41 protein-coding genes are annotated in these 52,090 nt (G+C 60.5%); 27 read left to right on the top strand and 14 right to left on the bottom strand.

All coding sequences use genetic code 11. From position 1 onward, the window contains the following. The 8 genes from QM649_RS13715 to QM649_RS13750 form a co-directional block, all read left to right on the top strand. The coding region (locus QM649_RS13715; RefSeq protein ID WP_415199613.1) for an alpha-amylase family glycosyl hydrolase at nt 1-1,097 on the top strand (1,097 nt) is incomplete at its 5' end. A gap of 153 nt (nt 1,098-1,250) precedes the next feature. Next, the gene (locus QM649_RS13720) at nt 1,251-3,536 is read left to right on the top strand and encodes a glycosyl hydrolase (RefSeq protein WP_415199614.1); all 2,286 of its coding nucleotides are present in this window, start codon (nt 1,251-1,253) and stop codon (nt 3,534-3,536) included. A gap of 560 nt (nt 3,537-4,096) precedes the next feature. Beyond that, nucleotides 4,097-5,305, top strand: a complete 1,209-nt coding sequence (locus QM649_RS13725) for an acyltransferase domain-containing protein (protein ID WP_415199615.1) — start codon at nt 4,097-4,099, stop codon at nt 5,303-5,305. Nucleotides 5,306-5,487: 182 nt separating this feature from the next. Next, nucleotides 5,488-6,174, top strand: a complete 687-nt coding sequence (locus QM649_RS13730) for a 4'-phosphopantetheinyl transferase family protein (RefSeq protein WP_415199616.1) — start codon at nt 5,488-5,490, stop codon at nt 6,172-6,174. A 54-nt stretch (nt 6,175-6,228) separates the two neighbouring features. Next, the gene (locus QM649_RS13735; RefSeq protein ID WP_415199617.1) at nt 6,229-6,549 is read left to right on the top strand and encodes a hypothetical protein; all 321 of its coding nucleotides are present in this window, start codon (nt 6,229-6,231) and stop codon (nt 6,547-6,549) included. 13 nt (nt 6,550-6,562) lie between these two features. Beyond that, complete coding sequence (locus QM649_RS13740; RefSeq protein WP_415199618.1) at nt 6,563-7,429, top strand: alpha/beta fold hydrolase; 867 nt, start codon at nt 6,563-6,565, stop codon at nt 7,427-7,429. Then, on the top strand, nt 7,426-8,637 hold the full coding sequence (locus tag QM649_RS13745; protein WP_415199619.1) for a glycosyltransferase: 1,212 nt from the start codon (nt 7,426-7,428) through the stop codon (nt 8,635-8,637). The genes QM649_RS13740 and QM649_RS13745 overlap by 4 nt, the downstream gene beginning before the upstream one ends. Next, nucleotides 8,634-9,899, top strand: a complete 1,266-nt coding sequence (locus QM649_RS13750) for an MFS transporter (protein WP_415199620.1) — start codon at nt 8,634-8,636, stop codon at nt 9,897-9,899. Before QM649_RS13745 ends, QM649_RS13750 begins: the two co-directional genes overlap by 4 nt. Before the next feature lie 30 nt (nt 9,900-9,929). On the opposite strand, the gene QM649_RS13755 is transcribed toward QM649_RS13750, so the two are convergent. The 4 genes from QM649_RS13755 to QM649_RS13770 form a co-directional block, all read right to left on the bottom strand. Continuing rightward, a complete protein-coding gene (locus QM649_RS13755) occupies nt 9,930-10,904 on the bottom strand; it encodes a glycosyl hydrolase family 18 protein (RefSeq protein ID WP_415199621.1) in 975 nt (324 codons plus the stop codon). Nucleotides 10,905-10,978: 74 nt separating this feature from the next. After that, on the bottom strand, nt 10,979-12,238 hold the full coding sequence (locus QM649_RS13760; protein ID WP_415199622.1) for a D-tagatose-bisphosphate aldolase, class II, non-catalytic subunit: 1,260 nt from the start codon (nt 12,236-12,238) through the stop codon (nt 10,979-10,981). A 41-nt stretch (nt 12,239-12,279) separates the two neighbouring features. Then, a complete protein-coding gene (locus QM649_RS13765) occupies nt 12,280-13,365 on the bottom strand; it encodes an amidohydrolase family protein (RefSeq protein ID WP_415199623.1) in 1,086 nt (361 codons plus the stop codon). A 141-nt stretch (nt 13,366-13,506) separates the two neighbouring features. Next, entirely contained in the window at nt 13,507-16,770 is a 3,264-nt protein-coding gene (locus tag QM649_RS13770) for a carboxypeptidase regulatory-like domain-containing protein (RefSeq protein ID WP_415199624.1), read from the bottom strand. Nucleotides 16,771-17,193: 423 nt separating this feature from the next. On the opposite strand from QM649_RS13770, the gene QM649_RS13775 reads away from it, so the two are divergent. The 4 genes from QM649_RS13775 to QM649_RS13790 all read left to right on the top strand — a co-directional run bounded on the left by QM649_RS13775 (nt 17,194) and on the right by QM649_RS13790 (nt 22,875). Continuing rightward, on the top strand, nt 17,194-18,150 hold the full coding sequence (locus QM649_RS13775; protein ID WP_415199625.1) for a carbohydrate kinase family protein: 957 nt from the start codon (nt 17,194-17,196) through the stop codon (nt 18,148-18,150). After that, on the top strand, nt 18,147-20,063 hold the full coding sequence (locus QM649_RS13780; protein ID WP_415199626.1) for an enterotoxin: 1,917 nt from the start codon (nt 18,147-18,149) through the stop codon (nt 20,061-20,063). Before QM649_RS13775 ends, QM649_RS13780 begins: the two co-directional genes overlap by 4 nt. Nucleotides 20,064-20,092: 29 nt before the next feature. Then, nucleotides 20,093-21,280 carry an SIS domain-containing protein gene (locus QM649_RS13785; protein WP_415199627.1) on the top strand — a complete coding sequence of 396 codons (1,188 nt, stop codon included), beginning with the start codon at nt 20,093-20,095 and terminating at the stop codon, nt 21,278-21,280. Nucleotides 21,281-21,387: 107 nt separating this feature from the next. Further along, nucleotides 21,388-22,875 (top strand): DHA2 family efflux MFS transporter permease subunit, encoded by a 1,488-nt coding sequence (locus tag QM649_RS13790; RefSeq protein WP_415199628.1) that lies wholly within the window; start codon nt 21,388-21,390, stop codon nt 22,873-22,875. Between the two features lie 246 nt (nt 22,876-23,121). On the opposite strand, the gene dinB is transcribed toward QM649_RS13790, so the two are convergent. Beyond that, complete coding sequence (gene dinB / locus QM649_RS13795; protein WP_415199629.1) at nt 23,122-24,270, bottom strand: DNA polymerase IV; 1,149 nt, start codon at nt 24,268-24,270, stop codon at nt 23,122-23,124. A gap of 78 nt (nt 24,271-24,348) precedes the next feature. Between dinB and QM649_RS13800 the strand changes: the two genes are divergently transcribed. From QM649_RS13800 to QM649_RS13815, 4 genes are all read left to right on the top strand, one after another. Further along, complete coding sequence (locus QM649_RS13800; protein ID WP_415199630.1) at nt 24,349-25,251, top strand: PGN_0703 family putative restriction endonuclease; 903 nt, start codon at nt 24,349-24,351, stop codon at nt 25,249-25,251. A 59-nt stretch (nt 25,252-25,310) separates the two neighbouring features. Next, on the top strand, nt 25,311-26,159 hold the full coding sequence (locus QM649_RS13805) for an RNA polymerase sigma factor (RefSeq protein WP_415199631.1): 849 nt from the start codon (nt 25,311-25,313) through the stop codon (nt 26,157-26,159). A 115-nt stretch (nt 26,160-26,274) separates the two neighbouring features. Then, the gene (locus tag QM649_RS13810; protein ID WP_415199632.1) at nt 26,275-26,754 is read left to right on the top strand and encodes a hypothetical protein; all 480 of its coding nucleotides are present in this window, start codon (nt 26,275-26,277) and stop codon (nt 26,752-26,754) included. Between the two features lie 78 nt (nt 26,755-26,832). After that, a complete protein-coding gene (locus tag QM649_RS13815) occupies nt 26,833-27,546 on the top strand; it encodes a DUF3106 domain-containing protein (RefSeq protein ID WP_415199633.1) in 714 nt (237 codons plus the stop codon). 100 nt (nt 27,547-27,646) lie between these two features. Here the strand turns inward: QM649_RS13815 and QM649_RS13820 are convergent, their stop codons facing one another. Continuing rightward, the gene (locus QM649_RS13820; protein ID WP_415199634.1) at nt 27,647-27,979 is read right to left on the bottom strand and encodes an HU family DNA-binding protein; all 333 of its coding nucleotides are present in this window, start codon (nt 27,977-27,979) and stop codon (nt 27,647-27,649) included. A gap of 175 nt (nt 27,980-28,154) precedes the next feature. On the opposite strand from QM649_RS13820, the gene QM649_RS13825 reads away from it, so the two are divergent. After that, nucleotides 28,155-28,946 (top strand): dolichyl-phosphate beta-glucosyltransferase, encoded by a 792-nt coding sequence (locus QM649_RS13825; protein WP_415199635.1) that lies wholly within the window; start codon nt 28,155-28,157, stop codon nt 28,944-28,946. Between the two features lie 94 nt (nt 28,947-29,040). Here the strand turns inward: QM649_RS13825 and QM649_RS13830 are convergent, their stop codons facing one another. Further along, complete coding sequence (locus QM649_RS13830; RefSeq protein WP_415199636.1) at nt 29,041-29,451, bottom strand: hypothetical protein; 411 nt, start codon at nt 29,449-29,451, stop codon at nt 29,041-29,043. 306 nt (nt 29,452-29,757) lie between these two features. Between QM649_RS13830 and QM649_RS13835 the strand changes: the two genes are divergently transcribed. Continuing rightward, the gene (locus tag QM649_RS13835; protein ID WP_415199637.1) at nt 29,758-30,603 is read left to right on the top strand and encodes a proline dehydrogenase family protein; all 846 of its coding nucleotides are present in this window, start codon (nt 29,758-29,760) and stop codon (nt 30,601-30,603) included. Here the strand turns inward: QM649_RS13835 and QM649_RS13840 are convergent, their stop codons facing one another. The 6 genes from QM649_RS13840 to QM649_RS13865 all read right to left on the bottom strand — a co-directional run bounded on the left by QM649_RS13840 (nt 30,604) and on the right by QM649_RS13865 (nt 37,502). After that, nucleotides 30,604-31,695: a hypothetical protein gene (locus tag QM649_RS13840; protein ID WP_415199638.1), complete on the bottom strand. Its 1,092-nt coding sequence runs from the start codon at nt 31,693-31,695 to the stop codon at nt 30,604-30,606. It lies immediately after the preceding gene. A gap of 92 nt (nt 31,696-31,787) precedes the next feature. Further along, nucleotides 31,788-33,353 (bottom strand): VWA domain-containing protein, encoded by a 1,566-nt coding sequence (locus QM649_RS13845; RefSeq protein WP_415199639.1) that lies wholly within the window; start codon nt 33,351-33,353, stop codon nt 31,788-31,790. A 137-nt stretch (nt 33,354-33,490) separates the two neighbouring features. After that, nucleotides 33,491-34,789 (bottom strand): DUF418 domain-containing protein, encoded by a 1,299-nt coding sequence (locus QM649_RS13850; protein WP_415199640.1) that lies wholly within the window; start codon nt 34,787-34,789, stop codon nt 33,491-33,493. A 168-nt stretch (nt 34,790-34,957) separates the two neighbouring features. Further along, entirely contained in the window at nt 34,958-35,509 is a 552-nt protein-coding gene (locus QM649_RS13855; protein ID WP_415199641.1) for a hypothetical protein, read from the bottom strand. Between the two features lie 136 nt (nt 35,510-35,645). Beyond that, nucleotides 35,646-36,401 (bottom strand): aquaporin Z, encoded by a 756-nt coding sequence (gene aqpZ, locus QM649_RS13860; RefSeq protein ID WP_415199642.1) that lies wholly within the window; start codon nt 36,399-36,401, stop codon nt 35,646-35,648. 141 nt (nt 36,402-36,542) lie between these two features. Next, a complete protein-coding gene (locus QM649_RS13865) occupies nt 36,543-37,502 on the bottom strand; it encodes an SDR family oxidoreductase (RefSeq protein WP_415199643.1) in 960 nt (319 codons plus the stop codon). A 763-nt stretch (nt 37,503-38,265) separates the two neighbouring features. Here QM649_RS13865 and QM649_RS13870 point away from each other — a divergent pair. The 4 genes from QM649_RS13870 (at nt 38,266) to QM649_RS13885 (ending at nt 42,442) form a co-directional block, all read left to right on the top strand. Then, complete coding sequence (locus tag QM649_RS13870) at nt 38,266-38,658, top strand: hypothetical protein (RefSeq protein ID WP_415199644.1); 393 nt, start codon at nt 38,266-38,268, stop codon at nt 38,656-38,658. A 76-nt stretch (nt 38,659-38,734) separates the two neighbouring features. After that, nucleotides 38,735-39,679 (top strand): type I phosphomannose isomerase catalytic subunit, encoded by a 945-nt coding sequence (locus tag QM649_RS13875; RefSeq protein WP_415199645.1) that lies wholly within the window; start codon nt 38,735-38,737, stop codon nt 39,677-39,679. Nucleotides 39,680-39,841: 162 nt separating this feature from the next. Beyond that, nucleotides 39,842-40,951: a mannose-1-phosphate guanylyltransferase gene (locus QM649_RS13880; RefSeq protein ID WP_415199646.1), complete on the top strand. Its 1,110-nt coding sequence runs from the start codon at nt 39,842-39,844 to the stop codon at nt 40,949-40,951. Nucleotides 40,952-40,999: 48 nt separating this feature from the next. Continuing rightward, nucleotides 41,000-42,442, top strand: a complete 1,443-nt coding sequence (locus QM649_RS13885) for a phosphoglucomutase/phosphomannomutase family protein (RefSeq protein WP_415199647.1) — start codon at nt 41,000-41,002, stop codon at nt 42,440-42,442. A 151-nt stretch (nt 42,443-42,593) separates the two neighbouring features. On the opposite strand, the gene QM649_RS13890 is transcribed toward QM649_RS13885, so the two are convergent. Next, entirely contained in the window at nt 42,594-43,799 is a 1,206-nt protein-coding gene (locus QM649_RS13890; protein ID WP_415199648.1) for a DUF1624 domain-containing protein, read from the bottom strand. 386 nt (nt 43,800-44,185) lie between these two features. On the opposite strand from QM649_RS13890, the gene pgi reads away from it, so the two are divergent. The 5 genes from pgi to malQ all read left to right on the top strand — a co-directional run bounded on the left by pgi (nt 44,186) and on the right by malQ (nt 52,007). After that, the gene (gene pgi, locus QM649_RS13895) at nt 44,186-45,829 is read left to right on the top strand and encodes a glucose-6-phosphate isomerase (RefSeq protein WP_415199649.1); all 1,644 of its coding nucleotides are present in this window, start codon (nt 44,186-44,188) and stop codon (nt 45,827-45,829) included. A gap of 178 nt (nt 45,830-46,007) precedes the next feature. Continuing rightward, nucleotides 46,008-47,276 (top strand): BON domain-containing protein, encoded by a 1,269-nt coding sequence (locus QM649_RS13900; protein WP_415199650.1) that lies wholly within the window; start codon nt 46,008-46,010, stop codon nt 47,274-47,276. A 110-nt stretch (nt 47,277-47,386) separates the two neighbouring features. Further along, nucleotides 47,387-48,253 (top strand): metallophosphoesterase, encoded by an 867-nt coding sequence (locus QM649_RS13905; protein ID WP_415199651.1) that lies wholly within the window; start codon nt 47,387-47,389, stop codon nt 48,251-48,253. 150 nt (nt 48,254-48,403) lie between these two features. Then, a complete protein-coding gene (locus QM649_RS13910; RefSeq protein WP_415199652.1) occupies nt 48,404-50,365 on the top strand; it encodes a peptidylprolyl isomerase in 1,962 nt (653 codons plus the stop codon). A 97-nt stretch (nt 50,366-50,462) separates the two neighbouring features. Next, complete coding sequence (gene malQ / locus QM649_RS13915; protein WP_415199653.1) at nt 50,463-52,007, top strand: 4-alpha-glucanotransferase; 1,545 nt, start codon at nt 50,463-50,465, stop codon at nt 52,005-52,007. The last annotated feature ends 83 nt before the right edge of the window (nt 52,008-52,090 follow it).

Here is a 52,090-nt window from a genome sequence, read left to right on the forward strand (position 1 = left end):
ACTGGGTTAGCGATCCGCCAGAGCCGGACTGGTTCCATGGCAGCAAGGCCAATCACCGCGTCGCACAGGGCGACTTCGCTCCCCTCGTCGATCCTCACTCGCCGTGGCGGGATCGTCGTGACGTCACCGAGGGATGGTTCGCTAACACGCTGCCGGATATGAACCAGGAGAACCCCGCAGTCGCGAAGTACCTGATCCAGAATGCAGTCTGGTGGACGGAAGAAGGCGGTCTCGATGGCCTGCGAATCGACACTTTTCCCTATGTCGGACGCCCCTTTTGGCAGGAATTCCATGCCGAACTGCGTCAGCTCTATCCGCAGTTGACGACGGTCGGTGAAGTCTTCAATGGCGACCCCACCATCACCTCCGCCTACGCCGGAGGAGTCACCCGCGCCGGCGTGGATACCGGTCTCTACACACCTTTCGACTTTCCCATGCACTTCGCACTGCTGAAGGTCTTCGCGCAGAAGGCCCCGATGACGGAGATCGCCGATGTGCTTCGCAAGGACGCACTCTATCCTCACCCGGAGCGGCTGGTGCCATTCATCGGCAATCACGATACGGCCCGCTTTCTAAGCGAAGCGCATGGCGACCAAACCGCGGAGCGGCTGGCGACAGCGGTTCTGCTCACGACACGCGGCATGCCGGAGCTCTACTCCGGCGATGAGCTGGCCATGAGCGGAGGCGATGATCCCGACAACCGGCACGACTTCCCCGGTGGGTTCACAGGCATGAAGCAGGATGGATTCAGCCCGGGTAGCCGCACCGCGGAACAACAGGCCATGTACGCATGGACGAACCAGCTCCTGGCCCTGCGCGCGCAGCATCCGGCATTGCAGACCGGCGAAGAGCAGATCCTCTATGTCTCGGACGACGCCATCGTGTATCTGCGTAAAGAGGGTGAGGAGCGCGTGCTGGTCGCGGTGCATCGCGGAGCCGAGGACGTCACCCTTCACGTCAAGACGGCGATGACCGACGCGGAAAGATGGAACTCCACGCAGAATCTGCTGGGCGAGGGCTCGTGTTCTGCAGAGGCGAATGGATTAGCAATTCACCTGCCCGCGAATTCAGCTTTGATAGTGAAGCTTTCGCAATAGTCCTTCACGGCGCGGGCGAACACGCGCCGGCTCACAACGGCCTGCAGCCGAGTGCTGCAGGCCGAATTTTGTTTGGACGACGAAGAAGCAAAGCAGCCTGCTGTATTCAAATTGGAAACAATTTTCTATACGATAACGGTGCCGAAGATATCGATGCCCGCGACCGTATTGCATCCTGCCGCCGCCGCATCAGAGATGATGGTTCCCACGATGCCGCTTCTGAATCGCGCCGCCTGCCTGCTCCTCATCACAGCCGCTGCTGCCATCCCTTCGCGCGCGCAGACGCCGAAACCCTGGCAGCAATTCAGCAATCCCACAGTAAAGCAGCTACGCGCCGCGTGGAAAACGCCGCCACCGGAATACGGTCCGGAGCCGTACTACGGATTGAACGGCCCTGCGACCATCGAGACCGTGCGGCACGATCTGGACACCATGGTGCAGCTCGGCTTTCGCGCGGTCACGGTCCAGTGGGGACGAGGATCGGATCGCGCCTATCTCTCGCCCGAACATCTCGCCTTCTTCAAACAATTCGTCGAGGAAGCGAAACAGCGCAATCTGCGGGTATGGATCGTCGATGACGCCGGGTATCCCAGCGGCTTTGCCGGAGGAAAGATATCGGCAGAACATCCTGAGCTGCGTATGCAGGCACTCGTCGCGGCGATGCATGCCACGGTGAATCCCGGCGCAAGCTTCGAGCAGGCGATCACGCCGGAGACAGTTGCGGTTACAGCAATCGGCGCAAATGGCGAAAGCATGCAGATCCCGTTTTCCAACGGCCACGCAAGCTGGACGGCGCCGGCTAACGGCGGATCGTGGACGGTGTACGTTGTGGAGCATCAATATCGAACCTCTCCAACGCGCTCCGACACCAATCCCAAGGCCGTGAAGGATACCTCTCAATCTCTTGAGGACTATCTCAATCCGCAAGCGACCGCGGAATTTCTGCGGCTTACGCACGAGGCTTACTTCCGCGCCTTTGGCGATGAGTTCGGCAAAACCGTGATGGGCTTTCGCGGCGATGAGCCGGACTACTCCATCAGCGGGCTGCCCTGGTCGCAGGCGCTCTTCGATCGCTTCGAGCGCGAGAAAGGATACGATCCGCGCCCCTGGCTGGCTGCAATGCTGCAGGGCAAAGACGTGCCGTTGGCTGGCGAGCAGCTGCGGGCCAGGGCCGACTACGATGATGTCTTCGCCGAGATGTTTAGGGATGGATTCTTCAAGCCGCAGGCGGACTGGTGCGCGGCGCATGGCGTCGAGTATCAGGTGCACCTGAACCACGAAGAGATGCAGATACAGCTCGCGCACAGCGAGGGCAACTTCTTTCGCGACATGCGCTATGTGCAGGTCCCTGGCATCGACGCAATCTGGCATCAGATCTGGACAGATACAATCTCGGACTATCCGAGATTAGCCAGCTCCGCGGCCCATGTGTACGGACACCCACGCGCCTTCACGGAAAGCTTCGCGGCATATCGCCCGCTGCCGGATGTCACGATGGCTAGTTACATCCTCAATGAACAGTTTGCGCGCGGCATCAACCTCGTCGAGACGATGTACTTCCCTTCAACAGCTACGCCGGGCAAGGGCGGTCCCATGTCTTTTATGCGTGATCCCGCCTATCCCGCGCTGATGCACTATGCCGGACGACTAAGTTATCTGCTCTCGCAGGGCCATCCCGAGGCGAACGTGGCGTTGCTCCTGCCTGCCGAAAGCCTATGGATGGGCGACACCAAAGCTGACGACACCTTCGTAACGATGGAAAGAGTCTTATCGGAACATCAGATCGACTTCGACATTATCGACGAGGATGCCATCGGCAGCATTTTGAAGACCAGCCATGGAGCCTTTGTCTCCGCCAGCGGAAATCGCTACGAGACGGTTATCGTTCCGCGCGCATCTTTATTGCCACAGGCCGTGATCGAACGGCTCCATGACTTCGCCAACGCCGGCGGCCACGTACTTTTCATCGGTACGGCACCCTCATTCATAGCCGGTCAGAATGACTTGCGGGCTCGTGCTACGAACCCTGAAAGCTTTCCGTGGGCCATGACTGTCCCTGTGGCCCTGGCCCCGACGCCAACACCTCCGCAGTTTCCTCCAGCCACGCCTCCTGCTCCGCTCGAAGTCCCGCCGCTGCTGCTGCAGCGGTTGCAGGCGTCAGTGCCGAAACAACGCGCAACTCTAGCGAAACCCGATCCTGCCCTGCGCGTAGAAGTCCGGAGCATTCACGACGGCCAGCTTTTCTTCCTCTTCAACGAAAGCGACCGACCTCTCGAAAACCGCTTACAGCTGAACTTCAAAACGCGCCGCGTCGAGCGCTGGGATGCAGATAACGGCGGGACTGAGGATCTCAGGCTGGAAAGCCACAAATCACCCGAAGTCCAATTGCAACTGCCTCCCTATGGGACAGTTCTGCTGGTAGCACATCAGAGGCCATGACCTGCGGCAATATCGAAGCATATCGGCATGCAATGATTCCACTTAGATCAAAATGCCTCCGATATATCCTGATGTTATTGGTGATATCAGATGTTAAAGTAATCGAAAAATTTCGTCATTAGCTGCAATAAATCAATAAATGTACTGTTGTTTTCAGGCATTTTGCTGCTATAAATCAGGCAAAGATGTCGACATGAGACGACATCGACGAATAGATTTGGCATTCCGAATCGATCCGACATAGTTATTCAAGCATCGATCATCGACTGAGTCATCATTTCGCCAGAGATAAGGCTATCAGCCCTCGCATCCCGGGCGGCCTGTAACACTCATTCACCTTGACGCTTCACATATCGCATCACGCTTGACCTTTATTTTTTGCCCACTCACCACGGTGAGTGAATAAGCAAGCCGTCTTCCTATTAGTCGCAGCGCACACGATTTGCAGGCTCTTTCGGGCTCAAGGCCCATCTGCGCCTACAGTTCGAGCATTTGTTTCAACATCTGTCCAATATTCACGACGATTGAAATGCTTGCTGTCCGGGCATAGGAGAATTGCAATGAGCTGGACTTCCCCCCCACTATTGCTGCTCGCCGGTTCCACCGTCACAGACATCCAGGAACAGCTTGCGTGCGATGACGAGTCGATCCTGCGTCGATCCTCCCGTCAGCCAGCCGCAGCCGACGGTCCATTTCGCCTCGCTATCGTCGGTGCGGATAAACAGCGGCTCAATGTTGCTCGCCGGGTCGTCGCGGCCGGAGCCTCCTGGAGAGGCCGCAAAGATGTCTGGTTCTCGGGGGACGACCTCATCGGCAGGGGAGGCAGCATTGCTCTACTCTTTCCGGGCCTCGAGCAGAAGTTTAATCCCATGCTCGATGAGGTCGCCGATCAGTTCGGGCTTACTCGCCTGGATATAGATGAGCGCGAATACAGCGTGCTGAACCACTCCATCTCGCTGCTCCATGTCGGACGCTTCCTTGATAGCGTCGTACGCCGCATGGGCATCGAACCGGCAGCCATCGCAGGGCACAGCATCGGAGAGTGGAACGCCATGGTCTCTGCGGGAATGATTCCATCAAGTTCGCTCGACGCATTCCTCTCTAGCTTGGATCCCGCTGTGTTTGAGCTGCCGGATTGCGTCTTTGCCGCCCTTGGATGCGGAGCAGATATTGCGGAGGACGCGATTCGGGGCATAGCGAACGTTGTCGTTACGCACGATAACTGCCCGCATCAGTCCATCATCTGCGGGCAGGAGGATGCCGTTATCGCTGCAGTGTCCAGGCTGAACGGGAAAGGAGTTGCGGCGCGCCTTCTTCATTTCCGCTCTGGATTCCACTCCCCTTTTCTTGCTCCATACATCGAACGAGTGGCAGGGATCGCAAAAACCCCTCTCCATCTCCCGCTGGTCCCAACCTGGTCCGCGACTACATCGCGGCCATTTCCAGAGGATGAAATCGCAACGCGCGAACTGATGATCCGGCACCTGCTGGAACCGGTTCGATTCCGTACTCTGATCGAGAATATGCACCACGACGGCATTCGCGCATTTGTGCAGGTTGGAGTTGGCAGCCTCACGAGCTTTGTGGAAGACACTCTCGCCGGTCGAGACTTCGTCACAGTCGCAACTACGATCCCCGGACAACCCGGTACACAGCAACTCTGCCGGGTTGCGGCCGCTCTCTGGGCTGAAGGCGCGGCACTGCGGCTCGACGAATTGACAGCAGACAGGAAACCGCTCGCGATGGAGCAGCTTTCTATCCCGGCATAGGCTACGGCCGGCACATTGCAGACCTAGTCGCTCCGTGGCAATAAGCTAGCCGGAAATCGTATGGTCTTTCATTCCGAATCTTGTACAGGAGATATGTCATCGTTCCGACACACCGCTCACTCGATAACTTCACCTCGGATCGAATGATACGGACAGTCTCCCATCTGGAAGCACACAGCTGGATGTGGCTCTCCGACCTGGACATATCGCAAGACCCTTGCGGCGGTGCCGATTTGTATCTCAACTGGAAAGAAATCGATATGTTGCAAGCGCGCGCTCCAAGGCATCGTCATCACTGGGTGATGGGCCGCATCGCGGCCAAGGATGCGGTGCGCCATCACCTCACGCACCGCGGCAGAGAGTGCCCATCTCCATCCGAGATCACAATTACATCCGAATCAGGAAAGCCCCCTATAGCGGCTCTGCCGAATGGCGATAAGATTCGTCTCTCTATCGCGCATAGCGGACATATCGCCGTTGCAATGAGCGGTGATACAGCGGTAGGGATTGATGCCGAAATACTGCGCGAGCATGCCCCTGGCGTGGAAGAACTGAGCTTGTCAGCACGGGAGCGACGCCTCCTGACGGCTGCGGCAACGCGCTATTCTTCGCAGACGAGGGATTCACGTTGCAGGCTTTTCCTGCGCTTCTGGGCCGCGAAGGAAGCGGTAGCAAAAGTCGCGGGCACCGGGCTTGCCGGTCGACTCTCCGATCTGGAAATTGTCAACGAACACCCTGACTACATTGGCGTTCAGCATCACCCAACCCAAACACATCATCGAGTACACACATTCTGGCTCACGTCATCCACATTCTTCCCGCCAGTAAACACAGAATACGTGGTCGCCTGGACAAGATGTGATCGATAGAAGATGCCCGCATCACCTGAAAAGCGCAGCACTCTCAATAGAAAGGAATCTGAAATGGAAGCCAGTTTGAATGCTACGTATATCGACAGCTCAGAGGAAGGAATTCTCACTCTCGTCCGAAAGCATCTTGGTGTTGTGATTGGCGATCCCGACTTACTCGCCACGGAGATTGAAATGAACACAAAGTTTGGCTCCGACCTTGAGCTCGAGAGCATTGAGTTCATAACTCTGGCCGACCGACTGAAAACAGAATTTGGCGATCGAGTGAACTTTGTGACCTTTCTGTCAACCAAGAACGTCGACGACATCATTTCTCTCAATGTTGGTGACGTCGTCGATTACGTATCTAACTGCCTGCATCAGGCGAAAGCCTAGGACGGATACTGCGATGATCGAAACCCTCCCCAGCGGTATAAAGCTGCATGTTCAGGATCTACCTCCGGCCTCCGGAGTAGCGCCAAGTGGAAAGACCGTCGTCCTGATTCACGGCCTCATCATCGATGATCTTTCCAGCTACTATTTCACGCTCGCGAATCCCCTTTCGATGGCAGGACATCGCGTCATCATGTATGACCTTCGTGGCCACGGCGCATCCGATCGGCCGGCAACCGGCTATTCCGTAGCAGATGGGGTCGATGATCTACGAGAACTCCTGATTCAAATGAAGATTCAAGACCCCGTGCATCTCGTCGGCAATAGTTATGGCGGAGCCATCGCCATGGGGATGGCAGTCACTTATCCCGAGCTTGTTGCGGACGTCGCACTGATCGAGGGACTGTATGCCGATGTCAGGTTCGGAGAAGAGATGTCCGAAACCCTGGGCTTCCTGAGTAAGTGCATCTACGAACAAAAGTGGCGTGACTGGCTCGCTGCTCGTGATCGCAAGACGAATAAGGTGGCGCAGCGCGGCATATCTCTGATTGACAACACCACCATTCGCGAAGACCTTCTCTCGACCGCACCGTATCCGAACATATGCCTGCAGGCATTGCAGATTCCGCTTCTTGCTATATACGGCAGCGCATCGGATATTTTCTGGCGCGCACAGAAACTAGCCGCCCTCGTTCCGCAGACCCGTCTCATCGTGCTGCCTGGCCTGGATCATCGTGTGCTATTCAATGCTTCTCCGTACGTGGCCCGCGTTCTGGAGTGGTGGCTGGCAGGGCATACAGGAGAAGCGCCGATGTGGATCCCGCCGGATATTCCTTTTGAGCCTGCGCCTCTCAGTCGCGCGATGTTACTGGATCAGGCATGAGCCGATTCCTTTTCATAGTGCCACCACTCACAGGCCACATTAATCCGACAGTAGCCGTGGGAGCGGAACTTGCCTCAAGAGGTCACGAAGTTGCTTGGACGGGACCAGCCTTTGCGCTCGCCAAGCTGCTGCCGGAAGGAGCAATACTCTTTCCGGCAGATGAGGGATTTTCTGCATCTGACATGCAGCGCATCGCTGAGATAGGACGTGGCCTTCGCGGCGCGGAGGCTTTCCGTTTTCTCTGGAAGGACTTCATCCTCCCGCTCGGAAGAGCGATGCTTCCTGCAGTCGAGCGGGCAGTCTACGCATTCCAACCACACACGCTCATCGTCGATCAGCAGGCGCTGGCCGGCGCTGGCCTCGCGCGGGAACGCAACTTATGCTGGGCCACATCTGCCACCACCTCTTCCGATTTAGTCGATCCATTCGAGACCTTTCCGCTTTTTGCAGACTGGCTGCGGGACGAACTGATCTCCTTCCAGCAGGGATTAGGTATCTCGCACGAATCAGCATCGGTGGGCGATCTTCGTTTCTCAGAACATTTGGTCCTGGCATTCAGTACAAAAGAGCTGGTTGGAGATACAAATACATTTCCTAAAGAGTGGCTATTTGTCGGCCCAGCGATTGAGAAGCGGCCTGGCGCCGCAACATTCCCGTGGAATTGGCTCGATCCCGCCAGGAGGCATGTCCTGGTCACGTTAGGGACTATAAGTGGCGCGATCGGTCATACGTTCTTTGCAAATGCTATCGCCGCAGCGCAGCAGATGCACGAACACATTCAGATGATCGTGATTGCACCCGACGGCGTTGTGCAGGCCGTCCCGCCTAACGTAATCGTATTGCCGAGCGTTCCACAGCTCGAACTTCTACCTCACATCGACGTGGTTGTATGCCACGCAGGCCACAATACAGTTTGTGAAACGCTGGCGCATGGAATCCCACTGGTCGTTGCACCCATCCGCGATGACCAGCCCATCATCGCCCAACAGGTTACAAACTCGGGCGCGGGAATCCGCATGAAGTTTGGGCGAGCGAAGATAGAAGACTTCGTAAACGCACTTACAGCAGTCCTGACGGATGATTCTTACCGGGAAAGCGCGAGAGTCATTCAGGATTCATTCCGCAATGCGGGAGGATCGGCGAAAGCGGCAGCAGCCCTCGAGGATCTGGCGCTCCGCTCCTCTCTCAGCATGGCCATAGCCGGATGAAGCGCGGCGTATTCTTCATCTTCACCACTGTCTTTCTCGACATGCTGGCGCTGGGACTGGTCGCTCCTTCCCTTCCGCAACTCATTGCAGCGCTTACCCATGGCAGCAGCGCCCGAGTAGCCATCATTTTAGGCAACTTCGGCACAGTCTTCGCTCTGATGCAGTTCCTTTTCTCGCCCGTGCTTGGAACGCTTTCAGACCGCTTCGGACGCCGGCCCATCATCCTTCTTTCTAACTTTGGCTTGGCCGTCGATTACATCCTGATGGCATTGGCACCATCTATCTCGTGGCTGATGTGCGGTCGGATACTCGCAGGCATAACATCCGCCAACATGACCGCAGCGAATGCTTACATCGCAGACAAATCTGACTCGGGAGAAAGAGCGAAGGAGTTTGGATATCTTGGAGTCGCATGCGCACTTGGATTTATTGTGGGGCCCGGTATCGGGGGCACTCTCAGCCACATGGACGCGCGTCTGCCATTCTGGTTTGCAGCCCTTCTCAGTTGCTCGAATGGAATATGCACGCTACTGCTGCTCCCGGAATCTTTACCAGCAGTTCAGCGACGCAATATTTCCTTCCAACAACTCAGCCCTCTCACCAACCTTCAGATCCTTCGCAACAACCCGCAACTCCTGCGGCTCTGTTCTGTCACATTCCTCAACTCTCTTGCCGGTGTAGTGCTGCCATCTCTCTACGTGCTGTACGTAGCGGATCGATTTCATTGGGATTCGCGATCAGCGGGGCTTTCTCTTATGCTCGCAGGCTTCAGCGCGATTCTTGCTCTGGCAACGCTTGTGAAACCGATCATTGCCCAACTGGGAGAGCGAGGAACCGTCGTACTAGCCCTGCTTTGCGGCGCTACAGGGATGACCATCTTCGGATGCGCCGAAAACGGAATGTTGTTTCTTGCGGGCATTCCCCTCTTCGCACTATGGGGACTGGCGCCGGCCGCCGCCCAAAGCTTTATGACACGCAGCATCAACGCAACGGAGCAAGGGCAACTGCAGGGCGCGCTGGCAAGCATTTCAGGAGTAGCCACACTCTTCGGCCCTGCGCTCTTTACCGGCATTTACTCCCATTCATGCCTCGCACGCGCCTGCAACGATCATCCACTATGGAGCATGCCTGGAGCGGCATGGTTGTGCTCTACGATCCTTCTTCTTTGCGCGGCAGGACTCATGTTGTCTGTCTCCGGAACACGCGTAATCGAGGACTCGATGAGCCGCGCAACAATAGAAACCTCGACAGCAGCCTTGTGAAAGAATTTCCTCCACGCAGAAGAAATAAGGCTAGAAGTGATCTTCGATCACTTTCCGTAGTGAGTGTGGCGCAGGTGCATCGCTGAGTAATTCCCACACCATCACGCCTCCATATTTCTTTCCGAGCTCGACCTCTGCCGCCATAGTGCTCTCTCCGACATAGCGAAACGCCTGCCCGTCATCGAGTGCCCCTCCACCAACAATGTTCACCTTCCACGCATTCGCATATGCGGAGGCAATGGCCTTGTAGCTCTCCTCGCGAGAGTCGTCTTCTGTTGAACCAAAGAACGGCACGCCAAGCACCAATTTCTCTGCGGGAACTTTCTTTTGGACTGCATAGAACTCCAGTGCGTCCTTAGCTGCGGCATAGGAGGAGTAATTCATTACATTGAGCAGGTCGAATTGCGCAAGGGCGGAATCCGGCATGGACGCCTGAAGATATTTCGCAACAGCCGCTGTCACAAAACGCCCTTCGGGGTGGAATGTCGCGATCAGAGCATTCGTCATGGCTAGGAACGGCTGGCCCATGTTACTGGCGTCTTCGATATCCAGATCCACGCCGTCAAAGTTGTACTGCTTCACAAATGCATCGAGTGACGCCACGAGAGGGGCGACAAGCCCGGCGTTATAGAAGGCGATGATGCGCTGATCGCCTCCACCACCACCGATCGAGGCAGTGACTTTGACACCCGTGGCATGCGCTGCCAACACAATGGCACGCAGATCGTCCCCGTCCTGACCTTTCACTGCGAAGCGCATGTCGCTCGCGGAGCTACACACGCCGTCACACTGCGGCGGATCGGCGAATGCGAGGTTGAGGTCGGTGATCTTGCCAAACGGAAGCGTCTTCGCCAGGTCGCGAAAGCGAACGCCCTCATCCGAAGCGACGTACATGACGAAACGGGGAGCAGTCGGAGTTGCCGGAATCTGAGCAATGCAAAGCGAGCCGCCTGCGAGGCTGCAAGCGGCCATAGCTATCTGAAAAAGGAAACGGTAGCTGGCCATGGGATCCATAGCCAGCTTAAACGTTCGGCGACTTCTCACATCCACAGAAGAGCCGAACGAGAGCATCCCGCTTGCTACTCCCTGCAGGCCCGCGCGTACTGCCGCAGCACCTCGCGGATATGGTCGCGAATGAGCGCCACGGGGTGGGAGTCGATCGCTCCGGCACGCAGCTTCGCATACTGTAACGGTAGATATTGGCTTATGAGCGTTTCAGGAATGACACGCGCCTCGAGATTCTGCACCAGCAGAGACACGCTCCGCTCGGCGGCAGGGCGATTCCAGTAATAACGGATACGATCGCTATAGCTGTAGGCCCGCAGAAGTTTCTGCTCTTCCGGTGTGCCATGGTAATGCGACTTCCAGTCGGCGGGCTCGTCGAGCATCACCTGCTCCAGGGTCTCGCGGAGATGCGAGCAGGATCCTGCGGGAACCAACAACTGCTCGATCTCCTCAAGCTCAAAGAGCGCTTCGCGCAAGGCGAACGTAAGCGCAGGACCGACCTTGAGGATTCCGAAATCATCCTCGACGAGCGCAACAAATGCCTGCGGCAGCTGGTAGTCAGTGGAATGCGCTTCAAATACCGTCGGACCGCCAGGTTTTTGCAGCGAGGCCACCAACTCCGCAGCCTTCGCGCGATCGTACTCGACAACGCCGTCATGGCCGAACTCGACACCCGGCTGCACAACAAGCCCGAGCACGCGCGACCAGAGATCGCCATTCTCCGACGTATCGAAAAGCTCACGATGAATCTGCCATGTATGCTCGGCATCCGATGCATGCGTCGGCACGAGCACGTCGAGGCTGTGCGTAGCACCGCCGGGGGTGGGCACCTCCGTGCCAACAATATAGACCGGAGCTTCCCCGCCCTCACGTGCAGCCTCTGCGACCTTCGCCAGGCGGATAGCGCGATGCGCAATGACATCGGGCGGCAGCGGCGTCGGGTCATCCGCGCAGGACATGCTTGCGTCAAGATGGATCTTTGTGAAGCCTGCCTTCACGTAAGCCTTGACCATCGCCTCGGCATTCTTCATGGCCTCTTCGGCCGGCAGGCTCTTCCACGGGTTCGGACCCAGGTGATCGCCACCAAGGATGAGCCGCTCTTCCGCAAGTCCGGATTTTGTCGCAACGTCTGTTACGAACTTGCGGAAGTCGGCAGGCGTCATGCCCGTGTATCCGCCGAACTGGTTCACCTGGTTGCAGGTTGCCTCGACAAGCAGCAGCGATCCATCTTCCAGCGCCTGCTCAACTGAGGCTTCAATGACCCACGGATGGGCAGAGCAGACCGAGTAGATCCCGCTTCCCTTCCGCGAAAACAGCTTTTGTAACCGATGCATATCTTTTCTCTTCGTCCCTGTAAATCCTGTAAGCGCGGCCGCTACTTCGGCAGCCGTAGCGCGTTTTCGCGATAGATCTTACGCAGCACATCCTCTGGTAGGTCGAGCCCGCAGATATTCCAACGTCCCTGCCTTGAGCTATGCGTCGGATAATCGAAATATTCATCCGCCGTCTCGAGGAAACGGTAGTAGAGCCGGTACATCTCCACTTCCGGCAGCAGATCGGAGCCAAAGAGGATGCGGTCCGCGTAATCGATGAACAGCTTGCGTGCGGAATAGGGCTGGCGGCCAAGCTCCGAGGCGCGCGCACTGAAATCAAGGAGCACATTCGGGCTGCGGTCCAGCAGCTTCCGCACACGAGGCAGGTTCTCACCGCATTCGCCCACATGCGCCAGCACAAAGGTCGTCTTTGGATGCCTTGCAATCACGTTGTCACGCTGGTCGAGCAGTTCATACTTGCCCCACTTCGCGCCGTAGAAACTCCAGTCCGGATGCGCCGCAAGCTCCTCGTAGCGCTCATTGTTCGCGTCGATCGGGAGGAAGAAAGCAGCCGGGTCGGCGATGTGGAACATCACCGGGATGCCAAGCTCGGCGGCCTTATCAAAGATCGGCGCAAGGCGCTCGTCGTCGACGCGCATCAGCTCACCGCTCGCATCCTTGATACCAAGTCCGAGGTCCTTCCAGAATTTGAGGCCACATACACCGCGCTCGACAAACCGCTCGAGGCGATCACAGGAGACCTGCGCAAAGTCCGGCCGCTCGACGCCGCTCCAATCCATCCAAGCGATCACACCAAAGCGGTCGCGGTCCGCGGAAAGAAACTTATCGACAATGCGCAGCGCGGGCTCGCCCGTCTTCATGGTGATATTCACGACGCGCTCGATGTCGCACTCGTCCATCACGCGCAGCACCTCGGCTGGCTCCAGCGCATCCAGATGGTTGTGGTAATCGATGACAGGAAAGCGCGGCTTCGTGATCTCGTGCGGCTCCTGCACCAGCATGGAGCGGGGATGAAACTGGCTGAGCGGCAGGGTCACATCCGCTTTGGCGGAGACCATGGCGACAAACTTGTCCGTAGCTCCGGGCTCGGAGGGTGCGGAAGTGAGAGTGGTGGTGTTCTCGGTCATATACAAATCCTGGGGGGCAAAGCACCCTGTTTGGTCAGCCTACCGCGTTCCATGGGTGCATGGGTAAATCCGCGGCAACATCCATACGCAAAAAGACCTGCGCGGCGAACCCTCTGGCCGGGTCGCCGCGCAGGCATGCAACTAGAAGGTGATGCGAGCCGTAACCAGTCCGGCACGCGGGCCAGCCGTGGAGCTGGTCGTGGTGCTGGTGATCTGGCCTACGGAAGAATCGGTGATCGTTACATCCGGATCGCCGAAGTTGGTGTGGTTGAGCACGTTGGTAAAGCTGCCCTTGATCTCAAGCTGGCTTCCCCGGTAGAGCGCGAAGGTCTTGAAGAGAGCGAGGTTCACGTTGTTCATGTTTGGGCCCACAACCGTACCGAAGGCTCCGCTGCCGAAGGTGCCGTTCGCCGGAGTCGCAAAGGCCGCCGGATTGAACCACTCCGTCCGCGTGCGCTCGTGGGGATAAAGATTCTTCGCCACGCGCTGCGCTGCGCCGCTGAACTGGTTGGTGTTCGAAGGATCGGGGCCGCTGAATTCCGGCGTAAGGAAGTCACCGCTCTGCGCGAGGTACGCGCCGCTGATCTTCCATCCACCGATAAAGCGATCGACGATGCCGTTCTGATTGAAGAGCCACTTGCCATGGCCGAAGGGCAGCTCCCAGATGAGATTTGAGACGAAGCTCACACGGGGATCGTACTTGGCATTGCCCTTCTGCCGCGAGAGGTTGTAAGCATCCTCTGACGTAACGCCGCCATCGATGCCATTCGGCAGGCTGCTCTCATCGTCATCGGTGAGGTTCTTCGCCCACGTCAGGCCAGCCTCAAAGCTGAGACCGCCAACAAAGCGGCGATTCACCTCGGCGGAGAGAGCGTTGTAGTTCTCATAGCCGCCATTCTGGAAGAGGTAGACGTCATAGAAGTTGGGATAGGGCGAGTTGGCCTGGTCGTAAGCCGTGGTGCTGGCGTGAACCTGGTCGATATTACGGGCGAAGATCAGCTTCGCTGCGCGTGTGCCCACATACGAGAGACGGAAACCGGTGTTGAAGCCGAGGTTCTGCTCGAGCGTGAGGTTGAACTGCTGCACATAAGGGTTGCGCATGTTCTTGTCGAGCATGTCTCCGCCCACCGCACCCAGCAGACTATCCTGCGCGCCGCTGTTGATCGGGTGCTGGAAGCTCACCAGCGATGAGTTGCCGCTGATGGCATTCGAGTAGCTCACGCCCACACCGAAGGGTCCGCCATAGAGATAGGAGAAGAGCGCGGCGCTCAGCTCATCGTTGTAGATACCATAGCCGCCGCGAATCACCGTGTTGTCGTTGTTGAACGGGCGATAGGCGAAGCCCAGGCGCGGATAAATCGCCGTCTTAAACGAGTTGCGCATGCTGCGGTCCGGGTAACCCGCCTCGGCTGCGGTCTCAATCGGAATCTGCGAGGGGAAAACCGTGTTGATGTCGCTCGCAATGCTTTCGTTCGGGATGACTACCGCGCCGGTCTTCGGATCGAAGGAAGCGATGATGTTGTTCTTGTCCACGGCCGGGCTATTGTAGTCGTAGCGCGCGCCCAGATAGACAGTCAGGTTCGGCTTCACCTTCCAGTCATCCTGCACAAAGCCGCTGAGGTACCAGAGCTGTGCATACTGCGGCGAGCGCGCATACGTATAGCTGGTCGTCTGCGGCAGGCCGAGCAGGAAGTCGGCATAGGCAAAGTTCGTGTAAGCGCCGGTGAAGCTATCGCTGCCGAAGGTTGGGTTGTAGTAGGAGTCAGCCTGCATCGGACGATACTCCACGCCGGCCTTCACCGTGTGCGAACCGTGCTGCCAGGTAATCTGGTCGACGAGCTGGAAGGTCTGCTCGGTGGGCTGGCTCTCCGTCAGCTGATAAGGCGAAGTGAAGTCGCTGATGGCGAGCGAGGGAATGCCGGTGAACTGCGAACCGACGGTCGGGAAACCCTCGATGCCCAGTTCATCGATGAGCGGCTGGCCGTGAATCGCGCCGCCGAAGCTATTGAAGGTATGCGTAAAGCCCACCTTGGCCACGTTGATCAGCGAGTTGCTCAGCACCCACGTATCTGAAATAACGCCCTGCCACGTCTGGCGGCGCTGCACGCGATATCCGGTGAGCGAAGGCGGCAGGCCGCTGTCGAGCACCTCGGGCGAGGAGCGGATGTAGCCCACACGCGCGAACATCGTGTTGTTCTGCGAAACCTGGTAATCGCTGCGCAGGTAATAGCGGTTCGTGTAGACATTCTGCGGATAGGTGCCGCGGAAGTTCGAGATGTAGTTGTCAGCCGTGCCGTAGTTCGGGTCCGGATAGAACAGGTTCTGCCACGTCTGTGCAGCGGAGCTGATCATCGAAGCCGGAATCTGGTTATTCGCAAAGGCCTGGCCGGTGTACGGATTGATGATGGTGATCGGGTTCGAGCCATTCAGCAGCGAAGAGAAATCACCGTTGCGGAAGTTGACCGTAGGCACGCTCGGGTTGATCGAGATCGGCTCGGCCTCGCGCAGGAATTCGCCCGATCCATAGAAGAACAGCCGATTGCGGAGGATCGGTCCACCAATGTCCGCACCGAAGTCGTCGGAGATCAGCTTGCCTACGCTGTCGGCAAAATAATTGCGCGCCTGGAAAGCGTTATTCGAGTAGTTGTCGAAGAGGTCGCCGTGAAACTTGTTCGTACCGGACTTGGTAACGACACTGATATTGAGCAGTTGCCCCATTTCAGCCTTGTTGTCGACGGCCGAGTACTCGACTTCCTGGATCATGCCGAAGGGAGGCAGCGAAGGCCCAACCATGTTGCCGTAGAGCGCAGAGTTGGAGCTGATGCCGTCCACGTTGTAGTACGCCTCGGAGCCGCGCGATCCGTACATCGACCAGTCATAGCTCGAGCCCGCCTGCGAACCGCCGGGGAGCAGCGTCGTGTAATAGAGCAGGCCGCTGTCGCCCGTCGCATCTGAAGTCGAAAGCAGGTTCGACGAAGAGGTGTTGAGGTTCTCCGATGAAACCGTGGTCGCAATCGAAGGCATATCTGTCTGGATCACCGGCGCGCCCGCGGTCACCGTCACCGTGGAGTTCGCTCCCTGCACGCTGAGGTGCGCATCGATACGCACGGTCTGCTGCGCGGCAATCACGGCGCCGGTGTTCCGATAGGCGCTAAAGCCTGCGCCATCCACTTCCACCGTATAGGTTCCCGGATCGAGATCCGGCACGCTGTAGTCGCCGCGCCCGTTCGTGACAACCTTACGGGTGGCAGTCGTGCCGTTGTTCGTCACCGTGATGGAAGCGCCGGGCAGCACGGAGCCGTCGGGCGTAGTCACCGTACCGACGAGATTGCCGACCGTAAGCTGGCCAAAGCAAAACGAAGGCACAAAAAGCAGCAGGGCCAGCAACACGGCAAAAACCGGCATTGAGGCCCTGGAAGTCCGGTCTTGCGCCGGGCGATGGGGGGTCTGACAACAGGGAGCGGGGAGCAAACTGGTTTTGCAATTCATTCTGAGTGCGCCTTTTCAGAACCGTCGTGAGATGAAGTAGCAGGGACCTGTAGGTCCAAAACAGTGGCCGAAAAATCTTTGTTACGGATACTTTCGCTTTGGGCGATAATTGAGATAGAAAGTAAGCATCCGCAACAGAGCTGTCAATAAGAAATTTCCATGAAAAGCGGAGCCGTGGCGATTCAGCTTTCAACGAATTTCTGGAATCACCGCGAATGGCGCGGGTTCCGCAGGGGAAAGCGGCCGGATTATGGATTACGTTTGCTTTCTTCTTGACTGGGCGGCGCATAAGAAGCAATTATGCGAAACATAAATCGAAACCATGAACGCGGGAGTGAGATGCCAAGCCTGGATATAGCCATTGCCGGTGAGATCAACCTGGACCTGATCCTCTACGGATTGCCTGTAACGATTCCCACGGAACGCGAGCTGCTGGCCACAAACTTCGAGGTCACGCTGGGGAGCTCCTCCGCGATCGTGGCGCACAACCTCGCCAGTCTCGGGGTCTCCACGGGCTTCATTACGCGCGTAGGCCGCGATGAATTCGGAACCATGGCTCTGGGCAGACTCGAGGCAGGTGGCGTCGACGTTTCTCACGTGGTGAGAGCGCAGAACGAGACCAAGACCGGTGTAACGATCCTGCTGCACCACGGCGGCGAACGCCGCATCCTCACCTATCCCGGCACCATGTTCGAGATGACCATCGCCGATCTCGACATCGACTATCTCGCTTCGGCGCGACACTTTCATCTCTCGTCGCTCTTCCTGCATCGCGGTCTGCAGAAGGATCTGCCCGGACTCTTCCGCGAGCTGAAGCGGCGCGGCCTCACCATTTCGCTCGACACCAACGACGATCCTGAAGACCAGTGGGCCGGCGTTCTCCCTGAGCTGCTGCCGTATGTCGATCTGCTTCTGCCCAATCGCGACGAGTTGCTGCGCATGACGCGCAAAGACGATCTGCAGGCCGCGCTCGATGCGATGGCCCAACTGGTGCCGCTGGTTGCGGTGAAGAGCGGACGCGATGGTGCATTCATACGCCAGGGCGATCGCCAGTTCCAGGTGCCGGGCCTGAGTGTCGAGCCCATCGACACCATCGGTGCCGGAGACAGCTTCGACGCGGGCTTCCTCTCGGCATGGATCTCCGACCACAGCCTCGAAGAGTGCGCGCGGGCCGGCAATATTACCGGAGCCTTCTCCACGCTGCGGCCGGGCGGCACGGAGTCCTTCCGCGTGCGCGAAGAATTGAGCCGCTTCCTCGCGGAGCACAACTTCCCCACCGTGGGAGGCACTCGATGAAAGCACGGCCGCGAAAGCGCGGCCTGTGCGTCTGTGCCTCTGCGGTGCTGGCGCTTGCAACCACCCACGCCCATGCGACGACAGTGGTCGAGAACCGCACCCTGCGCGTGACGCTGCAGACATCCGCCCCCGAGCTTGTCGTGGAGGACACCGCAGCGCATCGCACGCTGCAATCGGCCGAACTCTTCGCCGTCACTCTCAAGGATGGCCGCGTGCTGAAGCCTTCCGCGGTGCAGTGGGTACACGGCTTCACTGCTTCTGCCCAGGGCACATGCGCCGAATTCAAGGACGACGCAACGGCGACCAGGCTCACGTGGTGCATAATCTCTCACGCCGACCGGCACTATGTGCGTGAGACCCTGTCGATCCGCAATGAACAGGCCGATCTCCCCATCACCGACGTGCAGCTGATCGATTTCCCCGATGCCGAGGCGCATGTCTCCGGCACGGTGAAGGGCTCGCCGATTGTCGACAGCTCCATGTTTCTTGGCTTCGAGCATCCGATCTCATGGAGCCGCGTGACTGACGGTCGCGCACAGGCCGGCATCGCGCGCGTACTGCCGCTGCGCAAAGGGCAGAGCGTCACCTATTCTGCGGTCATCGGCACCGCGGAGCCGGGCCAGATGCGGCGCGACTTCCTTCACTATCTCGAACAGGAACGCCCGCGCCCTTACAAGCCATTCCTGCACTACAATTCGTGGTTCGATATCGGCTACACGAATCGCTACGGCGAGGCAGATGCCATCGATCGTATCCAGGCCTTCGGCCGCGAGCTGGTGCAGAAGCGTGGTGTAAAGCTCGACTCCTTCCTCTTCGACGACGGCTGGGACAATCCGAATTCCTTCTGGGGATTCGATTCGCAGTTCCCTGACGGCTTCACAAAGACCGCCGAGGCTGCGAAACAGATCGGCGCTGGAATCGGCGTATGGCTCTCGCCATGGGGCGGTTACGGCGATGAGAAGAAGCAGCGCGTGGCTTACGGCGTCGCGCACGGCTACGAGACGATCAAGGACGGCTACGCGCTCTCCGGACCGAAGTACTACGAGGGCTTCCTGAAGGTCTGCATGGAGATGGTCAACCGTTACGGCGTGAATCAGTTCAAGCTCGACGGCACCGGCAACGCGGATCGCGTCTTCCCCGGCTCGGCCTTCGACAGCGACTTTGACGCCGCAATCCACGCGATCCGCAGCATTCGCGAGGCGCGGCCTGATACCTTTATCAACCTGACGACCGGCACTTACCCCTCGCCGTTCTGGGTTCTCTATGCCGACTCCATCTGGCGCGGTGGCGAGGATCACGACTTCAGCGGCGTAGGCAGCGACCGCCAGCGCTGGATTACCTATCGCGACGCGCAGACTTACAAGAACATCGTGCAGGGTGGACCGCTCTTTCCGCTCAACTCGCTCATGCTGCATGGCGTGGTCTATGCAAAGCAGGCCAAGGCGCTCACCACCGATCCGAAGAACGAGTTCGGCGAAGAAGTGCAGTCGTATTTCGGCAGCGGCACGCAGCTGCAGGAGCTCTACATCACGCCCTCGCTGATGACCTCGGCCAACTGGGACACACTGGCGAAGGCCGCCAAATGGTCGCGCGCACACTCGGCCATTCTCGAAGACACGCACTGGATCGGCGGCGACCCGGACAAGCTCGAAGCCTATGGATGGGCAGCATGGAAGCCGCAGGGCTGGATCGTCACGCTGCGGAATCCCTCGGATAAACCGCAGCGCTACGTGCTTCGCCTGCACAAGGCGCTGGAGCTGCCGAAAGGCGCACCGAGCACGTTTGCCGTAAGCCAGCCATTCGCAGAGAGTGCGTCCACGCTGCACTGGAGCGCGGACGCTCCGGTCAGCATCGAGCTGAAGCCATTTGAAGTAAAGACATTTGAATCCGAAGCAGCGGCTGACATCCGCTGAAGCACAACCCACAAAGAGGAGCAGACATTTTGAACGCACTCGAACAATTGACTCACCTGACAGCGGCGGAGAAGGAAAAGCTGGGGGCCGTGTATACGCCGAAGGAAATCGCACAGCAGCCTGCGACCTGGCAGCAGACCTGGGCGCTGCTGAAGGCGCGCCTGCCCGAGATTCAAGCCTTTCTGAGCACGGCCGGCGTGCGCGGTCCCGCGGCGGAGCGCCCGACGGTGTTCCTGGTGGGCGCAGGCACATCCGACTACATCGGCCGCAGCCTGCATCACCTTCTGCGCAGGGAGTGGCAGTCGGAGGTCGTCGCGGTCTCGAGCACCGACCTGCTCACCGACTTCGCCGACTACCTGATCGAAGGCCAGAAGTATCTCTGGATCTCCTTCTCGCGCTCGGGCGACAGCCCGGAAGGCGTGGCCGTGCTCGAGCGTGCGCTCGCCGAGCAGCCGCAGATCGCGCACATCGTCGTCTCCTGCAATGCGGACGGCAAGATGAGCCGCCTCATCAAGGATCGCGCCAATGCACTGAGCCTCATCCTGGGCAAAGAGACCAATGACGAGAGCCTGGCGATGACCAGCTCCTTCACCAACATGGTGCTCACCGGTCAGGTGCTCGCGCATGCATGGACCCCCGAGGCCTACGAGCCGGTGCACACAGCTCTGTGTGCCGCGGCCGAGGCCTTTCTCCCCGTGGCGGCAGACCTCGCCGCGGAGCTCGCACAAAAGCGCTATCCCCGCGTCTGCCTTATCGGTTCAGCGCTGCTGGCCGGTGCGGCCACTGAATCCGCATTGAAGGTGCTCGAGCTCACCGCCGGCGGGATCAAGACAATGACGCAGGCGACACTGGCCCTGCGCCATGGACCGATGGCCGCACTCGACAACGAGACGCTCTTCATCGCCCTGCTCTCCACCGAGAAGGCACGTCAGCGTTACGAGGTAGACCTTATCCGCGAGATCGAGCGCAAGGGGCTGGTCGCAAAGGCGGTAGCTGTGCTCGGCTCGGGAGCGGCCGCACCGCCACAATTTGAATCGACGCAGCTGCTGCAGCCCGCAGGCGCATGGGAGATTCCCGATCTCTACCGTCCGCCGCTCGACACGATCTTCGGCCAGTTGCTGGGATTGTTCTCGAGCCTCGCGCACGGCCTCTCCCCCGATGCGCCGAGCCCGAACGGCGCTATCACCCGCGTCGTGCAGCCGATCCAGATCTACTAAGCACGGCTCGATCCCCTCGTAGAAGAATCTGTAGAACAATAGAAGTCGGAGGCGGCTCTTCCAGCGCCTCCGATTTTTTGCGCGCCTTTTCACAAGAAGGCTCACGCATGATGCCGGGAGTTCACAGCATTCCGGGCATCCTACCGATCAAGAGCATGAATCTTCCTACGCCTTCGCCGACGCCTGTTCTCTCGCCTGCCAGCAAGCGGCTGCTGCCGTGGCTGGTGGCGGTTGCCTTCTTCATGGAATCGCTGGACACCACCATCCTGAACACCGCCGTGCCCGCCATCTCGGCCGCGCTGCATGTGGGCCCGCTCAGCATGAAGGCCGTACTGGCCAGCTACACCCTCGCGCTCGCCGTCTTCATCCCCATCAGCGGATGGGTCGCCGACCGCTTCGGCACGCGGCGTGTCTTCGCCTCGGCCATTGGCCTCTTCACACTCGGCTCGCTGCTCTGCGGCCTTTCGACCAACATCCACGTGCTCGTCGCCTGCCGCGTGCTGCAGGGCATGGGCGGATCGATGATGGTCCCCGTGGGCCGCCTCACCCTGGTGCGCGCCTTCGAGAAGTCCGAACTCGTACGCCAGATGAGCTTCGTCTCCATCCCTTCGCTCATCGCCCCGATGCTCGGCCCGCTGGCCGGCGGCTTCATCGTCAGCTATCTGCACTGGCGCGTGATCTTCTTCCTCAATATCCCGGTAGGGCTCATCGGCCTGGTCATGGTCTACCTGCACCTGCCCGATTTCCGCGAGGAGCGCACCTATCCGCTCGATGCCGTGGGCCTCATCCTCTTCGGCTCGGGCATCGCGCTGCTCTCTTATGTGCTGGAAGTCTTCGGCGAGCACACACTCAGCTCCCGCGAAGTCATCGGCATGCTCGTGCTCTCCGTGGCGATGCTGCTCGGCTACTGGCTGCACGCACGCTCCATCGCGCATCCGCTGCTCGATCTCACGCTCTTCCGTATCCGCACCTTCCGCGCTTCGGTCAGCGGAAGCTTCTTCACGCGCCTCGGTATCGGCGGCGTTCCGTTCCTGCTGCCGCTGCTCTACCAGGTTGGCTTTGGCTATACGGCAGTGCAGTCCGGTCTGCTGATCATGCCTCAGGCCATCGGGTCCATGAGCATGAAGGCGATCATGCCGAAGATTCTCGCCCGCCTTGGCTATCGCGGCGTTCTGGTCTCGAACACACTGATCATCGGCTGCCTGCTGCTGCTCTTCGCTGCGATTGGATTGCACACCCCCATCTGGGTCATCCTCGTGCTGGCCTTCTGCTATGGGAGCTTCACATCGCTGCAATACACCAGCATGAACACGCTGGTCTACTCCGATACGACCGAAGCACAGGCCAGCGCAGCCGGCTCCATCTCAAGCACGGTGCAACAGCTTTCCATCAGCTTCGGCGTCGCCTGCGCGGGCCTCGCCACCGCCTTTTTCCTGCCCGATGAAGCGCACGCAACGCGCGTGTCCATGATCCACGGCCTGCACAAGGCGCTCCTTTCACTCGGCGTCCTGACCATCATCGCCACTCTCGTCTTTCGCAGTCTGCGCCGCGACGACGGATCAGCCGTCAGTCATCCGAAGATCTTTCACCCGTGAATTAAGCCCATACACAGATTTGTCATCCCGACCGGAGCGAGACGCATTTGTGTTTTAGCGCAGTGGAGGGACCTGCGGTTCTCAGAGAGGTGAAGAAACGACGGGTGGCCCACACAAGCCCGCAGTTGGCTTGTGTGGGGAAGCACGAACCTCCCTACCAACGCCGGGCGCCTTACAGCTCCGTGGAGCGGAATACCTTTCATCACGGAATGCACAGAGGGAGCAGTGCCAACACGCACATCCCTCTCAGCGCAGAGTCGCAAAGCCGGGTGCCCCAGGTCTCGCTTCTGAGACCTGGGAAGAAACATCCTCATCCTCCGCAGCCTGCCCCGGAAACAGCGGAAACTGCGGCTCCTCATCCTCATCGCGAAAGTTACTCAGCCCCACACCCGCCAGCCGGAAGAGCGGCCGCGCGGAGACATCCACGCGCTCGCGCAGGCCCCACGCAATCGCCGCAAGTTCTTCGCTCGAGGACGGCGGCTGGCTCAGCGTGAGGCTGCGCGTCAGATTCGCGAACTCGCTGGTCTTGAGCTTGAGTACTACGGTCCGGCCAATACGCTCATTGCCCTTCGAAGCCTTCCACACCTTCTCGGCCAACTCGCGGATCACCTCCCCGAGCTCCTCGAGCGGCACATCGCGCTCGAAGGTGTCTTCCTTCGAGATCTGCTTCGAAATCCGCCCGGCAACAACCGGGTTGTGGTCGATGCCGCGCGACAGTTCATAGAGACGTGCACCGTATTTGCCAAAGCGTTCTTCCAATTCGCCCGGTCCCAGCCGCCGCAGGTCACCGACCGTGGCCAGCCCGAGCTGACGCAGCCGCGTCTCCATCACCTTGCCCACGCCGGGAATCCGCCCCACCGGCAGCGGCTCAAGAAACGCCTCCACCTCGTCCGGCTGGATCACGAAGAGCCCATCCGGCTTGCGCCAATCGGAGGCGATCTTCGCCAGAAACTTGTTCGGAGCTACACCTGCCGAAGCCGTCAGGTTCAGCTCCTGGCGAATCTTCTCGCGGATTGCCTTCGCCACGCGCGTCGCCGTCGCGAGGCCGGTCTTGTTCTCGGTCACATCGAGATACGCCTCATCGAGCGACAGCGGCTCGATCAGGTCGGTGTGCTCTTCGAAGATGCGTCGCGCGGCCTGCGAAGCGGCGCGATAGCGGGTGAAATCCGGCGGCACGAAGATCGCATGCGGACACATCCGCTCCGCCGTCAGCGCCGCCATGGCCGAACGCACGCCGAACTTCCGGGCTTCATACGAAGCCGCGCAAACCACCGACCTCCGGCCTCGCCAGGCCACCACCACCGGCCGCCCACGCAGCGCAGGATCGTCCCTCTGCTCTACCGACGCGTAGAAGGCGTCCATATCCACGTGCACGATTTTGCGGCCGGCAACCATAAAGAGGTCTTTGAGGCACCTGCCTCGGCATCACTCCTCGCATTATAATTCGCCTTATCTTCGCCCATCATGAAAATTATGAAGTCGGAGCCTCACCCCGTAGTCGTCCCCGAAGGACTAAGCCTGAGAGACGAGCTCAACCTGCGCGCGCGGCTCTGGGCTCGCGCGCACGGCTATACCGCAGCCGAAATCGGCGGTGAGGCTTCGAGCCTGCTCTTTGGCTGCGATGAAGCCGGGCGGCACGGCAATTTCCACCCCGAGGTCTACGCCGCAATCCTCCGCAATACGGGCTGGATGAAGCGGCTCGGGAAGGTACACACCGCCTATAAACGATCCCGCGCACGGGCCGATTGGCCATGGCGGGAGCTCGACGCCGGTACCAGTTCGGATGCCCTGCTGATGAATGTCTTCTGCCATCCGCAAACCCGCCGAAACATCGCACTCCACACCCTGCTCGGCGAGTCTGCTGGGCTCGGGACCGAGCCGGTCTTCGGCGTGAAGCCACGCACTCCATTGGCATCCGGCCGCAGCGACACCACGGAAATGGATATGAGGCTTGGCGATCTTCTGGTCGAAGCCAAACTCACGGAAGCGGACTTTCAGACGGCCCCGGAAACGCTCATCCAGCGCTATCAGGAAATCGAGGAAGTCTTTGATTCCGCATATCTTCCTCGCCTTGCCGATGGCCGCGTCTCCGGCTACCAACTCATTCGCGGGACACTGGCTGCGCATGCCACCGGCCTCGGTTTTGCCGTGCTCTGCGATGCCCGGCGCCCGAATCTGGTCGAGATATGGTTCCAGGTACAGCGCTGCGTCCGGCCGCTCGAACTGCGGATGCGCCTCAAACTGCTCACCTGGCAGGAGGTCGCAGCTACCCTTGGCGACGAGCACCGGAGCTTCCTCGCAGCCCGCTATGGCATCTTTCCTTCGAGCGGTTCGAGCGGAATTTCAGGCGTTTCGCAGCCTGGGACTGGCCAATAGATAGTCCGCCGTTTCTCTCGACCTGCGGCTAAACCGCTACAATCGACCTTGTCGCCCAAATGCCTTACCGCCCTCCATCTTCCCCATTTCCGGATCCGGAAGACAATCCCGTCCATGGCACCCGACCACGCCACCCCGGCGAGAACGAAGATGCCGATACGGAACTCGATTCCGATCGGGATGAACTCGATGCGCAACCTGACGAGGAAAACCGGGTTGATGAGGACATGGCGACCTTGGCACTTGACCAGACTTTGGATACCTCGTTCGAACGGCCTGCGGGGTTAGCCGGAGCTGCCGACCGCGCTCAGCGTCCGGCGACTGCCGGAGAGCTCAGCGCGATGTCCGATGCCGAGATTATGCTCCGCGTCCGTGAGGGCGATGATTCGGGCTTCGATTATCTGATTCACAAGTACCACAAGCCCATGATTCACTTCATGTTTCGCATGGTGCACAACCAGGCGGTGGCGGAAGAGCTGGCCCAGGAAGTGTTTCTTCGCGTCTATCGTTCACGGCAGAGCTACCGTGCGGAGGCGAAGTTCACCACCTGGCTGTACCGCATCGCCACCAATCTGGGCGTGAACTACGCACGGGATACGAAGTATGAGCGGGCGGCGCAGAATGTCTACCTCGACCAGCCGGACCCGGAGACGGGTACGACGCCGGATGTTGCTGACCTGACCGCCTCGGTTGAGCAGGAACTGGTCAAGGACGAGAAGATGCGGGCCATCCGCCAGCACGTTTTGGCACTGCCGGAACGCCAGCGGAACGCAGTACTGATGCACAAATATCAGGGACTGGACTATAAGCAGATTGGAGAGATACTCAAGTTGAGTGAATCGGCGACAAAATCGCTTCTCTTCCGCGCTTACCAGACCCTGCGGGAAAAGCTGAAAGAATTCGCATAAAGGCGGCGGACGCGCCTGCCGGGACAAGGGGTTCCGGCGAATGCAGCCCGAGAGCAGCACTGGTGACAATATGAACTGCCAATCGACAAAAACGAAACTGCCCCAGACAATCCTGATGGATCTGTTGGCCGACGAGACGGGACAAGAGCCCGCACTGGCCGAGGCACGCAAGCACGTACAGCAGTGCCCGGAGTGTGCCGGCGAACTGGCCGAGCTCGCATCGACCATGACCACGCTCGATGCCTGGGAAGCGCCCGAACCCTCTCCCTACTTCCACGCCCGGATGTCGGCCCTGCTGCGCGAAGAGCGCGCGGCCGAGCCGGCTGGGTTCTTCGAACGCCTCAAGGCCCGCCTGCTATTCGGCTCGAACATGCAGCTGCGCCCGATCGCAGTGGGCGGCCTCGCGTTGCTGCTCTTGATCGGCGGCGGCACCTATGCCGGTCTTATGAGCACGACGCCGCAACCGGTACATACCTCGGCTACCATTCAGGACTTGCAGTCTCTTGACGAAAACCAGGGTGTCTTCCAGCAGTTGAACGCGCTTGACCAACAGGACACGGAGATCGACAGCGCTCCGGCGAACAACAGCCTGTAAGCTGAGCTGGCAAAATGGGCGGGGCCGGCGATCCGGTCCCGCGCACCGCAGTAATTCATCAGCCGCCAAAGAGCGGCGATGCCTTGGAAGACGATGACGATGAGGGAACGTAAGCACATGTCGGCGGGCCAGCGTAGCTGGCTGGATTGCGGAGGTCTGTTCCGCGCGCGCCGTCCGCGTCTTTTCGCGATGCTTGCCGCTTCCCTGCTGACCGCTTGTACAGCCCGGGCACAGGCACCACATCCCGCCGCTCCGCCATCTCCCGCACCCAACTCCGTGCCGGAGATTCGGCAGGGAGTACAATCCGCGCCTCGTCCGGAAAACCCCGGCCAGCAGCATTTGCCCGATTGGTATCGCAGCCATCAGGGCCAGAGCGCCCAGCAGCAGATCGATGCGCTGCGCCGGGAGCCCGGCTTCCATAATCTCCCCGCCGATCAGCAGCAGCGGCTCATCGACCGTTTGCAGGCCCTCGATGCCATGACGCCGGAAGAGCGCCAGCGCCGGATGGCTCGCAACGAGGCCTTCGAAAAGCTTTCCCCGGAGCGCAAACAGGAGGTTCGCGGTGCCGCCCAGGCCCTGAACCAGATGCCAAAGGATCGTCAGCAAGTCGTGCGGCGCGCCTTCCAGCAGTTGCGCCGGATGCCGACCGCGCAGCGCCAGCAGCTGCTGAATTCCCCCGTTTATGGCGGGCAGTTCACCCCTCAGGAGCGCACGGTGCTGGGCAACCTGCTTTCCGTTGAGCCCTACCAGGTACCGCGGACTATCCCCCAGCCGTATTTCGGCCGGCCCTGATTTCTCATTGAATCGGTATAGCGCAGACTTACCCGCTGCAAACGGGCGCAGCCAGCCTCCGGGTCGGAGACCGGCTGTCATTGCCCGCGTAAATCAGGTATCAATCCTCGTCGGAGTCGTCGTCTCCATCATCCGCGCCGTCATGAGCGCCCGCCTCGCCGGGATTCACGAGATCGCGAAGCTCCTTGCTCGGCTTGAAGTAGGGCACCCGCTTCGCGGGCACGTCGACTTTTGCACCGGTCTTGGGGTTGCGGCCGATGCGCGGCTTTCGCTGCCGGATCCGGAAGCTTCCGAATCCGCGGATTTCAATCTTATCGCCCGATTTCAATGCCCCGATCACTGCGTCGAAGATCGTATCCACAATCACTTCGCCGTCACGCCGGGTCAGATCGCCGAGATTCGTGACTTCCTCAACCAGGTCTGCCTTTGTCATGGTGAGCCGCGCTTCGCCTCCAGTTAACTCCTTAACACAATAGTAGATGCGGGAAATTCGCGCACCTGCATAACTAAATTTTTCATTCCCAGGTGGAAAATACTTCTCCCGGCCGGAATCTTCTCCGATTCTCTGCCGAAAACCCGGGGAAGCGTATGATATCCCAAGGCGTTTTGTGAACAGTAAGGTCTCTCCCGTGCCCATTCAGATCAGCATCGTCATTCCCGCCTACAACGAAAGCGCCCGCATCGGCCGCACGCTCGAGGAGACCCTTCGCGTAGTCGCCGAGCGCCAATGGGACGCCGAGGTGCTGGTGGTCAACGACGGCTCGACCGACGACACCGCCGCTATCGTACAAGGCTTTGCCAGCTCTCACCCCCAGTTGCGGCTCATTGAGAACCCGGGGAACCGTGGCAAAGGCTACAGCGTGCGTCATGGCATGCTCAAGGCTGTCGGCAGCATTGTCATGTTTACCGACGCCGACCTCTCGGCACCGATAGAAGAGGCGGAGCGGCTCTTTGAGATGATCCGCAACGGCGCGGACGTGGCCATCGGCTCACGCTGGCTCGAGCGCAAGCGCCAGACCGTACATCAGCCGCTTTACCGCCAGTTTTTTGGACGCTGCTTTAACGCGGTCACGCGCATGGTCATGAATCTGCCCTTCGCCGACACGCAGTGCGGATTCAAGGCGTTTACCCGGTCGGCAGCCAGAACCATCTTCCAGCTGCAGCGCATCGAACGCTGGGGTTTTGACCCCGAAATTCTCTTCATCGCCATCAAACGCGGTTATCGCGTACGAGAGGTCCCGGTCACCTGGGGCCACGATGAGCGCTCCCGCATCAGCTATCTGAAGGACGGCCTCAAGATGCTTGAGGAGTTGGCCTACGTCCGCTGGAACGCGTTAACCGGCGTCTACAACCGCGAGGTGAAGGAATACCCCGTGGAAGCCCCGGCTGCCAAGTTCTAGCTCGGAATCTGACCAAGTAAAAAGAGCGCCTTCGAGGGCGCTCTTGAAATCTTCATCTCTACTTCTTCTATCGATCTATGTCTGGCGCTTCCTTCTAGGAGGCCAGCGGCTGCCGTTCGATGGCGGGCTTCGGCGCCTGCATCTCGTCGATGCGGCGGATGCGGAAGCGCGACCGATCAACGACACGAACGCCATTTACCGTCCGCTCCAGTGCGAGGGATTGCGAACAGTCGCCGCAAAGCCAGTAGTGTTCCATCCGGTGAGCCTTCAGACCATCTTCCTGGCCCGCGGTACGGACAGCATCGAACACAAAAATCCGGCCCTCGCGCAGATAGTGCAGCGGTTTCGCGCACTCAGGATTCGCGCAACTGTTTAACATGGATGCTCCTGATTTGGGGGCTTTTCCCCCGGTAACGTTCTCGTGCATTTTCTGGATGTCCCGGCGCGCTTCAACTGGGCTGTTGAGAGCGTAGATTTCGTCGAGGCGCGCTGCTTCTGCGTACAACGTTGCCTAACTCTAGCTAGGATGCGTGCCAACTCTCTATAGGTGCTTCATGAATTCTGACCACGAAGGAATATTTCGGCGATTTCACCGCTTTCGAGAGGCCGGCCAGCCCTGCACTCCCTGTGAGACAATGATCGGTCGGATCCGCCCCGGATTTTTTCAGCAAGATCCTCCGGTCCAGCACTTCGACGCCTGAATTTACGACTGATCGCCGTTACGATGCCCATCCTGCGCTCTGCCTTCATTGCCCTCTCCCGAAATCAGCCTTTACGCCGTTTTTCTGAAAGCTCCGCCGCCGGCCGCCGGATGTCTTCCCGCTTTGTCGCCGGCATGACCATCGCCGAAGCTGTCGCTGCAGCGGAATCCCTGCAGTCGCACGGCATTGCCTCGACCCTCGACAGTCTCGGCGAGAATGTGACCACCCCGCAGGAGGCTCAGCGCTCGGCAGATATCTACCACCGCCTGCTGGACGCCATCGCCACCAAGAAGCTCAATGCCAACGTCAGCGTGAAGCTTACGCAGATGGGCATGGATCTCGATCCAGACCACTCACTCGCCCGCCGCATCGTCTCCGACCTGGTCGATCACGCGGTCGCCGCGAATACTTTCGTCCGCGTGGACATGGAGGGTTCGGAGTACACCCAGGCCACCATCGACCTGGTGCGCGAACTGCACGCCCGCCACCAGAACCATAACCACGTCGGCATTGTGATCCAGGCCTACCTCTATCGCAGTGCCGAGGACATTGCCCGCCTCACCTCCGAAGGTATCCGCATCCGGCTATGCAAAGGAGCCTACAAAGAGCCCGCCGATCTTGCCTTCCCCCAAAAGGCGGAGGTCGATGCGAATTACGTAAAACTCACCGGGCAGCTTCTCGATTCGGGAATTTATCACGGCCTCGCCACACACGACGAAGCCATGGTGGAAGCGGCCAAGGCCTACGCGAAGAGCCATAGCATCGCACCCTCGCAGTTCGAATTCCAGATGCTCTACGGCATCCGGCGCGACCTGCAGCGGCAGCTAGTAGAGCAGGGCTACAACGTGCGCGTCTACGTTCCCTTCGGCGCGGAGTGGTATCCCTACTTCATGCGCCGGCTGGCGGAGCGACCCGCGAACGTGCTCTTCCTGGCGAAGAACTTCTTCCGCAGCTAGTCACTCCGTGCCCGCTGCATCCCGCAGCGGGCACGGCTTCATGTCGCACAGGATCGATACCGTCAGCCTGGGCCGCAGATGCTCTGCTTCTTCGTCATTGAGCAGCCCGCGATCGTGCAGGACTCGGACCGTCGCCTCCAGCTTGCGCCGTTCACCCTCAACCAGCGCACCCAGCTCACTCTCGTAGGTTGGCTCGTCTGTCCAGCGAATGCCCTTATGCACCTCGGGCCGCCACGTCAGCGCTTTCGGATCGGCGTTCACCCAGTAGGCCAGCAGGCTATAGCGCGTCTCGGCATTGAGTGGCTGCACGCCGAAGCACGAGCCCCAGGGACGATTCTCTTCGAATCGCCGCGCCCGGATGCTGTCGGTGCCCAACTCCACCAGCGCCACGCCCGGATCATTCTTATCGTTCTCTACGAGGTCGTAGATATAAACCTGAGGCCATCCCTCTTCCAAAGGCCCACCCACAAAATCGCCGCAGCTGCCATGCCCGAGAAGCTGCGACGGCGAGCCGTCAACGCTCACGCGCACCTGCACGGCCTCTTCCGAGTCCTCCACGACACGGCCCACGAAGCTTCTCGTCGCACCGTCAGAAGACGCATACATCTGTCCTCCGCTACTCTTTGGCTCACGTGCCAGCAGCATCGCCGCCACACGCTGTAATTCCGCGCCGGCCCAGCCACCGTCTGTGTCGCTCAACCAGACACGCAGCAGAGGCAGCGCCTGATCCTCCGGAAGCCGCGAGGCCAGCAGAGCAGCCTGCGCCGGGAAACGGCTATTGACCATGCGGATGGCCCGGGCGCTGGCCGGGGTCGATGTCTGAATCAGTGCATCCAGGAGAGCGGACACAACCTTTGCCTGCGACGAATGCCAATCATCTGTGTAAAGCGGGGGTAGAACCTCCTGCTCCAGCACCGGGGAGATTTCGGCCAGCAGCGCGGCATCCTTCCGCTCACGTGCCTCGGTCGCAGCCCAGGCAACGAGACGCGGGTCATCGCCATGCAGCCACTGGTGCAGAGTCGCCGTGTCGGCATCCGCTTCGCGGCTGGCTTGCGCACCAGCAGAAGCTCCAGAAAGAACTGTCGCGGACACGAGCAGAAGAACCAGCAAAGAGCAACGCGGCATCCGTTCCCTCACAGCATGTTAGACACCGTGCAGGTACGATCGTTCCCGCGATTTGCTGTCTACTTCTTCGGAATGTCGATCGGCACCTGCACCGTGCCCGTTCTTCCGCTCAGCTGATCCCACACGGCGAGGAAGAGGTATTTATCTCCCTTATCCAGATTCACCGGCTGATCGATAACCACAGACCTGCTCGCCCCTGCCTCAGCCGCCTCTTCGGAGGTCTGCAGCGTGATCTGCTCCATCCGCTTGTCGGTCAGAGTGCCGATGTCACTGAGCTCGAGAGAAGCGACTGCGAAGGTCATCTGCCGCTTGTCTCCGCTGGGCGAGGTGCTCAGATCACGAAACGGCACGGTGTACCGAATCACGTAGGGCTTCGATTTCTTACGCGGCGGCGCGGCAGTGATGACGGCATTCGCCTTCACCTGCGCTACCTCAGGAGCGTCCGCCGGCAGCAGGCGCGCCTGAAAGGTGATCGGCTCGCTGGTAAACGAAGGCAGGGAGATTCGCTGACCGTCGCTCAGGATGCGCGTGCGCGGCCGGGACTGCGGACGGGCAATCAGGTCGGCCGATCCGCCGACACTGCCATCCGCAAAATAACCCTGGCGATAGCTCAACTGGTAGCGGCTGCCGTCCTCCAGCTCAATCTTCACCTTGTGATACTTGTTGTCCGCCTTAAAGTTCTGCGGAGAATACGTCAGCGTGTAATAGCTGCGGTCGACGTCGAGGATGCGAGCGGCAGCTTCCTTCAGACCGTTGCTGTTGTAGATCGCCTGTCCGCCCGTGGCACGCGCCATATCGTTCATCAGCATGTGCTGCTGATCCATGCGCCAGCTGAGCCCCACGGTCAGACCGCGCGCATCGATCGGATAGAGCGCGATGCGCTCCTGCTCCAGCTCGTCGTAGAGAACACGCCAGTTTGCATAGTCCTCGATAATCTGTGGATCTTCCCGGAGAAAGAGCGTGGAGCCGCCCGAGAACCAGATCACATTCTTCCGCCCCTGCAACGGGCCCAGAGAAAGAGCCAGCCGGTGCATGGTGTCGAGATCGTTGAGCCACTCGCGGCCCGTGGGAGGAAAGCGCGGGATGGAGCGCCGCAGTGCGGCGAGCAGAAGGCTACGGTCAGCCGTAAAGTCCTGCACGAGGAAGCATCCCGAACCGGCCCGCAGATAGATGGCGATGGGCTGATCGAGGTTGATCTTCTCCAGAAACTTGGTCAGCTGCGCGTAGAGGTACATCTGGTCGACGATATTCAGGTTGGAAATATCGAAGACCACGACGTTCAATACCGGCGGCAGGCTCTTCAGATACGCGTTCGAAATCGTGCCATCCTGGGTATTCTCAGAGATCGGCACCAGCTTCTCGCCCGGCTGCAGCACGTGTTCCTGAAAGGAATCGATCTTTTGCGGCTGGCCGTCGTCGTAAATGTGGAAGGAGCTTCGCGGCAGCCCATGCACCGGATTGCCGTGGCTGTCCTCGACCGTCACATCGGTGAGCACGACGCGGGACTCGGCGCGGATGGTGAACTGCCCGGGCTGGTAATCGGGCCTCGACTTCTGCTGATCGGGAGCCGCGTTGGGAGACGGAGCTGTCGCATTGTCACTCTGACTCTGAGCCCAGACGCTCATCCCACCCGACAACAAAACCGCCGCAAACACACACCCGCAAGAACGAAGCATCGGCCCTCCAGCCTTCCACACAGCCAGATCCACCTTTGTTGACGCTCGGACACAGGAGGAAGTTGCGAAAGCTCTGCCGTCAGCGCTTAAGCGGCCGCGTCCCTCTGTGGCTGCCGCATCGGCTGCGCCTGCCAGTACGTCAGCGAGCGCCATACCCATTCCAGCGGGCCGAAGCGGAAGCGCGCCAGCCACAGCGGCGAAATCAACAGCTGCACTGCCCAGATCGCCACTACGATGCCGAACTGCTCCACGCGGCTGACCTTTCCGAACAGCCCGAGCCCCCAGCCGTAGAAGAGGAAGGTGCAGAGCACCGTGTCGAAGATGTAATTTGAGAAGGCCATCCGGCCGACCGCGGCCAGCCTGCGGCGCGCCCCTGTCAGCCAGCCCCTCTGGCTGGCCAGCATCACCAGGCCGATCCAGAAGAAGCACACCGGCAGGCTGCCCCAGTAATTCCACTGCGAATCGAGGAAGAAGCTCTGTCGCAGATCCCAGTGATGCGCGAAGGCCTCGTGCACCCCCGTGGCCACCAGCGGTAGGCCCACCACGAGTCCGGCGGCGATGAACCAGCCATAGACCCGCGCCGGAAGCTTCGCACTGAAGCCCCCCAGCTTGAACAGCCCCATTCCAACAAGCATCAGACCATAGGCTCTCCAGAAGGCCAGAAACAGGTTGCCCTGCACCTGCATCGAGATCTCCTGCTTGATGCGGTCCGGCTCTTCGGTTCGCCAGCCGGCGCGATAGGTCGCAAGCTCCTTCGCTTCCGCCTGCGGCGTGGGATGCCAGAAGCTCTGCTCCATCTCCTGAACCTGCGCCTTCGGCCAGTGCGGCAGGGAGAGATAGCTGCCCGTGTAGAGCAGCGAAGCCACCGCCGTCACCAGTACGCCGGAGATGAGAAGCGTTTTCGGCCTGGCCTTGCGCGCGGGAAAGACCGCCGCACCGCCCAGCGCATAGGTGAAGAGAATGTCCCCCGGCCACAGCAGGTAGCCATGCAGGCAACCGAAGAGCGCCAGCCACCCCATGCGACGGTAGTGGATCGCGCCCGACCTGCGCCCTCTCGCCTCGAGACGGCTGGTCATCAGCAGCACCCCCGCTCCAAAGAGCATCGAGAAGATGGACATGAACTTGAGCTCGGCGAAGAGATAGCAGCTGACCCAGACCACATAGTTCCAGCCGTGCAGATCGCCGTAGGTGGTCGGATTGAGATAGGCCGAGCCGATCATCGAGAAATCCTGGATGTTCATGGCCAGGATGCCGAGCAGCGCCACGCCGCGCATGACATCGATCGAAGCGATACGCTCGCCGAGCTCGACCGGCGCGGCGACTTCGACAGGCAACATGTCGGGGGTGGAAGCAGCAGTAGAAAGAGGGGTGCTGGCAGCGCTCATGGCATTCGTCTCACACGAGGAGCATGGGCCCCGCGTGAAGACAGTCTAAGCGCCGGACGGGAAGGATCCAGTTACAAATGTCATCCTGCCCGAGGCATTTCGACCTTTGCTGCCATGTCATCCCGACCGAAGGAGAACCTGAAGCTGTCTCGAAGAGACAGCCCAGATCTACTCAGGCACCTGCCAGCCCGCTCCCACCGTCGCCATGACCTGCTTGTCCGAGGCGTTGCCGGAGATGGAGTCAGCCATCTTCGGAAACACGGCCTTCAGCTTGTCGGTATTCGCCCAGACGGGAATGTCCATCATCATGTAGTGGTAGCTGACGGTGCTCTCAAGAAAGCCGTTCTGCTTCGCAGGCTGCGTATAGCCGTCGATGCTCGTTACCATGCGATGCCCGTAGCAGAAGCGCGGCGCTGTGCGCTGGCCAAGGGGCGTCAGCGTGTACTTCACCATCTGGATGTCGTGCTCGTCCTCGCGCTTGAGCAGCCCGATATCGCTCATCGCATCCAGCTGCTTCCGCAGCGTCGCAGCTTCGGGGCCGGTCTTCTCCTCATCGGGAAAGCGCATGCCCGAAGGAAAGAGGCACTCATTATGGTTCTCGAAGTACGCATTCAGCGACTTCTCGAACTTGGCGTTGCTGGGCTTGGTATCGGTACATCCAGCCGCAAGGCTCAACATCGCCACGGCAAAAAGAGAAATCGAACTCGTTCTTACGTTCATCCTGACGTAAGAAGCGAAGATTGCACGAGAAGTAGCTTCCAACCGCAGAACTTTCTCACGAAAGACAAACGCCGGAGCCGATCTTCCCTGGAAGAGCGGCGTTAGAGAAACGGCTCCGGCGGCTGACAAAAGAGAGCTAGCTTACCGCTGCTGCTCCGCGCTCACGCTGCTCGCTGGGCAGCGCACGCTCCGCCTCACTCGTGCTGATCAGCGTATCCGGAACCCGGATCACGCCATAGACCACAGCGGCGATCACCGCACCGATAAAGGGCGCCACGATGAAGAGCCAGAGCTGCTGCAGAGCCCATCCGCCGACGAAGAGCGCTGGACCGATGCTGCGCGCCGGGTTGACTGAGGTGTTGGTGATGGGAATCCCCACCAGATGGATGAGCACCAGGACCAGGCCAATCGGAATTCCGGCAAAACCTACCGGCGCCTTGATGTCCGTCGAGCCGAGAACCGTCAGCACCAGGAGCCCGGTGAGAATCGCCTCAGCCAGGAAGCATGCCACGAGAGAATACTGCCCCGGCGAGTGCGCCCCGTAGCCGTTCGCGCCCAGACCCGCGACCGAGGCGGAATAGCCGCCAGGCGCGCCCTGTGCGATGAAGAGAATGAGCGCTGCGGCGACAATCGCTCCCACGATCTGGGCGATCACGTAGCCCACGGAGTCCTTCACGCTGATCTTGCGGGCCACCAGCAGCCCCAGCGTGACCGCCGGATTGATGTGGCATCCGGAGATCGGTCCAATCGCATAGGCCATGGTCAGGAGAGTGAGACCGAAGGCCAGGGATACCCCGAGATATCCGATATGGGTACCGGCGAGCACTGCGCTTCCTACACCACCAAAAACCAGGACAAACGTGCCAATCGCTTCCGCGGCGAACTTCTTCATGGAAAAACCTCGTTCTCAGAAATCACCAACGAGGTCAATCTACTCCCGGAAATCCCGGAGCAATACAAAAATCAACAGCGGCAACAATGAAATTCATTGTTGCCGCTGCTGGGTGTTTCGCAACGATTTTCGCGCCGGGCTCTAACTCTTTACCGCAGCTGCGTACTGCTCCTTGTACCACTCCACCGTGCGCCGCAGGCCCTCTTCGAAACCAACCGCCGGATCATAGCCGAAGGCCTCCCGTGCGGCCGAGACATCGGCCAGCGAATCCTTGATATCGCCGGTGCGCGGCGGCCCGTAGATCGGCTCCTCTTTGAAGTCGAGCAGACGCGCCAGCACGCGGAAGGTGTGGTTCAGCGTATTGCGAGCACCGCAGGCTACGTTGAAGACACGCCCGGAGACATTCTCTGACGGCGCTTCCATTGCCTTGATGTTGGCCGAGACGGCATTCGCGACGTAAGTGAAATCCCGCCCCTGCTCGCCATCACCATTGATCGTGGGCCGTTCGCCCTGCATCATTTGCAGCGTGAACTTGGCCATCACGCCGCTGTAGGGAGAATCCGGCACCTGGCGCGGTCCGAAGATATTGAAGTAGCGCAGGCAGACGGTCTCGAGACCGTAGACCTGCCAGAAGCTCTTCATGTAGTACTCGCCGGTAAGCTTCTGCACCGGATAGGGCGCGATGGGCATGGGCACCATCGTCTCCACGCGGGGAAAGCCCGGCTGATTGCCGTAGGCGGAAGACGACGCCGAATAGACAACACGCTTCGTACCCGCGGCGCGTGCGCCCTCGAGCAGATTGAAGGTGCCATCGATGTTCGCAGTGTGGCTGGTGCGCGGATCGAGCACCGAGCGCGGCACCGAGGGCAGAGCCGCTACGTGGAAGATGTAGTCCACGCCCTCGCAGGCCCGCGCCGTCGCCTCGGCATCGCGCAGATCGCAATGGACGAACTCGAACTTGCCGTCAATCGCCGCCAGATTCTCTTTACGCCCGGTCTCGAAGTTATCGAGTCCCCGTACCACGTCGCCACGCTCCACCAGAGTCTGCGTAAGCCACGAACCAATAAAGCCGGCACAGCCGGTCACCAGATAACGAGCCATATCTCTTCCATCGTAAATTGCCGGGGCATAATGCCGCTTGCTTCATATCCTGCCCTGCACTACGTCAAACCCGAATGGAGCCTCGTGTGAGTTCGGCCTTGCTTCTGCTGATGGTAGCCGGTGGACTCGCAAATGCAGCCCAAACAGCATCTTCAGAGGTGCCTGCCTTGGAAAAGCTTCCCGCAGGAATATGGGAGACCCATAACAGTCAGGACGGCTTCGTGGGCATCAACCTCTGGGAGGTGTCATCCGTTGCAGGTCATGGAGGACCGCCTCTGAAGGGCGAGGTCCCGTATGCAGTTCTACAGATCGGCATCTACCAGAGAACAGGAAATGCGATCCACTGCGGAGAAGAAAACTTTTTCGACACAGCCTGGCGAGGCACTGAGAGGCCGGGAGCTTCCTCTCGTTATACCGCCGATCACCTCACTGTTACTTATCCTCCCGGCCGGCCGGAACCGCCGATCGATCTCGATCTGACGTGGTATCCGCAGGAAGATGCATGGCGCGGACGGTTCCACCGGGGCAGCTTCGATCATGAAATCATCCTTTGCCGCGCTCCGGACCGGCCTGATCACGACGGGGCGTTGTGCGTAAATGCAAATCAGCGCGGAGCAATCTGGATTCCCGCTCGCTGACTCCAGCATCCCCTGTATTTTGCTATCCTTCTGGCGACGCTCTTCTGCGCCATTCGAGGCCGCTCATGCGCTCTGAACCTCGTTCTGCTTCCCGCCTTTTCCGCGCCGTTCAATTGCTTTGTTGCATGGTGGGATTTCTCTCACCCTGGCTGCTGCTGATCCGGTTCTCTCCGGCACGCATTCCGCTGGCGATCTTTTCCTGTGGCTTGGCGATTGCATGCGGCTTTCTTATCCCCGGTGCGGCGCTACGCGTCCGCTATCCCGAAGCACGCCTCGAACCCTGGTCTGCGCCTTCCCAGGCCCCACGCATATGGCTGTGGCTCAACCGGATATGTGGTGGATTCGGGCTTGCCGCGCTCCTCACTTGCATATTCTTTCTTGGCCGACCTCATCATCACGGCGAAATCGATTGGTCCTGGACGCTCATGTCTACCGGCATGATGTTCAACTTCTGGTCTCTGCTGATCGCCTCCTATCGACTGCGCCGTAACGCCGCCGCGGCTACCGCGATCGCCTGATGCCGACACGACCATTCACATCTCCGTAATCCTTTCCTCTTCAGCCGCTTCCCACTTCTCAGGCATACTGGAGGAGATGAACGAATTGGTCCCCTTCCGTCTCGAGCCGTATTTCCGCACCCGCATCTGGGGTTTCAACGACCTTTCTCCCTGGTATGACTTCCAGACCGACGGCGAGCCCATCGGCGAGGTGTGGCTGACCGGTGAGATGTGCAAGGCCGCCACCGGCCCGCACACCGGCCTCTCGCTCACCGAGATCACGGCCAAGCTCGGCCGCGGCCTGCTCGGCGAGTCGTTCGGCACCGGCGAGTTCCCGCTGCTCATCAAGCTGCTCTTCCCCAAGGAAAAGCTCAGCGTGCAGGTGCACCCGGATGACGCGCTGGCGCAGAAGTATGGCGAGCCGCGCGGCAAGACCGAGTGCTGGTACGCGCTCGATGCCAAGCCCGGCGCCGCCGTGGCGCTCGGCATCAAGCACGGTGTTACCGCCGACCAGATCCGCGCTTCGATCGAGAATGCGACCCTCGAAGACCTGCTCCAGATGGTCCCGGTCTCGAAGGGCGACATGCTCTACGTCGATGCAGGCACCGTGCATGCCATGGGCCCCGGCGTCGTCATCCTGGAGACGCAGCAGACCAGTGACCGCACCTATCGCCTTTACGATTACGGCCGCCCGCGCGAGCTGCACATCGAGAAGTCCATCGAAGCGATGCGCCTCGAGACCCACGCCGGCAAGATCGCGCCGCAGTCTGCCAACGGTTCGACCATCCTGATCGATGAAAAGTATTTCCGCATCGAGCGCTGGGACGTTGTCGCCGGCGATGCCAGCGGACTCGTGACGCCCACCGGCAAGGTGCAAATGCTCTTCGTCGTCGACGGCGAGATCGAGATCGCCGCAGCCGGAGCGGAAACCTTCACCGTCGGCCGCTGCCAGCTTGCCGTGATTCCTGCCGATGCGGCCAGTGTCTCGGTGACAGCTCCCGCAGCTGCCTCCGTGGTCCGTATCCGGCCGAACGAAGTCTAGTTTCGAACCAGCGTGAGATCCGGCTTCCGGGTCTCACGCCAATCCAATCCTGCATTTCTCCAGCGCCCAGCCATTCTGTTCCCCACAACAGCAACTCTGAGGGCATACACAGCGGAGCCGCATCATAATAGGTCCCTCATCTTCCGCGAAAGGTGACGTGCATTGAAGATCGACTTCCGTCCCATCATTCTGGCCGGCGGCAGCGGCACTCGCTTCTGGCCGCGCAGCCGCAAGGCGCGTGCCAAGCAGGTACTCGCACTCGACGGCGAGCGCACCATGATTCAGCGCACCGTCGACCGGCTTGCCCCACTGGCCAGCCCTGACGATGTGTGGGTCATCACCAACGACCTGCTCTCCGGCACCATCTGCGGCCAGCTCGATGTCGTCCCTGACGAGCACGTCGTCTGCGAGCCTGCGGCCCGCAATACCGCTCCCGCCGTCGGCCTTGCCGCGTTTCTTATTGAGAAGCTCAATCCGGAAGCGGTCGTCGGTATTTTCCCTGCCGATCACGTGATCGGCAACCAGCCGGAGTTCATCCGCGTCATCGACCAGGCGCTCCACTTGGCGGCCGCTGGCGAGAACATGGTCGTGCTTGGCGTGACCCCGACGCGTCCGGAAACCGGCTATGGCTATATCGAAACCGGCGAGAAGTTAGGCGAGGGCGTGGCCCGCGTGCGCCGCTTTACCGAAAAGCCCAACCTGGAACGCGCTGAAGAGTTCCTCGCCGCCGGCAATTACCACTGGAACAGCGGCATCTTCATCTGGAGCGCGCGTACCATCGCCAACGCCGTGCGTGAGCACCTGCCCGAGACCGCGCCCCTGCTCGAAAAGATCGCAGCCGCCTATGGCACTCCACAATTCCGCGAGGTCTTTGCCGAGTACTATCCGCTGTGCGAAAACATCAGCGTCGACTACGCCGTGCTCGAGCCGCGTTCGGCCAAGGGCGAGAGCCGCTCGAATCTCTACTGCCTGCCGGCCAACTTCGGCTGGAACGATCTCGGCTCCTGGGCTGCGCTTTTCGAGCACAGCCATGAGATCAAGGCCAATGTCGACGAGCACGGCAACGTAAACGAGTCGGCCGGCAGCATCGCCATCGAGGCGCACGACAACTACGTCTACAGCCCGAAGAAGTTCGTCGCGCTGGTCGGCGTCAAGGATCTGGTGGTGGTCGAGACCGACGACGCGGTTCTCATCACGACGCGCCATCATTCCCAGGACGTTGGTAAAGTCGTCAAGGAACTCGCCGCACAGGGACGCAAGGATCTCATTTAGTCCGGCGGCCGCAACACATCCAGACCCCATACAAGAGCGAGAAAAGACATGGCCCAACCCACAGCGATCAAGTTCGGTACCGACGGCTGGCGCGGCATCATCGCCGACGATTTCACCTTTGAGAATGTCCGCATTGCCGCCTCGGCGATCGCGAATTACCTGCACGCCTCGATCGATGCGAAGGAAGCCGTCAGCAAGGGCGTCTGCATCGGCTATGACACCCGCTATGCCTCCGACCGCTTCGCCCGCGCCGTGGCCGAAGTCGTCGCCGCCTCCGGCATCCCGGTAAAGCTCGCCAGCCGCATCACGCCCACCCCTGCGCTCTCCTATGCCGTGCGCGAGCTCGGCGCGGCCGGCGGTGTGATGATCACCTCCAGCCATAATCCCTTCCAGTGGAATGGCGTGAAGTACAAGGCTTGGTACGGCGGCTCGGGCAAGCCCTCGATCATCTCCGCCATCGAGACGCATCTGGCTGACGCGCCCATCAAGGCCGCGACGCCTGCGGCCATCGAAGAGGTCGACTTTGTTCCTGAGTACGTCGACGCGATCAAGAAGTTTGTCGACCTCGACCTGATCGCAAAGGCCGGCAAGAAGTTCGCCATCGATTGCATGTATGGCGCAGGCGCGGGCATCATCTCCGGCATCTTCACCGAGATCGGTGTCGACCACATCCAGATTCGCGCCGAGCACGATCCGCTCTTCCCCGGCATCAACCCCGAGCCCATCGAGCCGCATATCATCGCGCTCGAAGAGGCCGTCGTTGCAAACAGGTGCGACGCGGGCCTCGCCACCGACGGCGATGCCGACCGCATCGGCGCCGCCGATGAACATGGCAACTTTGTCGATCCGCACAAGATCTATGCCGTGCTGCTCGAGTGGCTGCTGAAGCGCAAGGGCTGGCCGGGTGACATCACCCGCGCATTCAACACCACGCTCATGCTTGACCGCATCGCCGCCAAGTATGGCCGCACGCTGCACGAGCACGGCATCGGCTTCAAGTTCGTCTGCGACCTCATGCTCGAGAAGGAAATCCTGATCGGCGGTGAGGAGTCGGGCGGCATCGGCATCTCGAAGCACCTGCCCGAGCGCGATGGCCTGCTCAACTCGCTGCTGCTGGCGAACGTAATGGCCGAGGAAGGCAAGACTCTGGGCGAGCTGGTTGCCGATCTGCAGGCCGAGTACGGCGAGCACCAGTATGGCCGTATCGATCTGCATATTCCTGACGCGATCAAGAACGCCGCCATCGCCCGCGCCCGCGCCGGCGTGAAGGAGTTCGCCGGCATGCCGGTCGAGCATGTCGAAACGCTGGACGGCATCAAATTCTTCCTCGACAACCCCGAGGCCAAGACCAAGCCGAACGCGGCCAAGAGCTGGCTGCTGCTGCGCGCTTCCGGCACCGAGCCGCTGATGCGCATCTACTCCGAATCCTGCTCGAAGGAATCGGTGCAGAAGCTGCTCGAAGCGGGACGGAAGTTCGCACTCGAGTCGTAATTCTTTCACAAGACAAACAAACGCCGTTGCCGGATCCACTCCCGCGCGGCGTTTTTCTTTGCTCACGCTTTTTATGTTGTCATCTCGACCGGAGCGAGACGTTCTTGTCTCGCGGAGTGGAGAGACCTGCGGTTGAGCTCTCCTGGAGGAACTACAAGTAACTCAGCCACCAGTCACGACGCCGAGCTTTCAGCCGGCTGAACCAGCGGCACGGCAGATACAGCAGCGCCACTGCGCTCAGCCAGACGGCGTACACCACCGGCAGTCCGAAGCCCCAGTGCGGCAGATAGCCGATAAACACCGAGCCCGGCTGCAGCCAGAATCGCCAGTTTAGGTGCAGCTCCGCCGTCAGCAGCAGCGCGCCCAGGTGTATCAGGTAGATATGGAGCACATAGTAGAAGAACGGCACGCGTCCGTAGACGTCGAGCACACCACGCAGCTTTGGCAACAGTTCTGATGTCTCGAGCCAATCGAAAGCCGAGTACAAAAGCAGAAGAATGCCCAGAGTCACCAGCAGGTATTGCAGGGACGGCGGATATTTCGTTACCTGCAGGAACGACATCGTATCCCGCCAGAAGCCGCCCAGCGGTTCGAGCTTGAAGCTGTCGCCGTAGCCGTGCAGCACGCGCAGCAAGGCAAAGACTGCGAGCATCGCCACCCCGAGAGCCCGCGCCATCGCACGCCGCAACTCCGGTGTCCAGATCGTCAGCGCGCCGAAGACATAGCCAAGGCAAATGACGCCGATCCACGGGACTACGGGGTAAGCGATAAGCCCCACGAACTGGTGATGAAACAGAATCGGTCCCTGCTGGTGCAGGAACTCCCACAGCGTTCCGATGCCGGTCCCCGGCTGCATGCGGATGCCGTCGAGCAGATTGTGCAGTAGCACGATCGCAGCGCCCACCGCACCGATCGCTGCTGTCGGCAGGCCGATCAGCAGGCCGAGGAAGATCATTGAGAAGCCGATGGCCCAGATCACCTGCAACCCTGGAGCCAGGTTGAAGGACCATCCAAAGCTGATCAGCGTCGGCTCGAGGAGCATCAGCCAGAGCCCGCGCGTCAGCAGCAGCTTCCGCACCTCCCCTGTGCTCTTGCCGCGTTGAAGCTGCAGGTAGACCGAAGTTCCGGCCAGAGCCACGAAGCCCGGCGCGCACAGATGCGTAACCCAGCGGGTAAAAAACATCGCCGGCCAGGAACGCAGCGGATCTGTGGGGTTGATGGTCTGCTGCCATACTCCGAAGTAATCCCGGGTGTGGTCGAGCGCCATCAGGACCATCAGCAGGCCCCGCAGGATATCGATCGAGGCCACACGCTGGCGGACGGAGACCTTTGGCGGCAGATGGGTGACCGTGCTCATGGGGTGAGCCAGTCTAGCCGATTCCGCATCCAGGCGCATCGATAGATTTCCAAAAGAGAGGTTGTCATTCCGACCGCAGCGAAGCGCGGCGGAGGACCCCGCGGTCTCTCCATAATTGGGAAACGAGGACCTAGAACGAAGACCAGGGTGCCCGTCCAGGCTCTGCCTGGGCTGGAAAACAGGATATGCGAGTCAGCACCGGCAAACCGCAGGTCTCTCCACTTCGCGAGACGAAGAAACTGTCTCGCTTCGGTCGAGATGGTAATCGTATCCCGGCGCGCCGTCCATTCATTGCACTTTCACGTGACGCCGGTGCTCTCTGAGGAATCCAATAAGTGTATTAGGCTCAAAGAGAACACTTTTTCTGAAAGGTTGATGGCACAACTATGAGCAATACTTCCGCCCCCGCCCAGACCCCTCTCACCGAACTGGCCGCCTGGAAGGCGCTCGAGGCGCACTACAAGAGCATCAGCACCGCGCACCTGCGCGACCTGTTCAAGAACGATGCCGAGCGCGGCACCCGTTTCTTCGCCGAAGCTGACGGCATCTTCCTCGACTACTCGAAGAACCGCATCACCGAAGAAACCCTGAAGCTGCTCATCCAGCTGGCGGAAGAGAGCGGCCTGAAGTCGCACATCGAAGCCATGTTCTCCGGCAAAAAGATCAACACCACCGAGAACCGCGCCGTGCTGCACGTCGCACTGCGCGCCCCCAAGGGCGAAAAGATCGTCGTCGACGGCGAGGATGTCGTCCCCGAAGTGCACAAGGTCCTCGACGCCATGTCGGCCTTCTCCGAGCGCGTGCGTTCGGGCGAGTGGAAGGGCTACACCGGCAAGGCCATCAAGAACATCGTCAACATCGGCATCGGCGGTTCGGATCTCGGCCCGGTCATGGCCTATGAGGCCCTCAAGCACTACAGCCAGCGCGATCTGACCTTCCGCTTCGTCTCGAACATCGACGGCACGGACTTCGTCGAAGCCACGCGCGACCTCGACCAGGAAGAGACGCTCTTCATCATCGCCTCGAAGACCTTCACCACGCTCGAGACCATGACCAATGCGCACTCCGCGCGCGTCTGGGCGCTGGCCAAGCTCGAGCACGATGAAGCCATCGCCAAGCACTTCGTCGCTGTCTCGACCGCTGAGAAGGAAGTGACCAAGTTCGGCATCGACACCGCGAACATGTTCGGCTTCTGGGACTGGGTCGGCGGACGCTACTCCATGGATTCGGCCATCGGTCTCTCGACCATGCTGGCTATCGGCCCTGACAACTTCCGCAAGCTGCTGGCCGGCTTCCACGCGATCGACGAGCACTTCCGCACCGCGCCCTTCGAGAAGAACCTGCCCGTGATTCTCGGCCTTCTGACCGTCTGGTACACCGACTTCTTCAATGCCCAGACCGTCGCCGTCCTGCCCTACGACCAGTACCTCAAGCGCTTCCCGGCCTACCTGCAGCAGCTCACGATGGAGAGCAACGGCAAGCACGTTACTCTCTCCGGCAAGCATGTGAACTACGAGACCGGCCCGATCTTCTGGGGCGAGCCCGGCACCAATGGCCAGCACAGCTTCTACCAGCTCATCCACCAGGGCACCAAGCTGATCCCCGCGGACTTCATCGGCTTCTCGAAGACCCTGAACCCGCTCGGCAACCACCATGACCTGCTGATGGCCAACGTCTTCGCGCAGGCCGAGGCCCTGGCCTTTGGCAAGACTGCTGAAGAGGTCAAGGCTGAGGGCACGGCGGACGATCTGGTTCCTCATCGCGTCTTCGAAGGCAACCGCCCCTCGAACACCATCCTCGTCCCCGAGCTGACGCCCGAAGCCCTCGGCAAGCTGGTCGCTCTCTACGAGCACAGCGTCTTCACCCAGGGCATCATCTGGCAGATCAACTCCTTTGACCAGTGGGGTGTGGAGCTGGGTAAGGTCCTGGCCAAGAAGATCGGCCACGAGCTCGAAGGCTCTGGAGCGGTCACCTCGCACGACAGCTCGACCAACCACCTCATCGGGCTCTACAAGAAGCAGCGCGGCTAACTGCAACGAGATGCAAACACTTCGGGGAATGGGGGCGCCAGCAGCGGCCTCCATTCCCCGCAACTTTTTTGCCCGGAATTGGTTCAAATAGGTAACGCTTCAAACGGCGTCCGCGTCCATGCTTCTAGCTTCTGGACGCGAAAGAAAATCCGACCCGGAAGCGGCGAGGTTGATCGAGATGAGCGGCAAACAGTACACAACGTTGCGGAATGTGCAGATAAATCTCCTGAAGGCTGGAACCGTCGGCCTGCTTTCCGGCTGCCTCTGGCTTTCTACCCCCATCCTGCTGGCACAATCGGGTGACCTGCAGGCCAGCGTCACCAATGCCATCGCCCAAGACAACGCACTCAAAGGCCAGCAGATCACGGCCAGCGTCGCGAACGGTCAGGTGACCCTGACCGGCACGGTCCAGACCAACGCCCAGCGCCAGGAAGCCGAAACGGCGGCTGTCAGCGTGGCCGGCGTGAGCGGAATCGCCAACAATCTGAAGGTCACCGACCCGAACTCCCCCATGCCCACGGCGAACTCCGATGCTCAGCAGGCCAATACCCTTTCGAGCGAGGAGCAGGCTCCTCCGCCGCCGGATGAGGCGAATGTCCAGCAGAGCACGGCTCCGCAGCCCCCGGCAGACGCGGGCGCACAGGCCAGCTATCCTCAGTCCCAAACCGGCTCACAGGCGGGTTCCCAGACCGGCTACCAGCAGGGCTACACGCAATCGGCCCAGCAGCCTGCCTATCCGCAGAGCTATACGGGACAGAACAGCTATACCCAGGCTCCTCCCCCGCCGCAACCGCCCAGCGGCCCGGTTACGATTCCGCAGGGCACACTGCTCCGCATCCGCCTGAGCGAGCCGATCGACACCTCGAACGTCAAGACCGGCGCCTACTTCCAGGCCACGGCAGCGGCAGATGTCTACCAGGGCGGCGTGCTCGCTATTCCGCGCGGCGCAGTGCTGACCGGCCAGGTGGTCGAGGCAAAGAAGGGCGGCGAACTCGGCGGATCGGCAAAACTGCAGCTGAACCTCACCAGCCTGAACCTCGAAGGCAGAAGCTATCCCCTGGTCACCGACCTTTGGGACAACAAGGGGCCGAATAAGGCCGGCTACACGGCGGCCAACACTGTCGGCGGCGCTGCGGTCGGCGCGCTGATCGGCGGCATCATTGGACGCGGAGCCGGTGCGGCCATCGGCGCGGGCGTAGGCGGCGCGGCCGGACTCGGCGCCTCGGCGGCCACCAATGGCCCCAGGCTGATTTTGCCGGTCGAAACACAGCTCGACTTCCACCTGACCGCGCCGATCACGGTGCAGCCGGTCTCCTGGCAGGAAGCACAGCGTCTCGCGACCGCCAGCCAGCCGCAGCAGCCCCGCCTGGTGCGCCGTCCGGCCTACTATCCGTACGGAGGCTATCCGCCTCCTCCGCCGCCTCCGGGGTACGTGTACCCGTACTAACGCGCGGAGCAATTCCTCAACGGCCGGACGGTATCCCGTCCGGCCGTTTTGTATTTTCGGTCCGGGATGCTGCGATGGGGGCTTCTCAACCCTGAAGGTAGAATTTGAAAATGGAGATATCTGCCTCTCCACAGAGGCCACGCATCAGCCGGAGGCGATTCCTCGCCCTTTCCGGCGTTACGGCGCTCGGCGTGCCGCTCTATGCGGGCGAGATCTCCCGGCATGAGATCAGCGTGGAGCATGTCGCGATCCGCATCGCCAATCTGCCCGAGGCCTTTCAGGGCTTCCGCATCCTGCAGATCTCCGATTTTCACTACGCCAATTTCACCGAACCGTTCTTTCTGAAGGTCGTTGTCGAGCGCGTCAACCACATCGCGGCGGATCTGGTGGTGCTGACCGGCGATTTCATCACCAACGACACCTGGTCGCGGCCAGAAATTCTGCGCTTCGCCTACGATTGCGCCGCACATCTCTCCCACATCCGATGCCCGCTGCGTTACGCGATCATGGGCAACCACGATGCCGGCTTTGACCCGAAAGCCGTGACCGCGGCTCTGGAAGAGCATCACATCCAGGTTCTGAACAATGAAGCCATCCCGATCGAGCGGGATGGGCAGCGCATCTGGCTGGCCGGTACCGGAGATGCGGTTGCCAAACATGCCCGTTTTGACCTGGCCATTCCACCGAAATCCGGCCGTCCGGGCGAACCCCTGATCCTGCTGGCCCATGAGCCGGATGTGCTGCCCGAGGTCGTGCCCTACGGCGTCGACCTGATGCTTTCCGGACACACCCATGGCGGCCAGGTGCGGCTTCCTTTTGTGCCGCCGATGTTTCTGCCCGCGCTTGGAGAAATCTATACGGAGGGCTACTATCGCCTGGGCCCGACACAGCTTTACGTCAACCGGGGCATTGGGGCCGTCGGCGTTCCGTTCCGGTTCAACTGCCCCCCGGAGATTTCCGTTCTCACCCTGGCCTGAGACCCTCGGCGCAGAATCTGCTCGGGTTAGGGGAAGTCATTTATACTGATGGCACTAAATCCCCTCGCGCAGCCCGGCTTCGCACTCCGGTCTTTGAGGCCAGGCTCCTGCTGCCCGCGAGCGATTCACAGCAAAGGTCGTCGCCCATCCATGATTCGTTTCCTGCAAAAGGACAGCCGCTTCACCAAAGGCGTATTCATCGTCATCATCTCGGTAGCCTGCATCACCATGGTCATCACCCTGGTACCCGGCATCTTCCAGGATGACGTCTCCTCCTCCGACACCTACGCCACCATCCGGCACGGCGGCATCCTCGGGCGCTTTCTGCCTGCCGAGAGTGCAGTATCGACGACCGACGTCCAGCAGCTTGCTGGCCGCATTTTGCAGCGCCAGGGCCTGCCGTCGTTCGCTCTGCCGTTCATGATGAACCAGGCCGGCCAGATGCTCATCCAGCAGCAGATCCTGCTCAACGAGGCGCACCGCCTCGGGCTCACCGTCACCGACGACGATGTCCGTCGCTTCCTGCACACCGGCATGTGGGGCGAGGTGCTCTTTCCCGGCGGCAAGTACATCGGCGACGCGCAGTATGCGAACTTCGTCTCCCAGCAGTTCGGCCTGAGCCGCGACAAGTTCGAGGATCAGCTCAAGAAGGAAATCCTCACCAACCGCCTGCAGGCTCTGATCACCGGCAGCGTCACCGTCTCGGACTCCGAGGTGCGCAACGCCTATATCCAGCAGGGCACCAAGATCAAGTTCGACTACGCGGTGCTGAGCTCGGACGATCTGCGCAAGACCATCAACCCGACCGACGCCGAGCTCGAGGCCTTCTTCAAGCAGAACGCCAACCGCTACGCGACTGCGGTCCCCGAGCAGCGCAAGCTCCAGTACTTCGCCTTCACGTACAGCAACCTGCCCCAGGGAGCTCCGCAGGTCACCGACGCCGAAGTGCAGCAGTACTACACCGCGCACCAGAAGGACTACCAGATCGACGATCAGGTGAAGGTCCGCCACATCCTCATCAAGGTGGATGGCAGCGATCCGAAGGCTGACGCCGAGGCCAAGGCCAAGGCGCAGGGCATCCTCGACCAGCTCCACCACGGCGGCGACTTCGCGGCTCTGGCCAAGGCCAACTCCGACGACCCGGGCAGCAAGGTCCAGGGCGGCGAACTGGGCTGGGTCAAGAAGGGCGCGACCGTGCCCGAGTTCGACAAGGAAGCCTTCTCGCTGGCGCCCGGCCAGACCTCCGGCCTGGTGCGCACGCAGTTCGGCTATCACATCATCCAGACCGAAGAGAAGCAGACCGCGCACACCCGCGCGCTGGACGAAGTGAAGCCCGAGATTCAGGCCCAGCTGACCCGCCAGAAGGAAGGCCAGCTCGAGCTGAACTTCGCGGCACAGCTCTCGGCTGAAGCCCTGAAGAACGGCATGGCTGCAACCGCCGAGGCGCACCACCTGCAGCTCACCACCACCGACTACATCAGCCAGGACAGCACCTTGCCCGGCGTCTCCGACAGCACGAAGCTGCTCGCCGCCGCCTTCACCGCAAAGAAGAGCGCTGCTCCGCAGACCGCTTCGACCGGTGACGGCTACGCGGTCTTCGAAGTGAGCGACATTCAGCCCGCGCACGCGCCTACCTTCGACGCGTGGAAGAGCCACATCGCCGACGACTTCCGCGATCAGCAGCTGCCGCAGCTGCTGGCGAAGAAGACCGCCGAGCTGGCTGACCGCGCCCACGCCGAGAACGACCTGGCCAAGGCTGCGAAGGAAGTCGGCGCGACGATCAAAACGAGCGACCTGGTTGGCCGCGACGCGCAGGTGCCGGAGATCGGCGCCTTGGCGCAGGCTGCTCCACAGCTCTTCGACCTGAGCGTTGGCGGCATCAGCTCGGCCATCAACACCGGCCACAGCGGTGTGGTCGCCAAGCTGACCGACAAGCAGCTGCCCAGCAACGAGGAAGTCACCAAGAACTTCGAGACCACGCGCGATGCCCTGCTTGAGCAGCGCCGTGAGGAGATGTTCCAGGTGTTCGCCTCGAACCTGACGCAGCAGTACACCAAGGATCGCCGCATCTACACGAGTAAGAAAGCCCAGCAGGCGAACCTGCCCGGCTAAACGTAACCTCACACAAAAGCAACCGAGGCCCGCTGTTCTGGAATCTTTCCGAAGGCGGGCCTTTTTCTTTTCAAAAAAACAGCCCGGGAATCTTCTTATGCCTTTTGATCGCGCCTCTGGTCTTCTCCTGCACATTACGTCTCTTCCCTCGTATGGCGGCATCGGCGATCTCGGCCCGGCTGCCTATGCATTCGCCGACTTCCTGCACGCCTCCAAGCAGCGCCTGTGGCAAGTGTTGCCGCTGAGCCCTACCGGCTATGGCAACTCGCCCTATGCCGCACTGTCGGCCTTCGCCGGCAATCCCCTGCTCATCTCACTCGAACTGCTCGCCGAGAGCGGCTGGATCGCGCCGGAGAAGATAAAGTCTCTTCCCAAACCTGGCGGTCCGGCGGATTTCGACACCGCCGCACGCGTCAAGTTGCCGCTGATCGAAGAGGCCGCGAAGCACTTCCTCTTCACGCATACCGACGAGCAGTGGCAGCTGTTCGAGAACTATCGCCGCACCAACTGGACATGGCTCGAACCTTTCGCGCTCTACAGTGTGCTGCGCCACAAGTACAAGCAGGTTTCATGGAACGACTGGCCGGCGGAATTCGTTCATCGCGACCCTAACGCCATGCAGAAGCTCTGGGATGAGCACCGCGACGACATCCAGGTCCAGCAGATCATCCAGTACATCTTCGACGAGCAGTGGTCCACGCTGCACCGCTACTGCAACGAGCGCCACATCCAGCTCATCGGAGACGTCGCGATCTTCGTGAACTACGACAGCGCCGATGTCTGGAACAATCCGGGGATCTTCGAACTCGACGAAGACCTGCTGCCGATCCGCGTAGCCGGTGTGCCTCCCGATTACTTCTCCGCGACGGGCCAACGCTGGGGCAATCCGCTCTATCGCTGGGATGTGCTCGAGCAGCAGCGCTTCGGCTGGTGGCTCGACCGCGTGCGCCGCGCGCAGTCGCTTTACGACATCATCCGCCTCGATCACTTCCGCGGCTTCGAGGCCTTCTGGGCCATCCCCGCCGAGAACGACACCGCCGTCGAAGGCGCGTGGATCAAGGCTCCCGGCGTACAGCTCTTCCAGACGCTGCGCGACCAGCTCGGCGAGCTGCCATTCATCGCGGAAGATCTCGGCGTGATCACGCCCGAGGTCGACGCCATGCGTGAGCAGTTCGAGCTGCCCGGCATGCGCATCTTCCAGTTCGGCTTCGGCAGCCGCCACGCGCACAACTACCTGCCGCACCACTACGTGCCGAATTCTGTCGTCTACACCGGCACACATGACAACAACACCACGCGCGGCTGGTGGGAGGAAGAATCTTCGGCCGTCGAAAAGGCCGAGGCACGCGCCTATCTCGGCACGGACGGCAAGGACTTCGTCTGGGACATGATCCGCGGGGCGGAGGCATCTGTCGCGAACACCTGCCTCATCCCCGTGCAGGATCTCCTCGATCTCGGCACCAAGTCCCGCATGAACATGCCCTCGCGCGCTGCCGGCAACTGGAGCTGGCGCATGGAGCCCGGCGCACTCACCGGTGCGATCGCAGAGAAGCTTGCCGCGATCACCGCCGTCAGCGATCGCGATTACGTGCCGCCTCCGGAACCTGCCGAGGTCGACACGGAAGCAAGAGCAGAAAAATAAGCCACCCTCGCAGTTACAAAACGGCAGCGGCGCTCTCTATCTGAGAGCGCCGCGGCCGTTTTTGCTGAATTTTGATTTAGGCC

The organism is Silvibacterium sp., from assembly GCF_047605705.1.
GTDB lineage: Bacteria > Acidobacteriota > Terriglobia > Terriglobales > Acidobacteriaceae > Silvibacterium.

Bases quoted from the DNA above. Each gene is read 5' to 3' on its own strand.
- QM649_RS13720 (WP_415199614.1), top strand. From the start codon at position 1,251: ATGCCCGCGACCGTATTGCATCCTGCCGCCGCCGCATCAGAGATGATG.
- QM649_RS13725 (WP_415199615.1), top strand. From the start codon at position 4,097: ATGAGCTGGACTTCCCCCCCACTATTGCTGCTCGCCGGTTCCACCGTC.
- QM649_RS13730 (WP_415199616.1), top strand. From the start codon at position 5,488: ATGTGGCTCTCCGACCTGGACATATCGCAAGACCCTTGCGGCGGTGCC.
- QM649_RS13735 (WP_415199617.1), top strand. From the start codon at position 6,229: ATGGAAGCCAGTTTGAATGCTACGTATATCGACAGCTCAGAGGAAGGA.
- QM649_RS13740 (WP_415199618.1), top strand. From the start codon at position 6,563: ATGATCGAAACCCTCCCCAGCGGTATAAAGCTGCATGTTCAGGATCTA.
- QM649_RS13745 (WP_415199619.1), top strand. From the start codon at position 7,426: ATGAGCCGATTCCTTTTCATAGTGCCACCACTCACAGGCCACATTAAT.
- QM649_RS13750 (WP_415199620.1), top strand. From the start codon at position 8,634: ATGAAGCGCGGCGTATTCTTCATCTTCACCACTGTCTTTCTCGACATG.
- QM649_RS13755 (WP_415199621.1), bottom strand. From the start codon at position 10,904: ATGGCCAGCTACCGTTTCCTTTTTCAGATAGCTATGGCCGCTTGCAGC.
- QM649_RS13760 (WP_415199622.1), bottom strand. From the start codon at position 12,238: ATGCATCGGTTACAAAAGCTGTTTTCGCGGAAGGGAAGCGGGATCTAC.
- QM649_RS13765 (WP_415199623.1), bottom strand. From the start codon at position 13,365: ATGACCGAGAACACCACCACTCTCACTTCCGCACCCTCCGAGCCCGGA.
- QM649_RS13770 (WP_415199624.1), bottom strand. From the start codon at position 16,770: ATGCCGGTTTTTGCCGTGTTGCTGGCCCTGCTGCTTTTTGTGCCTTCG.
- QM649_RS13775 (WP_415199625.1), top strand. From the start codon at position 17,194: ATGCCAAGCCTGGATATAGCCATTGCCGGTGAGATCAACCTGGACCTG.
- QM649_RS13780 (WP_415199626.1), top strand. From the start codon at position 18,147: ATGAAAGCACGGCCGCGAAAGCGCGGCCTGTGCGTCTGTGCCTCTGCG.
- QM649_RS13790 (WP_415199628.1), top strand. From the start codon at position 21,388: ATGATGCCGGGAGTTCACAGCATTCCGGGCATCCTACCGATCAAGAGC.
- dinB (WP_415199629.1), bottom strand. From the start codon at position 24,270: ATGGTTGCCGGCCGCAAAATCGTGCACGTGGATATGGACGCCTTCTAC.
- QM649_RS13800 (WP_415199630.1), top strand. From the start codon at position 24,349: ATGAAGTCGGAGCCTCACCCCGTAGTCGTCCCCGAAGGACTAAGCCTG.
- QM649_RS13805 (WP_415199631.1), top strand. From the start codon at position 25,311: ATGCCTTACCGCCCTCCATCTTCCCCATTTCCGGATCCGGAAGACAAT.
- QM649_RS13810 (WP_415199632.1), top strand. From the start codon at position 26,275: ATGGATCTGTTGGCCGACGAGACGGGACAAGAGCCCGCACTGGCCGAG.
- QM649_RS13815 (WP_415199633.1), top strand. From the start codon at position 26,833: ATGCCTTGGAAGACGATGACGATGAGGGAACGTAAGCACATGTCGGCG.
- QM649_RS13820 (WP_415199634.1), bottom strand. From the start codon at position 27,979: ATGACAAAGGCAGACCTGGTTGAGGAAGTCACGAATCTCGGCGATCTG.
- QM649_RS13835 (WP_415199637.1), top strand. From the start codon at position 29,758: ATGTCTTCCCGCTTTGTCGCCGGCATGACCATCGCCGAAGCTGTCGCT.
- QM649_RS13845 (WP_415199639.1), bottom strand. From the start codon at position 33,353: ATGAGCGTCTGGGCTCAGAGTCAGAGTGACAATGCGACAGCTCCGTCT.
- QM649_RS13850 (WP_415199640.1), bottom strand. From the start codon at position 34,789: ATGAGCGCTGCCAGCACCCCTCTTTCTACTGCTGCTTCCACCCCCGAC.
- QM649_RS13855 (WP_415199641.1), bottom strand. From the start codon at position 35,509: ATGAACGTAAGAACGAGTTCGATTTCTCTTTTTGCCGTGGCGATGTTG.
- aqpZ (WP_415199642.1), bottom strand. From the start codon at position 36,401: ATGAAGAAGTTCGCCGCGGAAGCGATTGGCACGTTTGTCCTGGTTTTT.
- QM649_RS13865 (WP_415199643.1), bottom strand. From the start codon at position 37,502: ATGGCTCGTTATCTGGTGACCGGCTGTGCCGGCTTTATTGGTTCGTGG.
- QM649_RS13870 (WP_415199644.1), top strand. From the start codon at position 38,266: ATGGTGGGATTTCTCTCACCCTGGCTGCTGCTGATCCGGTTCTCTCCG.
- QM649_RS13875 (WP_415199645.1), top strand. From the start codon at position 38,735: ATGAACGAATTGGTCCCCTTCCGTCTCGAGCCGTATTTCCGCACCCGC.
- QM649_RS13885 (WP_415199647.1), top strand. From the start codon at position 41,000: ATGGCCCAACCCACAGCGATCAAGTTCGGTACCGACGGCTGGCGCGGC.
- QM649_RS13890 (WP_415199648.1), bottom strand. From the start codon at position 43,799: ATGAGCACGGTCACCCATCTGCCGCCAAAGGTCTCCGTCCGCCAGCGT.
- pgi (WP_415199649.1), top strand. From the start codon at position 44,186: ATGAGCAATACTTCCGCCCCCGCCCAGACCCCTCTCACCGAACTGGCC.
- QM649_RS13900 (WP_415199650.1), top strand. From the start codon at position 46,008: ATGAGCGGCAAACAGTACACAACGTTGCGGAATGTGCAGATAAATCTC.
- QM649_RS13905 (WP_415199651.1), top strand. From the start codon at position 47,387: ATGGAGATATCTGCCTCTCCACAGAGGCCACGCATCAGCCGGAGGCGA.
- QM649_RS13910 (WP_415199652.1), top strand. From the start codon at position 48,404: ATGATTCGTTTCCTGCAAAAGGACAGCCGCTTCACCAAAGGCGTATTC.
- malQ (WP_415199653.1), top strand. From the start codon at position 50,463: ATGCCTTTTGATCGCGCCTCTGGTCTTCTCCTGCACATTACGTCTCTT.